The organism is Polymorphospora sp. A560 (genome assembly GCF_045781765.1).
GTDB lineage: Bacteria > Actinomycetota > Actinomycetes > Mycobacteriales > Micromonosporaceae > Polymorphospora > Polymorphospora lycopeni.
Genome location: NZ_CP122282.1, coordinates 172,544 through 227,166 on the forward strand (window position 1 = coordinate 172,544; position 54,623 = coordinate 227,166).

54 protein-coding genes, 4 tRNA genes, 3 rRNA genes, 1 pseudogene and 1 riboswitch (2 of these 63 running past the window's edge) are annotated in these 54,623 nt (G+C 70.0%); of the genes and pseudogenes, 29 read left to right on the top strand and 33 right to left on the bottom strand.

What is annotated here, in order from left to right; genetic code table 11:
* Together amcB and amcA are read left to right on the top strand one after the other, a co-directional pair.
* A protein-coding gene (amcB, locus tag QCD66_RS00790) for a cyclophane-forming radical SAM peptide maturase AmcB (RefSeq protein ID WP_375732709.1) crosses the window boundary here: on the top strand, positions 1-966 show its 3' portion. The gene continues 138 nt to the left of window position 1, outside the view; the window shows 966 of its 1,104 coding nt (coding positions 139-1,104); its start codon lies beyond the left edge, outside the window; it ends in the stop codon at positions 964-966.
* Positions 935-1,180, top strand: a complete 246-nt coding sequence (gene amcA / locus QCD66_RS00795) for a multiple cyclophane-containing RiPP AmcA (RefSeq protein ID WP_364220855.1) — start codon at positions 935-937, stop codon at positions 1,178-1,180. The genes amcB and amcA overlap by 32 nt, the downstream gene beginning before the upstream one ends.
* A 175-nt stretch (positions 1,181-1,355) precedes the next feature.
* Here amcA and QCD66_RS00800 read toward each other — a convergent pair whose 3' ends face one another.
* Together QCD66_RS00800 and QCD66_RS00805 are read right to left on the bottom strand one after the other, a co-directional pair.
* Positions 1,356-1,568, bottom strand: a complete 213-nt coding sequence (locus QCD66_RS00800) for a DUF3073 domain-containing protein (protein WP_212824688.1) — start codon at positions 1,566-1,568, stop codon at positions 1,356-1,358.
* 234 nt (positions 1,569-1,802) lie between these two features.
* Positions 1,803-2,885, bottom strand: a complete 1,083-nt coding sequence (locus QCD66_RS00805) for a Glu/Leu/Phe/Val dehydrogenase dimerization domain-containing protein (RefSeq protein WP_357542261.1) — start codon at positions 2,883-2,885, stop codon at positions 1,803-1,805.
* Positions 2,886-3,068: 183 nt separating this feature from the next.
* On the opposite strand from QCD66_RS00805, the gene QCD66_RS00810 reads away from it, so the two are divergent.
* On the top strand, positions 3,069-3,908 hold the full coding sequence (locus QCD66_RS00810) for a hypothetical protein (RefSeq protein ID WP_364220859.1): 840 nt from the start codon (positions 3,069-3,071) through the stop codon (positions 3,906-3,908).
* A gap of 268 nt (positions 3,909-4,176) precedes the next feature.
* A complete protein-coding gene (locus tag QCD66_RS00815) occupies positions 4,177-4,386 on the top strand; it encodes a BldC family transcriptional regulator (RefSeq protein WP_007073996.1) in 210 nt (69 codons plus the stop codon).
* Between the two features lie 108 nt (positions 4,387-4,494).
* On the opposite strand, the gene QCD66_RS00820 is transcribed toward QCD66_RS00815, so the two are convergent.
* A complete protein-coding gene (locus QCD66_RS00820) occupies positions 4,495-4,875 on the bottom strand; it encodes a PPOX class F420-dependent oxidoreductase (protein WP_364220863.1) in 381 nt (126 codons plus the stop codon).
* Positions 4,876-4,928: 53 nt separating this feature from the next.
* On the opposite strand from QCD66_RS00820, the gene QCD66_RS00825 reads away from it, so the two are divergent.
* Positions 4,929-5,708 (top strand): class I SAM-dependent methyltransferase, encoded by a 780-nt coding sequence (locus QCD66_RS00825; protein ID WP_375732686.1) that lies wholly within the window; start codon positions 4,929-4,931, stop codon positions 5,706-5,708.
* A gap of 51 nt (positions 5,709-5,759) precedes the next feature.
* On the opposite strand, the gene QCD66_RS00830 is transcribed toward QCD66_RS00825, so the two are convergent.
* Positions 5,760-6,404, bottom strand: a complete 645-nt coding sequence (locus tag QCD66_RS00830; RefSeq protein WP_375732687.1) for a TetR family transcriptional regulator — start codon at positions 6,402-6,404, stop codon at positions 5,760-5,762.
* 140 nt (positions 6,405-6,544) lie between these two features.
* Here QCD66_RS00830 and QCD66_RS00835 point away from each other — a divergent pair, with 140 nt between their 5' ends.
* Both QCD66_RS00835 and QCD66_RS00840 read left to right on the top strand, forming a co-directional pair.
* Complete coding sequence (locus QCD66_RS00835; RefSeq protein WP_375732688.1) at positions 6,545-7,105, top strand: hypothetical protein; 561 nt, start codon at positions 6,545-6,547, stop codon at positions 7,103-7,105.
* Complete coding sequence (locus tag QCD66_RS00840; protein WP_375732689.1) at positions 7,102-8,457, top strand: PrsW family intramembrane metalloprotease; 1,356 nt, start codon at positions 7,102-7,104, stop codon at positions 8,455-8,457. The genes QCD66_RS00835 and QCD66_RS00840 overlap by 4 nt, the downstream gene beginning before the upstream one ends.
* Before the next feature lie 98 nt (positions 8,458-8,555).
* Here QCD66_RS00840 and QCD66_RS00845 read toward each other — a convergent pair whose 3' ends face one another.
* Complete coding sequence (locus QCD66_RS00845) at positions 8,556-8,807, bottom strand: hypothetical protein (RefSeq protein ID WP_357542275.1); 252 nt, start codon at positions 8,805-8,807, stop codon at positions 8,556-8,558.
* Positions 8,808-8,906: 99 nt separating this feature from the next.
* On the opposite strand from QCD66_RS00845, the gene QCD66_RS00850 reads away from it, so the two are divergent.
* On the top strand, positions 8,907-9,764 hold the full coding sequence (locus tag QCD66_RS00850) for a 3-hydroxyacyl-CoA dehydrogenase family protein (RefSeq protein ID WP_375732690.1): 858 nt from the start codon (positions 8,907-8,909) through the stop codon (positions 9,762-9,764).
* Positions 9,761-10,498 carry an enoyl-CoA hydratase/isomerase family protein gene (locus tag QCD66_RS00855; protein ID WP_357542279.1) on the top strand — a complete coding sequence of 246 codons (738 nt, stop codon included), beginning with the start codon at positions 9,761-9,763 and terminating at the stop codon, positions 10,496-10,498. The genes QCD66_RS00850 and QCD66_RS00855 overlap by 4 nt, the downstream gene beginning before the upstream one ends.
* Positions 10,499-10,541: 43 nt before the next feature.
* Here QCD66_RS00855 and QCD66_RS00860 read toward each other — a convergent pair whose 3' ends face one another.
* Together QCD66_RS00860 and QCD66_RS00865 are read right to left on the bottom strand one after the other, a co-directional pair.
* Positions 10,542-11,123 carry a hypothetical protein gene (locus tag QCD66_RS00860; RefSeq protein ID WP_364220883.1) on the bottom strand — a complete coding sequence of 194 codons (582 nt, stop codon included), beginning with the start codon at positions 11,121-11,123 and terminating at the stop codon, positions 10,542-10,544.
* Positions 11,124-11,224: 101 nt separating this feature from the next.
* Complete coding sequence (locus QCD66_RS00865) at positions 11,225-12,574, bottom strand: ABC transporter substrate-binding protein (RefSeq protein ID WP_364220886.1); 1,350 nt, start codon at positions 12,572-12,574, stop codon at positions 11,225-11,227.
* Positions 12,575-12,682: 108 nt separating this feature from the next.
* On the opposite strand from QCD66_RS00865, the gene QCD66_RS00870 reads away from it, so the two are divergent.
* Both QCD66_RS00870 and QCD66_RS00875 read left to right on the top strand, forming a co-directional pair.
* Positions 12,683-13,096 (top strand): hotdog fold thioesterase, encoded by a 414-nt coding sequence (locus tag QCD66_RS00870; RefSeq protein WP_364220889.1) that lies wholly within the window; start codon positions 12,683-12,685, stop codon positions 13,094-13,096.
* 163 nt (positions 13,097-13,259) lie between these two features.
* The gene (locus tag QCD66_RS00875) at positions 13,260-13,649 is read left to right on the top strand and encodes a hypothetical protein (protein ID WP_357542287.1); all 390 of its coding nucleotides are present in this window, start codon (positions 13,260-13,262) and stop codon (positions 13,647-13,649) included.
* A gap of 31 nt (positions 13,650-13,680) precedes the next feature.
* Here the strand turns inward: QCD66_RS00875 and QCD66_RS00880 are convergent, their stop codons facing one another.
* On the bottom strand, positions 13,681-14,112 hold the full coding sequence (locus tag QCD66_RS00880) for a hypothetical protein (protein ID WP_364220892.1): 432 nt from the start codon (positions 14,110-14,112) through the stop codon (positions 13,681-13,683).
* Positions 14,113-14,300: 188 nt separating this feature from the next.
* On the opposite strand from QCD66_RS00880, the gene QCD66_RS00885 reads away from it, so the two are divergent.
* Positions 14,301-15,023, top strand: coding sequence for a DUF2786 domain-containing protein (locus tag QCD66_RS00885; protein ID WP_364220895.1), 723 nt, complete (start codon positions 14,301-14,303; stop codon positions 15,021-15,023).
* Between the two features lie 24 nt (positions 15,024-15,047).
* Here the strand turns inward: QCD66_RS00885 and QCD66_RS00890 are convergent, their stop codons facing one another.
* From QCD66_RS00890 to QCD66_RS00930, 9 genes are all read right to left on the bottom strand, one after another.
* On the bottom strand, positions 15,048-15,458 hold the full coding sequence (locus QCD66_RS00890; RefSeq protein ID WP_364220898.1) for a hypothetical protein: 411 nt from the start codon (positions 15,456-15,458) through the stop codon (positions 15,048-15,050).
* 193 nt (positions 15,459-15,651) lie between these two features.
* A tRNA-Phe gene (locus QCD66_RS00895) sits at positions 15,652-15,725 on the bottom strand.
* A gap of 103 nt (positions 15,726-15,828) precedes the next feature.
* Positions 15,829-15,905, bottom strand: a tRNA-Asp gene (locus tag QCD66_RS00900).
* A 25-nt stretch (positions 15,906-15,930) separates the two neighbouring features.
* A tRNA-Glu gene (locus QCD66_RS00905) sits at positions 15,931-16,003 on the bottom strand.
* Between the two features lie 152 nt (positions 16,004-16,155).
* Positions 16,156-17,004, bottom strand: a complete 849-nt coding sequence (locus QCD66_RS00910; RefSeq protein WP_375732691.1) for a polysaccharide deacetylase family protein — start codon at positions 17,002-17,004, stop codon at positions 16,156-16,158.
* Positions 17,005-17,093: 89 nt separating this feature from the next.
* Positions 17,094-18,035 carry a MerR family transcriptional regulator gene (locus tag QCD66_RS00915; RefSeq protein WP_375732692.1) on the bottom strand — a complete coding sequence of 314 codons (942 nt, stop codon included), beginning with the start codon at positions 18,033-18,035 and terminating at the stop codon, positions 17,094-17,096.
* On the bottom strand, positions 18,025-18,642 hold the full coding sequence (gene idi / locus QCD66_RS00920; protein WP_357542299.1) for an isopentenyl-diphosphate Delta-isomerase: 618 nt from the start codon (positions 18,640-18,642) through the stop codon (positions 18,025-18,027). Before idi ends, QCD66_RS00915 begins: the two co-directional genes overlap by 11 nt.
* A complete protein-coding gene (gene crtI / locus QCD66_RS00925) occupies positions 18,639-20,120 on the bottom strand; it encodes a phytoene desaturase family protein (protein ID WP_375732693.1) in 1,482 nt (493 codons plus the stop codon). Before crtI ends, idi begins: the two co-directional genes overlap by 4 nt.
* A 25-nt stretch (positions 20,121-20,145) precedes the next feature.
* Positions 20,146-21,270 carry a polyprenyl synthetase family protein gene (locus QCD66_RS00930; RefSeq protein WP_375732694.1) on the bottom strand — a complete coding sequence of 375 codons (1,125 nt, stop codon included), beginning with the start codon at positions 21,268-21,270 and terminating at the stop codon, positions 20,146-20,148.
* A 67-nt stretch (positions 21,271-21,337) separates the two neighbouring features.
* On the opposite strand from QCD66_RS00930, the gene QCD66_RS00935 reads away from it, so the two are divergent.
* Both QCD66_RS00935 and QCD66_RS00940 read left to right on the top strand, forming a co-directional pair.
* Entirely contained in the window at positions 21,338-22,249 is a 912-nt protein-coding gene (locus QCD66_RS00935) for a phytoene/squalene synthase family protein (RefSeq protein ID WP_364220912.1), read from the top strand.
* A 5-nt stretch (positions 22,250-22,254) separates the two neighbouring features.
* Positions 22,255-22,812, top strand: a pseudogene (locus tag QCD66_RS00940) (deoxyribodipyrimidine photo-lyase); the annotation flags it as partial.
* 113 nt (positions 22,813-22,925) lie between these two features.
* On the opposite strand, the gene QCD66_RS00945 reads toward QCD66_RS00940, so the two are convergent.
* Complete coding sequence (locus QCD66_RS00945; RefSeq protein WP_375732695.1) at positions 22,926-24,005, bottom strand: serine hydrolase domain-containing protein; 1,080 nt, start codon at positions 24,003-24,005, stop codon at positions 22,926-22,928.
* Positions 24,006-24,200: 195 nt separating this feature from the next.
* On the opposite strand from QCD66_RS00945, the gene QCD66_RS00950 reads away from it, so the two are divergent.
* From QCD66_RS00950 to QCD66_RS00975, 6 genes are all read left to right on the top strand, one after another.
* Positions 24,201-25,562, top strand: coding sequence for a dihydrolipoyl dehydrogenase family protein (locus QCD66_RS00950; RefSeq protein WP_375732696.1), 1,362 nt, complete (start codon positions 24,201-24,203; stop codon positions 25,560-25,562).
* Between the two features lie 97 nt (positions 25,563-25,659).
* The gene (locus tag QCD66_RS00955) at positions 25,660-26,670 is read left to right on the top strand and encodes a LacI family DNA-binding transcriptional regulator (protein ID WP_212824650.1); all 1,011 of its coding nucleotides are present in this window, start codon (positions 25,660-25,662) and stop codon (positions 26,668-26,670) included.
* Between the two features lie 236 nt (positions 26,671-26,906).
* Complete coding sequence (locus QCD66_RS00960) at positions 26,907-28,259, top strand: ABC transporter substrate-binding protein (RefSeq protein ID WP_375732697.1); 1,353 nt, start codon at positions 26,907-26,909, stop codon at positions 28,257-28,259.
* Between the two features lie 83 nt (positions 28,260-28,342).
* Positions 28,343-29,254 carry a sugar ABC transporter permease gene (locus QCD66_RS00965; protein ID WP_357542313.1) on the top strand — a complete coding sequence of 304 codons (912 nt, stop codon included), beginning with the start codon at positions 28,343-28,345 and terminating at the stop codon, positions 29,252-29,254.
* 10 nt (positions 29,255-29,264) lie between these two features.
* Positions 29,265-30,236 (top strand): carbohydrate ABC transporter permease, encoded by a 972-nt coding sequence (locus tag QCD66_RS00970; protein WP_364220925.1) that lies wholly within the window; start codon positions 29,265-29,267, stop codon positions 30,234-30,236.
* A 98-nt stretch (positions 30,237-30,334) separates the two neighbouring features.
* A complete protein-coding gene (locus QCD66_RS00975) occupies positions 30,335-31,951 on the top strand; it encodes an alpha-amylase family glycosyl hydrolase (protein ID WP_375732698.1) in 1,617 nt (538 codons plus the stop codon).
* Between the two features lie 245 nt (positions 31,952-32,196).
* Here the strand turns inward: QCD66_RS00975 and QCD66_RS00980 are convergent, their stop codons facing one another.
* Positions 32,197-33,258 carry an NAD-dependent epimerase/dehydratase family protein gene (locus QCD66_RS00980; RefSeq protein ID WP_375732699.1) on the bottom strand — a complete coding sequence of 354 codons (1,062 nt, stop codon included), beginning with the start codon at positions 33,256-33,258 and terminating at the stop codon, positions 32,197-32,199.
* 102 nt (positions 33,259-33,360) lie between these two features.
* On the opposite strand from QCD66_RS00980, the gene QCD66_RS00985 reads away from it, so the two are divergent.
* A complete protein-coding gene (locus QCD66_RS00985) occupies positions 33,361-34,212 on the top strand; it encodes a Rieske 2Fe-2S domain-containing protein (RefSeq protein ID WP_375732700.1) in 852 nt (283 codons plus the stop codon).
* 23 nt (positions 34,213-34,235) lie between these two features.
* On the opposite strand, the gene QCD66_RS00990 is transcribed toward QCD66_RS00985, so the two are convergent.
* The 12 genes from QCD66_RS00990 to QCD66_RS01045 form a co-directional block, all read right to left on the bottom strand.
* The gene (locus QCD66_RS00990) at positions 34,236-35,252 is read right to left on the bottom strand and encodes a LysM peptidoglycan-binding domain-containing protein (RefSeq protein WP_375732701.1); all 1,017 of its coding nucleotides are present in this window, start codon (positions 35,250-35,252) and stop codon (positions 34,236-34,238) included.
* 38 nt (positions 35,253-35,290) lie between these two features.
* Entirely contained in the window at positions 35,291-35,725 is a 435-nt protein-coding gene (locus QCD66_RS00995; RefSeq protein WP_375732702.1) for a hypothetical protein, read from the bottom strand.
* Positions 35,722-36,207 carry a TadE/TadG family type IV pilus assembly protein gene (locus tag QCD66_RS01000; RefSeq protein ID WP_364220943.1) on the bottom strand — a complete coding sequence of 162 codons (486 nt, stop codon included), beginning with the start codon at positions 36,205-36,207 and terminating at the stop codon, positions 35,722-35,724. The genes QCD66_RS00995 and QCD66_RS01000 overlap by 4 nt, the downstream gene beginning before the upstream one ends.
* Complete coding sequence (locus tag QCD66_RS01005; protein ID WP_375732703.1) at positions 36,204-36,668, bottom strand: TadE/TadG family type IV pilus assembly protein; 465 nt, start codon at positions 36,666-36,668, stop codon at positions 36,204-36,206. The genes QCD66_RS01000 and QCD66_RS01005 overlap by 4 nt, the downstream gene beginning before the upstream one ends.
* Before the next feature lie 87 nt (positions 36,669-36,755).
* Positions 36,756-36,986 carry a hypothetical protein gene (locus QCD66_RS01010; protein ID WP_364220949.1) on the bottom strand — a complete coding sequence of 77 codons (231 nt, stop codon included), beginning with the start codon at positions 36,984-36,986 and terminating at the stop codon, positions 36,756-36,758.
* Between the two features lie 50 nt (positions 36,987-37,036).
* Positions 37,037-37,906 carry a type II secretion system F family protein gene (locus tag QCD66_RS01015; RefSeq protein WP_357544429.1) on the bottom strand — a complete coding sequence of 290 codons (870 nt, stop codon included), beginning with the start codon at positions 37,904-37,906 and terminating at the stop codon, positions 37,037-37,039.
* Positions 37,906-38,850 (bottom strand): type II secretion system F family protein, encoded by a 945-nt coding sequence (locus tag QCD66_RS01020; protein ID WP_375732710.1) that lies wholly within the window; start codon positions 38,848-38,850, stop codon positions 37,906-37,908. Before QCD66_RS01020 ends, QCD66_RS01015 begins: the two co-directional genes overlap by 1 nt.
* Complete coding sequence (locus tag QCD66_RS01025; RefSeq protein ID WP_364220952.1) at positions 38,808-40,346, bottom strand: ATPase, T2SS/T4P/T4SS family; 1,539 nt, start codon at positions 40,344-40,346, stop codon at positions 38,808-38,810. The genes QCD66_RS01020 and QCD66_RS01025 overlap by 43 nt, the downstream gene beginning before the upstream one ends.
* The gene (locus QCD66_RS01030) at positions 40,336-41,139 is read right to left on the bottom strand and encodes a ParA family protein (RefSeq protein WP_357544425.1); all 804 of its coding nucleotides are present in this window, start codon (positions 41,137-41,139) and stop codon (positions 40,336-40,338) included. Before QCD66_RS01030 ends, QCD66_RS01025 begins: the two co-directional genes overlap by 11 nt.
* Positions 41,140-41,141: 2 nt before the next feature.
* On the bottom strand, positions 41,142-41,789 hold the full coding sequence (locus QCD66_RS01035; protein ID WP_357544426.1) for an SAF domain-containing protein: 648 nt from the start codon (positions 41,787-41,789) through the stop codon (positions 41,142-41,144).
* Positions 41,786-42,697 carry a hypothetical protein gene (locus tag QCD66_RS01040; RefSeq protein WP_407566968.1) on the bottom strand — a complete coding sequence of 304 codons (912 nt, stop codon included), beginning with the start codon at positions 42,695-42,697 and terminating at the stop codon, positions 41,786-41,788. Before QCD66_RS01040 ends, QCD66_RS01035 begins: the two co-directional genes overlap by 4 nt.
* On the bottom strand, positions 42,691-43,281 hold the full coding sequence (locus tag QCD66_RS01045; protein WP_375732704.1) for a hypothetical protein: 591 nt from the start codon (positions 43,279-43,281) through the stop codon (positions 42,691-42,693). Before QCD66_RS01045 ends, QCD66_RS01040 begins: the two co-directional genes overlap by 7 nt.
* 466 nt (positions 43,282-43,747) lie before the next feature.
* On the opposite strand from QCD66_RS01045, the gene QCD66_RS01050 reads away from it, so the two are divergent.
* The 8 genes from QCD66_RS01050 (at position 43,748) to QCD66_RS01085 (ending at position 53,155) form a co-directional block, all read left to right on the top strand.
* Positions 43,748-44,662: a prepilin peptidase gene (locus tag QCD66_RS01050; RefSeq protein ID WP_375732711.1), complete on the top strand. Its 915-nt coding sequence runs from the start codon at positions 43,748-43,750 to the stop codon at positions 44,660-44,662.
* Positions 44,663-45,338: 676 nt separating this feature from the next.
* A 16S ribosomal RNA gene (locus QCD66_RS01055) occupies positions 45,339-46,855 on the top strand.
* A gap of 367 nt (positions 46,856-47,222) precedes the next feature.
* Positions 47,223-50,329 (top strand): 23S ribosomal RNA (locus QCD66_RS01060).
* Between the two features lie 105 nt (positions 50,330-50,434).
* A 5S ribosomal RNA gene (rrf, locus tag QCD66_RS01065) occupies positions 50,435-50,551 on the top strand.
* The 16S, 23S and 5S rRNA genes sit together here, the layout of an rRNA operon.
* 110 nt (positions 50,552-50,661) lie before the next feature.
* Positions 50,662-51,270, top strand: a complete 609-nt coding sequence (locus QCD66_RS01070; protein ID WP_375735571.1) for a histidine phosphatase family protein — start codon at positions 50,662-50,664, stop codon at positions 51,268-51,270.
* Between the two features lie 146 nt (positions 51,271-51,416).
* Positions 51,417-51,489 (top strand) — tRNA-Lys (locus tag QCD66_RS01075).
* 47 nt (positions 51,490-51,536) lie between these two features.
* Positions 51,537-52,004 (top strand): HIT family protein, encoded by a 468-nt coding sequence (locus QCD66_RS01080; protein ID WP_375735572.1) that lies wholly within the window; start codon positions 51,537-51,539, stop codon positions 52,002-52,004.
* Between the two features lie 71 nt (positions 52,005-52,075).
* Positions 52,076-53,155: a P1 family peptidase gene (locus QCD66_RS01085; protein WP_375735573.1), complete on the top strand. Its 1,080-nt coding sequence runs from the start codon at positions 52,076-52,078 to the stop codon at positions 53,153-53,155.
* Here the strand turns inward: QCD66_RS01085 and thiD are convergent.
* Together thiD and QCD66_RS01095 are read right to left on the bottom strand one after the other, a co-directional pair.
* Complete coding sequence (gene thiD, locus QCD66_RS01090; protein WP_375735574.1) at positions 53,152-54,021, bottom strand: bifunctional hydroxymethylpyrimidine kinase/phosphomethylpyrimidine kinase; 870 nt, start codon at positions 54,019-54,021, stop codon at positions 53,152-53,154. The two genes, QCD66_RS01085 and thiD, sit on opposite strands and share 4 nt — an antisense overlap.
* Before the next feature lie 54 nt (positions 54,022-54,075).
* A riboswitch (TPP riboswitch) is annotated at positions 54,076-54,174 on the bottom strand.
* Positions 54,175-54,228: 54 nt separating this feature from the next.
* Positions 54,229-54,623 carry the 3' portion of a helix-turn-helix domain-containing protein gene (locus QCD66_RS01095; protein ID WP_375735575.1) on the bottom strand. The gene runs 187 nt beyond the window's last position, so 395 of the gene's 582 nt are visible here — the last part of the coding sequence; its start codon lies off the right edge, out of view; its stop codon occupies positions 54,229-54,231.

The following is a 54,623-nucleotide window of genomic DNA, read 5'->3' on the forward strand; positions in this document are numbered from 1 at the left end:
GGCCCGGTCAACGGGTGGTCCCGCGATTCCCGGTTCTCCGTCGTCTGGCACGGCGGCGAGCCGCTCGCGGCCGGCCGTGAGCACCTCACGGAACTGCTGCGGCCGTTCGCCCCGGACGTCGAACACCATCTCCAGACCAACGCGACCCTGATCGACGACGCCTGGTGCGAGTTCTTCGCGGCCAACGACATCCGGGTCAGCGTGAGCGTCGACGGGCCACGGGCCCGCAACGCCGACCGGGTGACGCGGGGCGGCCGGCCGTCGTACGACCGGATCCGGCGCGGCATCGAGGCGCTGCGCCGGCACGGCATCCCGTTCTCCGCGCTGTGTGTGGTCAACCGGCCCGCGCCGGGGCTGGCGACCGAACTGTACGACTACTTCCTCGACCTCGGCTGTGAGGTGCTCGGCATCAACATCGAGGAGACCGAGGGAGTGAATCTCCGTACGAACGATCATCCCGCGGCGGCGGTCCGTGCCTTCTGGGCCGAGCTGGTCGCCGCGTGGCGCCGCGATCCGCGGATCCACCTGCGCGAGGTCGAGTGGTCGCTGCGGTACGCGGCCGCGGTGCTCGACGGCACCGCCGACGCCGTCCTGCCGCGCCAGTTGGACCCGATTCCCACCATCGGGTACGACGGCTCGGTGGTGCTGCTCTCGCCCGAGCTGGCCGGGTTCTCCGACCCTCGCTACGGTGACTTCACCAGCGGAAACGTTCTGGCGACGCCGCTGCCGGAGATCCTGGCCACGGCGCACCGGCTCGGCTGGATCCGGGAGTTTCTCGACGGGGTGGAAGCCTGCCGGTCCAGTTGTCCCTATTTCGGGTTCTGCGGAGGCGCCCACGCTGCCAACCGTTTCTTCGAGCACGGGCGTTTCGACGGTACGCAGACCAACCACTGCCGCAACAGCAAGATCCGTCTACTGGAGGGAGTGTTGGACCATGCCCGAGACCACGAGCGTTCGGCAGCCTGATCACGTCGAGGACGAGGTTTTCGACCCGGTCGCCGAACGGGTGCACGGAACCCGGGCGGGACTCACCGCGCTGCTGCGCGAGGCGGAGGAGGCACGCGTCCGCCGTGCCGAGGTGACAGCACCGGGTGCTGCCGAGGGGTCCAGCGCGGTCTGTGCGTGGAACCACTTCGAGAACATCCCGACGTTCTACAACTGGAACAACCGGCCGCGCTGAGCTGGTTTGTCAGACACTTTCGGTGCAGCCGAACGAGGGCTTGTCACGGTCTGGGCGGGACGCCCACCGTGGCAAGCCCTCGATCACGTCGGAAACCGGGCTGGACGAAACCTGCTGTGCCCACGGACATACGTGAGCACGCGGGCGTTACCGCGTGCTCAGATGCGACCGGAGATCAGCGGGCCGGCGGCGACCAGTTACGGTCGTCGTCCGTGTCGTCCTCGTCATCGTCGTCGACATACTCTTTGTAGTCGTCGTCGAAGTCGCGGTCAGACTTCCCACTGCCCGCCAGTTCACGCTGCAGTGCAGTGAGGTCGGTGTTCGGGGAGTGGTACTTCAACTCCCGGGCCACCTTCGTCTGCTTGGCCTTAGCACGGCCGCGCCCCATGGCTCGACCCCCTCGCACAGAATTCGGGGCAGCCCGAAGGCGGGCCCCGATGACGTCAGGCATCTCTCGTGGCTCTTACGGTACATGGGGATGGCCAGGTTCGGCACCTCGGGTTACCTACCGGAGTCTCCGCGCGTCCTCGCAGATGGTCACGGTGCGCCTGATTTCGACCTGTAAGGAGCGGCATGGGAAGTCAGTCATGACCGGACGGGCTTCCGGCCGCTCCCACGACGGTCAGGACAGGTGGATCGTACGCAGCCTGCCCACCTCGGCCATCCGGCGCTCCGCGAGCCGGTCGGCGGCCGCCGCCGGCGGCACCCCCTCGGCGTCGGCCAGCCGGAGGATCTCCCGGGTGGTGTCGAAGATCCGGGTCGCCCGCAGTTTCGCCCGTTCGAAGTTGAACCCCTCGATCTCGTCGGCGACCTGGATCACTCCGCCCGCGTTCACCACGTAGTCCGGGGTGTAGAGGATGCCCCGGTCGGCGAGCAGCTTGTCGATCCCCGGGTGGGCGAGCTGGTTGTTCGCACCACCGGTGACCACCCTGGCCCGCAGGGTCGCCACGGTGTCGTCGTCGAGCGCACCGCCGAGCGCGCAGGGGGCGTACACGTCGATGTCGGCGGCGACCAGCGCCGCGGTGTCCGCGACCAGGTCGACCTGCGGGTACGTCTCGCGCGCCCAGCGCAGGGCGGATTCGCTGACGTCGGTCGCCACGACCGACGCGCCGTCGTCCAGGAGGTGGGCGGTCAGGTGCTTGCCGACCTTGCCCAGCCCGGCCACGCCGACCCGGCGGCCGGCCAGCGTCGGGCTGCCCCACACGTGCTCCGCGGCGGCCCGCATCCCCTGGAAGACACCCCAGGCGGTGAGGACCGACGAGTCGCCGGCGCCGCCGTGTTCGACACTGCGGCCGGTCACGAACCGGGTCTCGCGGGCGATCACGTCCATGTCGGCGACGTAGGTGCCGACGTCGCAGGCGGTGTAGTAGCGGCCGCCGAGCGACTGCACGAACCGACCGTACGCGCGCAGCAGCGCCTCGGACTTGTCCAGCTCGGGGTCGCCCCAGATGACGGCCTTGCCGCCGCCGAGGTCGAGGCCGGCGAGGGCGTTCTTGTACGCCATCCCGCGCGAGAGGTCGAGCACGTCGTTCAGTGCCGCGTCTTCGTTCGTATAGGGGTAGAAACGTGTGCCGCCCAGCGCGGGGCCGAGCGCGGTGGAGTAGATGCCGATGATCGCCTTGAGACCGGTGTGCCGATCCTGGCAGAAGACGACCTGCTCGTGCCCGGCCGGATCCTGGCCGCCGGTGCTGGTGAATACGCCCATGCTTGCTCCTGGTGACGGTGTGTGCCCTTGTGGGGCACGGACCTCGGGGTGGTGCCCGGCGGGGTGTTGCCGGTGCCGCCGAGCCTAGGCCCGGTCGGGAGGGCCCGCCAGGCGCCCTGGGCCATTCGAACCGATCGGTGGTGCTGTAAGCAGCGAAGTTCCGTTTCGTGGGAGGATCGCGCCGTGCCGTCGCTCTTCGCTTCGTATCTCCGGGTCTACGAGCCGCTGACCGCCTTCGATCGGGAGCGCCAGGTCTTCTGGCGCCGGTACGTCAGACAGGGGCGGGCGGTGGCGCCGCTGGACGGCCCGGTGCGACAGCGTACGGCGGTGATCGAGGCGCTCGGTGCCGGCTGGAGCAGGCTGCCCGACCTGCCCGAAGAGGCTTACGTGCTGGAGACCGACGACACCCTCCTGGTCTGCCCGTGGAACCTGCGGGTACGGGTGGCCGAGGCGGCGCTCAGTGCCCGGGACGGCGTCCCGTCGGTGCTGGCCGACGCGTTCGTCCCGCCGATCCTGGCCGGCCAGGCCAAGGCGGTGATCGACGACTGGCGCAGCGGTGCCCGGGTGCTGGAGCACGGGGTGCCCCGGGTGCACGAGCAGATCTCCACCTGGGGCGTGCCGCTGCGGTGGTTCGTCTTCGTCGACGCCGAGGAGCGGGAGTTGACGTTGCGGGCGGGCGGCCGGGCGCTGCGCTACCGCACCGAGATCTCGAAGGCTCGGCGGCGGGCGTCCCGGGGCCTGTCGGTGTTGCGCAAGTCGGTGGGTGACGCGCCGATCACCCAGGCGGTGGAGGAGGGGGCCCGGTGGCTGGAGGAGTTCCACCCGCGTTCGGTCGTCGAACTCGACTACGGCGGCCTCGTCGACCTGCTCGACGATGAGGCGCTGGAGGGTGACGACTCGCCCCAACTGGTGGCGGCCGGGCTCGCCGGGCTGTCCCGGGGCAACAGCGAGGCGGCCACGAAGGCTTACGAGACCCTGGTCGCGCGGTGGCGGGACGTCCAGCTCAGGGAGCGCCGCAACTAGTCCGAAAATGCCCCAATCGTCCGCGCTGAGAGCGCTCCCAAAGCGAGGATCGCTCGTAGTGGGTACGCTACCAACGGTGAGCAACTGTCCCAATAAGGCGGTTTCTGGTATATAAAATTTGGATAAATCGGTCATTGTTCGTCCGTCTATCCAGGGACCTTCGGCCGTTCGGCCCATGTCGGACATCGGGGACTAGCCGGACCATGGGATACGCGTCGGCCGGCGGGACCCCGGCCGATGTTCTTAGGTACCTGTGGAGGAGTGACCGATGGCGTCGCGTACGCATGAACCAGAGCCGCTACTCACACCGGCCGAGGTCGCGTCGATGTTCCGTGTCGACCCGAAGACCGTGACCCGGTGGGCGAAGGCGGGCAAGCTCAGCGCAATCCGCACGTTGGGCGGCCACCGTCGCTACCGCGAGTCGGAGGTTCGCGCCCTGCTGCAAGGCCAGATCCCCCAGCAACGCCAGGGCGACTGAAAAACTCGGTCGATCGATCGTCGGTAAGGGACGGAACCCGCACGGGGAAGATGCGGGTGCCGTCCCTTCTCCGTGTCGGATCACCGACCGGCTCCACGTCGCCAGCTCTCAGGGGACCAGCACGATCCGGATGCCGACCGTGCCGTGCGCGCCCCGGCGGATCCGGCTGCCGAGCATGACCAGCCGGCCGAAGACCCCGTACTTCTTCTTCAGCAGTCCACGCACCCGCTCGGTGCTGGCCGGGTCGATCAGACTCGCCCGCGCGGGCACCTGCGGGCCGTGTGGCTTCCCCCGGACGTCGCAGGCCGCGACGGTGGCCTCGCCGCTGCGCCGGATCCGCTTCACCTTGCCCGAGTCGGCGACCGTCCAGACGGCGAGGCTGTCGCCGTCCCGCACCGCCCACACCGGAGTCGCCACCGCCCGGCCGTCCTTGCGGAACGTGGTCAGCAGGACGTACTTCTCGTCGCCGAGGCTTTCGAGGTCGGTCACGACAGCAAGGGTACGTCCCATCGATCGCCCGTACCGTCGGTAGTGTCAAGCTGGTGAAGGGTGAGCCGACGATCGGCGACGCGTTCGGCGAAGTCGTCCGGGACGCGCTGGCGGTGGCCACCGGCATCGGGCCGCGCCCGCTGGTCGGCGGGCGGCTGCCCCGCCCCGTCATCGAGATCATCGAGCGCGACGACGGCCTGATCAACGGCGCGCCGGCCGCCCACTACCTGGCCGGACCGGACGAGTGGCAGCCGTACGACCACCGGGCGGTCGACCGGGTCCACGGCGAGACGCTCGACATCGGGGTCGGCGCCGGCCGGATCGCCCTGCGGTTACAGGACCGCGGCGTCGCGGTCACCGGCCTGGACGTCTCCGCGGGGGCGCTGGCGGTGTGCCGGAAGCGGGGCGTACGCAGCCTGGTGCACGGCACCGTCGACCGGCACGCCTCGGACGGCCGCCGCTACGACACGTTCCTGCTGCTCGGCAACAACCTGGGCCTGCTGGAGGGGCGCGAACGGGCACCGGGGTTCCTCGCCGCGCTGGCGGCGATGGCCCGGCCCGGCGCGCAGGTGATCGCCCACGGCACGAATCCGTACGGCACCAGCGATCCGGTGCACACCTCCTACCACGAGGCCAACCGGGCCCGGGGCCGGCTGGGCGGGCAGTTGCGGCTGCGGGTGCGCTACCGGGAGTTGAGCACGCCCTGGTTCGACTACCTGGTCTGCACCCCCGACGAGTTGGCCGGGATCGTGCACGGCACCGCGTGGCGGCTGGTCGACGTCGACATCACCGACGCCCCGTACTACCTGGCCACGCTGCGGTTGGGGAACTGAACCGGCGGCCGGCCGGCAGGTGCTGACAGGGCCGAGAGGGCCGACAGGCGGTCAGCGTGGCGGCGGGGTGGCCGGGATGCCGGCGGTCAGGGCCGCGAACGCGGCCCGGCGGATTCTGGACGCCGGTCCGACCGGTCCGGCGTCGGCCGGCTCCGGCTCGGCGAGCCCGGCGCACAGCGCGACGTCCCACGAGGTGACGGCCGCCCCCGCCACCAGCAGCGGGTACGGATGGTGCGGTGGCAGGCCGGTGCGTTCGGCGACGAAGTCGACGACCACCTGCCGCAGGTCGTTCATCAGGGTGAGGTACATGCCGATCAGCGACGGCTGCTCGTCCATCAGCCGGATCCGCCGGGTGATCTGGCGTTGCTCGGCGGCGTCCAGGTCGAGGGCGTCGAGCACCGCCGCGACGGCCTCCAGCGGCGGCTGGTCGACCGCGGTCGCGGCGAGTTCGGTACGCAGCCGGGCCAGCCGCTGGTGGGCGACGTCGCCGAAGAGCACGTGCTGCTTGGACGAGAAGTAACGGAAGAAGGTGCGTACGGCGACCCCGGCCGCCTCGGCGATCTCCTCGACCGTGGTCTGCTCGTAGCCCTTCGCCGCGAACAGGGCGAGGGCCGCCTCCTCCAGCGCCGTACGGGTCTCCTGTTTACGCCGCTCGCGACGGCTCGGCGGCAGGCCGGAGCCGGGAGACGTCGTCATGTCCACATGGTGGCACGGCCGATCATGATCAACTGAATCCGGACCGGCCGCCGCTGTCCGTGTCCCGGCCGATACTTTTCCTTCGTATCCTGGCGGACACTTTCCTCCGGATCGCGGCTGACAGGCGCTAGCGTCAATGTATGAAGGTGGCGCGGCGGCTACTGCGTAACCTCGCCGGCAGCCTGGGAATCCTGGGCGCGCTCGGCATCGTCACCGTGGGGCTGCCTGCGATCGACCGCGCCATTCCCGCCGTGCGTCCGGTCGCCGCCGGGGTGCCCTATCCGGTCGGCGCCGGTGTCACCGTCGTACCGCCGCCCGGTGCCATGGTCGACGTCACGCAGACCCGGCCCTCCGGGGAACGCGGCACCGCCCTGTTCCTCATCGGCCCGGTCCGCTACGCGATCGTCGTCACCCCCTTCGACGGCGATCTCGCCGCGGCGGCCGCCCGGCTCGAACGGAAGATCACCGAAGTACGCGGCTACCAGATCACCGGCACCCAGCTCGGTGTCTCCACCGTCGGCGGGCTGCACGGCATCCAGGGCGGCTACATGGCGCCCGGCCGGGGCGGTCGCTACGCCGTCTTCCTCACCGGCGGACTCTCCATCGAGGTGACGGTCGCCGGCAGCCATCCCGAGTTCGGCGGCCTGGCCGCCGCCGTCGAGGCCAGCACCCGGTCGATCACCGTCGTGGAGGCCGCGTGACCCTCGGACCGCCACCGCCCCGCGCCGTCCAGTCCGTCCACCCCGCACCGTCCGGTTTCGACCTCCGGCAGGCCGTACCGCTGCCCGCCTTCTGGCTGTTGGTCGTCCTGCTGCTGGCCGGCCTGGTCCGGATCGGCACCCTGCTGTGGGCGGCGTTCACCGAACATCCCGTCGCGACCTCGGTCGCCGTCGGGCTGTTCGCCCTCTACGCCGTACCGTTCTGGATCTGCGTACGAGCCCTGGACTACTTCGAACGCGAACCGCCGGTGCTGCTCGTCGCGGCGTTCGCGTGGGGCGGCCTGGTGGCGACCAGCGCGGCCATCCCCGGCAGCGCCGCCCTGCACAACCTGCTGGCCAAGCTGCACTCCACCGAGTTCACCGCCGCCTGGGGAGCGGCGGTGGCCGGCCCGACCGTCGAGGAACTGGTCAAGACCCTCGGCGTCGTCGCGATCGTGCTCGTGGCCCGTACCCAGGTCAACAGCGTTCTCGACGGGGTCGTCTACGGCGCCCTGGTCGGGCTCGGTTTCCAGGTCGTCGAAGACGTCATCTACGCCGTGAACGCGGTCGTCATCGCCGGCCGCGGCGACGAGGTGACCCCGGTGGTGGCCACCTTCTTCGTCCGCGGCTTCCTCGCCGGACTGTGGAGCCACACACTGTTCGGTGCCCTGGCCGGCGCCGGCATCGGCTACGCCGTCGTCCGGCGGGACCGCTCCCGCCCGGCCCGCTGCGCGATGGCCGGGCTGGCCCTGGCCGGCGCGTGGGCCTGTCACTTCCTGTGGAACTCGCCGCTGCTCGCCGACGGGCCGGGCACCGGCGGCTTCGGGCTGCTGCTGGTGCTGCTCGCCAAGGGCGTGCCGTCGCTGGTCCTGATCCTGCTGCTGGTCCGGGTGGCCCGGCACCGCGAGGCCGACTACTACACGGCGCAGCTCGCCGCGCTCGACGATCCACGGATCGCCACGCCCGGCGAGCTGCGCGCGCTGGCCCTGGGACACCTGCGCGCCGACGCCCGGCGGCACGCGCAGCAGCGGGCCGGCCATCCGGCCCGCACGGCCGTACGGCGGCTACAGCACGCCCAGGCCCGGCTGGCGGTCGAACTCAGCCGGGCCGGCGCGGCCGTGGCCCGGACGCCCGACGTAGCGGTGCCGGACCCGGCCGGGCTGCCGGCCGCCGTCGACCGGTGGCGCGCAGAGGTGCTGACCCAGCGTGATCAGCTCCGGGAGTTGGGCCACCCGGAGGCGGTGGCACCCGGACCGGCCCAGGGACCCGGCCGGCGGATCGGTGCGGCGGTCGGGCTGGCGGTGCTCGTCCTGGCCGTGGCATGGGCGGCCCTCAGCTGGCTCGGCGCCGCCTGACGCCTGCCCAGCCCCCCTGACGCCTACCCGGCCCCGCCGGTGCCGCCTGCCCGGCCCCGCCTGGTGCCCGGCCCGGCGGGCGACGCCTGTCGCGGTCGTCAGACCGTCACCGGGGGATGACCGCCGTCGCCGTCGACCACCTCCTCGGGCGTGCCGTCCTCGTCGATGTCGACCATGGTGATGTCGACCTTGCCGTCACCGTCGGTGTCGAACTGGAAGAGGTCCGCCTTGCCGTCACCGTCGGTGTCCACCACCCAGACGTCGGCCTTGCCGTCGTTGTTGGTGTCCGCCGCCAACAGTTCGATGCGCTCGTCGCCGCGCGTCTCGACGGTTTCCTGCGGTTCGCTCATCAACGGACCTCCATCAGACGATCTTTCTCGGTACGGATACCCGTTCACGCTAGGGCCCCGTCCTGGCGTACGCGACCCGGGCTGCATAGGGTCGCTGGCATGAACGATCGTTTTGTCGTCGTCGGCGCCGGCACCATGGGGCTCGGCATCGCCTACGTCGCCGCCGGCGCCGGCTTCCACGTCGAACTCGTCGAGGTCGACCGGGACCGGGCCGACGCGGCCATGGCGAAGCTGGGCGGGCTGTGGCAGCGGGCGGTCGAGCGCGGCAAGCTCACGGCGGCGCAGGCGGACGCCGGCCGTACCCGGGTGGTGCCGCGCGGCGACCTCGCCGAGGTGGCCGACGGGCCCGACGTGGTCGTCGAGGCCGTGCCCGAACGCCTCGACCTCAAGCGGTCGGTGCTCGCCGCCGCCGAGGCCCGGCAGTCCGCGCTGCTCGCCAGCAACACGTCCAGCATCTCCATCGGCAGCCTCGCCGAGGGGCTGGCCCGGCCCGAACGCTTCGCCGGGCTGCACTTCTTCAACCCGGTCTGGGCGATGACACTGCTGGAGATCGTGGTCGGCCCGGCCACCGCCGACGGGACCACCGCGGCTGCCGTCGCGCTCGCCGGCCGGCTCGGCAAGGACCCCGTCGTCGTACGCGACCTGCCCGGCTTCGCCACCTCCCGGCTCGGCGTCGCCCTCGGGCTGGAGGCGATCCGGATGGTCGCCGACGGGGTCGCCAGCCCGGCCGACATCGACAAGGCGATGGTGCTCGGCTACCGGCACCCGGTCGGCCCTCTCGAACTCACCGACCTCGTCGGGCTCGACGTACGGCTGGACATCGCGCGCACCCTCCAGCGGGCGTACGGCGACCGGTTCGTCCCGCCCCCGCTGCTCGTCGAGATGGTCGCCGCCGGCCGGCTGGGCAAGAAGACCGGACAGGGCTTCTACGACTGGGAGAACGGGAGGCGGGCATGAGCATCGCCGTCGAGGAACGCGCCGACCGGGTCGTGGTCACCCTGGACCGGCCGGAGAAGCGCAACGCTATCGACGCCGACATGGTCGACGCGCTGCACGGCGTCTGCGCCCGGCTGGAACGGGAGCCGAAACCGCTGCTGCTCACCGGCGGCGCCGACGGCGTCTTCGCCGGTGGGGCCGACATCGCGCAACTGCGCGAACGGGGCCGGCTGGACGCGCTCGCGGCGATCAACGCTGGTGTCTTCGCCCGCATCCGGGCCCTGCCCCTGCCGACCGTCGCCGCCGTCGACGGGCCGGCGCTGGGCGGCGGCGCCGAGCTGGCGTACGCCTGTGACCTGCGGGTCTGCACGGCCCGGGCGTTCTTCGGCCAGCCCGAGGTACGGCTGGGAATCATGGCCGGCGCCGGGGCGACCCACCGGCTGCCGGCCCTGGTCGGTGAGGCCCGGGCCAAGGAGATGCTCTTCACCGGCCGGCGGGTGGGTGCCGAGGAGGCGGCCCGGATCGGGCTGGTCAACCTCGTCGTCGACGAGCCCGGCGAGCTGCTTGCCGCGGCCCACGGCCTGCTCGACGAGATCGTGAAAGGCTCGCCGCTGGCGTTGCGGCTGACCAAGCTCGCCGTCGACGCGCCGCCGGCCGCCCACCCGCACGTCGACCTGGTCGGTCAGGCGGTGCTCTTCGAAGACGAGGAGAAGCGCCGCCGGATGACCGACTTCCTGGAACGGAAAAGCCGGTGAGCCAAAGCTGGCCCACCGGCTTTCCGCCGCGTCGTTACGCCGGTCAGCTGGCCGCGTACGGGTTGGTGGTCGGGTCGATGTAGTTGACCTGGTCGGCGACACCGTCGAAGTTGGTGTCGCGGATGACCTGGTCGGTCACACCGTTCTCGTTGGTGTCGGTGGCGACCACGTCGACCCGGCCGTCGAAGTTGGTGTCCTGCACGACCATGTCCGGCGTGCCGTTGAAGTTGGTGTCGGCGACCACGTGGTCGACGTAGCCGTCGGCGTTGGTGTCGGTGCCGACGATGTCGATCATGCCGTCGGCGTTGCTGTCGATACCGACCGCGTCGACCGTGCCGTTGTCGTCGTAGTCACGCAGGATCGTGTCCAGGTGGCCGTCACCGTCGGTGTCGACCAGGACCGCGTCGGCGTTCCCGTCGCCGTCGAAGTCCTGGGTCACCATGTCGGCGACGCCGTCGCCGTCGGTGTCGGTGATGGTCTCGGTCGAACCGTCGACGTTCTGGATCACGATGGAGTTGGGCTCGTAGGACAGCGGCTCCTGCCCCGCGTCGGTCTCCGAGCCGAAGCCTTCGGTGTCGGTGGTCGGCTCTTCGAGGTCGAGGCCCGGGTCGCTGTACTCGCTCATTGTCTTGCCCTTTCGATCATCATCTCTCGCGGTGTTGATGAAACCGTACGGTGCCCGGACCAGCCGAGGAATCACGGAAACGTGCCACTACCGGGTGGCCGTCAGTGCCGCAGCGGTACGTCCGCTGCGGCAAGCGCCTTGATGACTTCGGCTGACTCCGCGAACCCGATGACCAGGGCGGCCTCCGGCGCGAATTCCTTGATCTCCTGTGCCCCGGCGGAGAAATCCACCGGTGGTCCGTCGGCACCCGCGGGCGGATCGTAGGTCAGCAGCCGGATCCGGTCCGGCGCCACTCCGGTCCGCTCCAGTTCGGCCCGGACGTTCTCCTGCAACCCCTGGCCGTACGAGTCCTTGCGGGCCACGATCACGATCCGGTTCGGGCCGTCCCGCAGGATGACGTCGGCCAGCGCCCGCCCCTGGAGGATGTCCGAAGGCGCGGTACGGAAGTAGAGGCCCTTGTCGTCCACGGTGCTCAGGCCGGCGTCGGTGTTGCACGGCGAGAAGAGGATCAGGCCGGCGGCGACGACGTCGGGCAGTACGGCCCGTGAGATTCCGGAGGCACCGGCGCCGATGATGACATGGGCACCCTTGGCGACATGCCCCCGAACGGTCTGCCGGGCCTTGTCGACGTTGGTGCCGTCGTCGCCGTCGAGCCACTCCACGTCCGTGCCGAGCACCCCGTCGGCGGCGTTGATCTCACGGATCGCCAGGGCCGCGCCGGCGGCCAGTGGCGGATAGGCGAGGGCCAGGTCACCGGTGCGCGGCAGCAGGCCGCCGATCTTCAGCGGAGCGCCGGCCCGCTGGTTCCCGCCGGAGCTTTCCCGCTTCGGCGGCGGCGGCGCGACAGTGCTGGTGGTGGTTTCGTCGCCGGCACCGATGAACTCCGTCTTGCCGTCGTCGAGTTCGTTGTCCGAACCGAAGTGCACGGTGGCGTAGCTCGCGGTCGACGGCTCCCCGGCGTCGGTGAATCCGCCCCGCTTCAGCGATACGCCCCTGTACTGGATGTCGGTGCCGGCCCGGGCGAGCTTCAGGCACTCGGCGACGGTGTCGCAGATCTCGCCGCCGGTGGTGACCCCGTTGATCTGCTTGGCGATCTCGGCCGGGGCGGTCGTGCCGGCGAGCTGGGTGGCGAGCGCACTGATCACGACCGCGTCGTACGTCTCACCGGAGTAGATGTAGTCGTCGAGGTCGGGGTCGACGGATGCGAGTCGTTCGATGAAGTCGGCGGACAGCGGCGTGAGGGGCTTGGTCCCCTTCATGCCGGCCAGGATTCCCGGCTGTCCCTCGAATTCCGTGGCGAACGAATTGATCATATTGCCGTCGGAGCCGTATAGCCTGACCAGGGATTCCGTCGTTTCCTCGGGCTCGGCCGTACCACAGCCGGTGGCGCCCAACAGGAACGCGGCGCAGACGGCCAGGGCGCCACTGCGCCTGCCGCGTGACACGGGCATCGGATCGTCCTCCCCTCGGCGAAGCTCCGTGGGCACACTAGCGTGCCAGCGGCCGGAACTGTGACCGTGGTCGCAGGTCAGCGCTTTACCTGCGGGTAACCTTCCGGCGTGGACGCCGACAGTCAACTCGCGGCCGAACTCGCCGCCGCGCCCGGCGCACTCGCCGAGCGGATGGGCATCACGCTGGTCGAACTGACCCCGGAGCGGGTGGTCGGCTCGATGCCGGTCGAGGGGAACACCCAGCCGATGGGTCTGCTGCACGGCGGGGCGTCGTGCGTCCTCGCCGAGACCCTCGGATCGGTGGGAGCCGCACTGCACGGCGCCACCATCGGCCGGCCCGCCGTCGTCGGTGTCGACATCAACGCCACCCACCACCGGGCGGTCAGCGCCGGTACGGTCACCGGCGTCGCCGTCCCGCTCCGCCGTGGCCGCACCGTCTCGACGTACGAGGTGGTCATCAGCGACGACAAGGGGAACCGGGTCTGCACCGCCCGGCTGACCTGTCTCCACGTTTCGGCCTGAGGCTCACCGTCCGGGAGTGCCGCCTTGACGGTGCGTCATACCCTTCCGCATGTGACTGAGCACGGGCGAAGTCATCGCCCGAGGTGCCGGAGAGCGGCATCAGCGCGGGCGGGGCAGGTCGAAATCGCCGCTCACGGCGTCGGACATGAAGCGAGGTGACGGCGTGACGGAAGTACCCCAGGAGGCGCTCGACGACGCCGCCAAGGTGCTGCACCTTGCCCTGGACGGCGACACCGACGCCGTCGTCGGCACGCTCGACGCGGTCGTCGACCGGGCCGGCGTGGTCGGTGCCTACGACGTCGCGTGGTGCCTGGCGGCCTCGATGGTCGGCGACGACCTCCGGCTCGGCCGGTGGACGCTGGAGTTCCCCGACATCGACGAGGCGGCGTACGACGCCCGCTGGGTCGCCCGTTTCCTCAGCGCGTACGCCAACGGCGACGTCTCGACGGGCGAGGCGCTCTTCGGCGCCGCCCTGGCCGACGGCCAACTGCCGGACTGTCTGCTCACCCTGGCCGGCTCGGCGGTCGCCACGCTGCGCAAGCGGGTGGCCTGACGGCGGCCACCCGCGATCGCGCGGCGGTGGATCAGAACGCGACCTGAACCTCCAGCGGGGTGTACTGGTAGAAGTTGTTCGAGAGCCGCACCCGGAACGGCACCCCGTCACGCACGTTGGTCGCGACCGTGAACCAGCCCGACTTGGCCGGGATGTAGGTCCAGTAGTTGCACCCGCTCGTCGTGTTCACGAAGATCACGCAGGCGTTGGTGCCGTACGTGCTGAAGTTGCGGATGTTGACGTCGACACAGCGGTTGGTGGTCCGGTAGGTGCCCACCTCGCCACCCCAGGCGCCGATCGAGAACTTCGAGCGGACCGCGCCGCCGTAGCAGGTGGCCAGCAGCGAGGCCTCGCCGGCTGTGCGGGGGATCGGTTCGGCGTACGCCGGTGGGCTGCCGAGCCCGACCGCGGTGAGAACTGACAGCGTCACGCAGGCGAGCAGGTGCTTGACCTTCTTGGGCATCCACGTCTCCGGGGTCGAGGGTCACCGTCTGTCATGGACAGACTTCCTGTGGCGACGATCGTAGTTACCGTGGTCCATGTCCGCTGCCCCGTCGCATGCCCCGGACCCGGCCCGGACGCACCGGCCGGGCGTGGTGCCGACGATGCTCACCCCGGACCGGCGGCCCGGGCCTGTGGTAGCTGTTGTGCATGTCCGACGCGATCCTCGCCAAGGTGCGCAAACTGCTGGCCAAGGCCGAAGACCCGGCCTGTACGGCCGCCGAGGCGGAGGCGTTCACCGCCAAGGCCACCGAGTTGATCGCGCGGTACGGCGTCGACCGGGCCCTGCTCGCCGCCCGTGACCCCGCCACCGACCCGGTCGGCGACCGGGTGCTCGACCTGCTCGCCCCGTACGCCCTCGACAAGGCCGGCCTGCTCGCCGCGGTCGCCACCGCGCTGCGCTGCCGGTGCGTACGCCGCCGGGTCGGCAGCGGGTTCGCCATGCACCTCTTCGGCTTCGGCAGCGACCTCGAACGCGTCGACCTGCTCTTCACCTCGCTGCTGGTGCAGGCCGCCCACGGGCTGGCCGCCGCCGACGTACCGGCCGGGGAGCAGCCGGCGGCGTTCCGGCGGTCGTGGCTCGCGGGGTTCGCCGCCGTGGTAGCCGAGCGGCTGCGCGACGCCGAGGCCGCCGCGGCCGCGTCGACCGTCACCGACTCCGGCCCGTCGGTGGCGCTTGTGCTCGCCGACCGCTCCGACCGGGTGGACCGGCGGATCGCCGAGGTCTATCCCAGGCTGCGGACCGCCGGCCGGCGCCGTCTTGCCGGCAGCGGCATGAGTCAGGGCGCCGCCGCCGGCCGGGCCGCCGACCTGGGTGGCACCCGGCTGGACCGGGGGCGGCCGGCACCGCTCGCGGGCCGGCGGCGCGGTTGAGACGTCAGCGCTGCGGCAGAGCCGTCAGCGGAGCATGCCCATGTTGTGCCGGGTGACCCCGCGGGCCGCCGTCAGCGGGCCGACGACCATGTAGACGACCCAGGTCAGGGGCAGCGTCACGAGGCCGATCACGATGCCGATGAGGAAGATGTTGATCCAGAAGAAGACCCAGTAGGACACCATCAACGCGATCCCCAGCCCGATCTGCCGGGCGTAGAGGTTGCCCACCCCGAAGATGCCGAAGATGCCGAGCACGAGTTCGAGCGCGACGGCGGCGCCGGCCGACTTGGCGGCGATCGGGACGACCGGGATCACGCCGTACGGCAACGTGGGCGGCGCGGAGTTCGGCGGCGACCAGTGCGGCGGTTGGGGGATGGGCAGGTTGGCTGGGGGCGCGGAGTACTGCGGCTGCTCGGGGAACTGCTGGTACGTCATCGCGACGGCCTCGCTACCGGATGTCAGGACGGGGTCCCGATTGTCGCACCCGCCGGCACCTCCGATGTCCATCGCAGCGGCAGGGGCAACGGACCGTCCAGCTGAAAATCGGAAGGTTTGCGGTGCTGACAAAGCAAAGCGCCGACCGGCGTTTCCGCTGGTCGGCGTTGCTGTAGCCCGGCGAAAGGCTATGTGGCCAGAGGCGGGGTCGAACCGCCGACCTTCCGATTTTCAGTCGGACGCTCGTACCAACTGAGCTATCTGGCCGTGTTGCTCGGTTCATGGTACCCGTCTCGTGGTGTGACCGCGCGGCGGGTGCCAGTCTCCGAAACGCAGAACGCCGCGCGTAGACACGCGCGGCGAGCGGCGCTGGCGGTCCTGACGGGACTTGAACCCGCGACCTCCGCCTTGACAGGGCGGCGAGCACTCCAACTGCTCCACAGGACCTTGCTGCTCCGGCTAGGCCGGAATGTGCCCCCAACGGGATTCGAACCCGTGCTACCGCCTTGAAAGGGCGGCGTCCTGGGCCGCTAGACGATGAGGGCGGCCCCGCCATCATCGCACATCGCGACTCCAGCGGTAGAGCTCCCATCCGGCGGCGCCGGAGGCTTGGAAAGCATACGTGATGCCCCGCCCCAGAACCAAACCGATACCGCTCATCTCGCGATCATGCCGCTGACCTGCGGAAACACCGTGATCAAGTGTCGAGCAGGATGATCTCGTACCGGTCCTGGAGTTTGCCGATCAGCCCGGCACAGGCGTCCAGCGTCGCCGCCCGGTCGCCACCCCCGTCGTGCAGCAGCACGATGGAGCCGGGCCGGGCCTTCTTGAGCACCCGTTCGGTGATCTCGGATGCTCTGGTCTTCTTCTCCCAGTCCCGTGGGTCGACGTCCCAGTCGATGGAGGCCATCCCCAACTCCTCGGCGACCGAGATCGCCGCCTCGGTCCACCGGCCACCCGGGTGCCGGAAGAAGGGGATCCGGGCGTCCGGTACCGCCCGCCGGATCTCCCGGTTGGTGCGCTCCAGGTTGGCCCGGATCTCCGCCGGTGGGCGGTTGCCGAGGTCGAGTTCGTGATGCCAGGTGTGGTTGCACAGGGTGTGCCCCTCGCGGACGATCCGGGCGACAAGAGCGGGGTGGCGGTGTACCTGTGAGCCGACGACGCAGAACGTCGCCCTGACCCGGGCCGCCCGCAGCCGGTCGAGCACCTTCGGTGTCCAGACCGGGTGCGGCCCGTCGTCGAACGTCAGCGCCACTCCCTTGCGTCCGGTCGTGCGCCGTACCGGCAGTGGCGCCGGAGTCGTGCTCGTGGTCGCGGTCGGTCCGGGCGTGGCCGCCGCCGACCGGGTGGCGGCCGGCGTACCGGTCGGCGGTGCACTCGACGGTGTCGCCGGCCGGGACGGTGTGCCGTCGGGCGCCGGGATTCCGGTCGCCGGTGGCGCCGTCCGGAAGGTGGGGTGGCTGGTCGGGCGGGAGGCTATCCAGCCCGCGCCGAGCAGCAGCGCGAGTACGACCACGCCGGACCCGAGGGCGGCACGTTGCTTCATCGTCGGCTCCCGAGGGGAAATTCGGGCAGGACGTCGGGCTCACGCTAGCCCACCGCCGACGGCGTGCGATACCGGATAGACGACTCCGATCAGCCGGTTACCGGGCGATCCGGCACGGCCACCGCGCCGGCGAGAACGACCGCCTCGGTGAGGTCTGCCGGGGACCGCACCCCGGCGGGAAGCGGGCCGGCCGCCCAACCGGGACCGGCCGCCATCACCAGCAGCGGGCGGCGGGGCACGGACAGTACGGCCGCCAGTTGCTCGGTACGCGCGGTGGCGGGGGCGTGCGACCACACGACGACCACCGCCGGCCCGGTCCGGTCCACGGCGTCCACCAGGGCGACGGTCGGCACCCGTGCGCCGAGCAGCCGGCAGCCGACGCCGGCCTGCGCCAGCGCGGCGGCGAGCGCCTCCAGCGGCAGGCTGTGTTGCTCCTCGTCGGCACAGGACAGCAGGATGCGGGCTGCTTCGGCCGGCCGGCGTACGGCGCCGAGGACCTCCGACACGCAGCGGGACAGCAGGTGCTCGACCTCGATCAGGCGGGACGTGGTCGCGTACCGCTCGCCGATCCCGACCAGGACGGGCCGCAGCATCTCGTCCCAGGTCCGGACGACGCCGTGGGCGGCCACCTGCCGTTCGATGAGCTCCCGCATGGCGGTCGAGTCGAGCCGCATGGCGGCGCGGGCCAGGCCGCGGGCGGCCGGACCGGCCCGGCCGACCGGGATGGCGAAGCCACCGCCGGCCCGGCCGGCGGCCCCCTGGCGGGGGGCCGCGTTGCGAGAGGTGTCGGGCCTGGGCGCGACCGTGGTACGGCGCGCCCAGCCGGCCGCTTCGGCCGGCGTGACACCCTCGGCGGTCAGCCGCCGCATGACCTCCAGCCGGGCGAGGTCCTCGGCGGTGTAGCGCCGGTGGTGCCCGGGCACGTGCTGGCTCGGCCCCAGGCCGTACCGCTGGTGCCAGGTGCGTAGCGTCGTCACGGCGACGCCGAGCCGGCGCGCGACGGCGCCCGCGCTCAGGGCGTCATCGCCCACCTGACCGCTCCGGCGCTTCGTCGATGGTGGCGCCGGAACCCGGTACGACGATGCCGTCCGCTCCCGCCCGCCCGGGGCTGAAGAGCCGGTCGGTGACGCCGGCGAGCCACGGCGCGTGCTGCCGCGGCTGTTCGGCGAGCCCGGTCAGCAACTCCTCGCGGGTCACCCAACGCACGTCGGCCACCTCTTCGGGAGCCGGGGCCAGGGTCGTGCCGGGGGGAAGTTCGGCCCGCAGCACGTGGTCGTACTCGAACTCGACCCGGCCGGTGGCGGGGTCCTCGGCGTAGTAGACGTAGACGCCGACCTCGGTGAGGTCGACCGGCGGTATGCCCAGTTCCTCGCCGAGCCGCCGGTTGGCGGCCTCGGCCAACGACTGGCCCGGCGCCGGGTGCCCGCAGCAGCTGTTGGCCCAGCGCAGCGGGAACCTGGTCTTGACGGCGGCCCGCTGCTGGAGCAGGACCCGGCCGGTCGGGTCGACCAGGAAGACCGAGAACGCCCGGTGCAGCCGGCCCGGCGGACGGTGGGCGTCGTCGACGGTGCACTCGCCGATCGGGTTGCCGGTGTCGTTGACCAACTCGACCAGGTGTGCCTCGCGGGAGAGGGTCACCGGGTGCCTCCCGTCACTCGGCCGGCGGCGAGCTTGCCGGAGATCAGCACCATCGGCACGCCCACACCGGGTTGTGTCCCAGATCCTACGAAGACCACGTTGGACAGCGTGGGGTGCAGGTTGTTCGGGCGGAAGGGGCCGGTCTGGAAGAGGCTGTGCGCGGCGGCGAACGGGGTGCCCGCCGCCATGCCCTGGTCGGCCCAGTCGGCGGGGGTGACCACCCGGGACACCTCGACGCCGGCCCGGAAGTCGCGGTAGCCGCGCGCCTCGAGCGTACGCATCAACTCGTCCGCGTAGCGCGTGGGCAGGTCGCCGCGCCAGTCGAGCCGGCCCCGGTCGAGGTTCGGCACCGGCGCCAGCACGTAGTAGGTCTGCCGCCCGGCGGGCGCGACCGACGGGTCGGCCCGGCTCGGGTTGGTGACCAGCAGTGACGGGTCGGACATCAGCTCGCCCCGCTTGATGATCTCGTCGAAGGTGCCCTTCCACGGCCGGCCGAAGTGGATGTTGTGGTGGGCGATCTTCGAGTAGGGCTGCCGGGAACCGATGTGCAGCACCACGCAGGACGGCGAGTGGCGCAGCCGCCGGTAGCGGGCGGCCGGCAGTAGGTCGCGGTAGGCGACCGGCAGGTCGGGGTTGAGTACGACGACGTCGGCGGGGACCCGCTCGCCGTCGGCGGTGATCACCGCGCTGGCCCGGCCGGCCGAGGTCTCCACCCGGGTGACCGTGGTGCCGTAGCGAATCTGTACGCCGTGCTTCTCCGCCGCCCCGGCCAGGGCCCGGGGTACGGCGTGCATCCCGCCACGCGGGTAGTAGACCCCGGCGACCGAGTCGAGGTAGGCGATCACCGCGTAGATGGCGAGCGCGTCGTGCGGGGCCAGGCCGGCGTACATGGCCTGGAACGAGAAGATCCGCCGGGTCCGGGGATCGGTGAAGAACTGGTTGATCTTGGTTTGCAGCCGGCGGAACGCGCCGGTCGAAAGCAGCCGGAGCAGGTTGGCGGTCAGCAGGTCGCGGGGGCTGTCGAAGTTGCGGTCGATGAAGTCGGTCCGCTCCAGCTGCCACAGGTCGCGGGCGAAATCGACGAACCGCAGGTAGCCGTCGGCCTCCCGGGGACCGCACACCCGCGAGATCTCGGCCGCCATCCGGGCGGTGTCGGTGATCACGTCGAGGGTGGAGCCGTCGGGGTAGTAGGCCCGGTAGGCGGGGTCGACCGGGGCGAGGTCGAGCCAGTCGGTCAGCTCCTCGCCGACGGCGGCGAGCGGCTCGGCGATCAGGTCGGGCATGGTCAGCACGGTCGGCCCGGTGTCGAACTCGTAGCCGTCGACGCTGAGCCGGCCGGCCCGCCCGCCGGGCACCGGCTCCCGCTCCAGGACGGTGACCTGACGACCGCTGCCGGCCAGGTGCAGGGCCGCGGCGAGGCCGCCGAGCCCGGCACCGACGACGACCACCCGATCGGTCGGTCCGCTCACCTTGCGCATTGGGCCACCCCTCTCCGGGCCTCCATCATGCCCGCCGATCCGTGGCCCGTACGGCGAGGTCGGCCAGTGCCCGACGGGCGACCGGGTCGATCGGCGCGGTTCCGATCGAGTCGAGCGCGTCGGCGACCCGCGCCTCGATCATCTGCTCGACCCGGGCGGTGGCGCCGGTGGCGGTGACCACCTCGGCGAGCCTGCCGACCCCGACCGTGCCCGCCCGCCCCCGGGCCAGCTCGGCCCGTTGCGCGGCGGTGGCGAACTGGTCGGCGAGCAGCAGCAGCACCGTCGGCTTGCCGGTACGCAGGTCGTCGCCGGCCGGCTTGCCGGTGCGCCGCGGGTCGCCGTACACGCCGAGGAGGTCGTCGCGGAGCTGGAACGCCTCGCCGACGGCGATTCCGTACCGGCTGTAGGCGGCGGTGACCGGCCCGGCCGGCCCGGCGGCACCGCCGGCGAGTGCCGCGCCGAACAGCAGCGGGCGCTGCACGGTGTAGCTGGCGGTCTTGTGCCGGGCCACCCGCAGCGCCCGGTCGACCGACCAGTTGGCGGCGTCGGTGTCGCCGAGGATGTCGAGGTACTGCCCGGCGATCGCCTCGATCCGCATCTGGTCGTAGCAGCGGCGGGCGGCCAGCACCGAGGCGGCCGGCAGGCCGGCCCCGGCGAGCAGCCGGTCGGCCCACACCAGGCAGAGGTCGCCGACGAGCACGGCGCCGGCCGTGCCGAAGTGGTCCGGGTCGCCGGTGCGCCCGGCCGCGACGTGCTGGTCGGCGAGCACCCGGTGCGCGGTGGGCCGGCCGCGCCGGGTGGCGGAGCGGTCCATGACGTCGTCGTGCACGAGGGCGAACGCGTGCAGCAGCTCCAGCGCGGCCAGCGCCGGAAGGGTGGACGCGACCGGCTGGTGCGCGCGGACCCCGCGCCAGCCCCAGTGGGCGAAGACCGGGCGCAGCCGCTTGCCGCCGGCGAGTACGCAGTCGCGGGCGGTGCGGGCGAGGTCGCCGAGGGCGGGGTCGATCTCCTCGATCGCGGCCACCTCGGAGTCCAGGAAGTCGATCAGGGTCTGCTCGATCAGCCCGATCAGCTCGCTGGGAGACGGAGCGGGCGGGGGCGCAACGGGGCGGGCATCACCCGGGAACGTCGGGAGTGTGTCGTTGGCCACGACGCCGAGCGTACCCTAGAGTTGCGAGTTGCGTCGATTGCTGCGTCGATCTATCCGAGGAGGTCCCATGGAGACAGATCTTGCCGCGGCCTATGAACGCTGCCGTGAGCTGCACAAACGGCACGGACGCACCTACTATCTCGCGACCCGGCTGCTGCCGGCCTGGAAACGTCGGCATGTCCATGCGCTGTACGGGTTCACCCGCTACGCCGACGAGATCGTCGACCGGACCGGCGACGCGTCGGTCGCCGAGCGGACCGCCCGGCTCGACGCCTGGTCCGCCCGGTTCCTCGCCGGCCTGCACGGCGAGCCCGTCGACGACCCGCTGCTGCCCGCCGTGCTGCACACCATCGCGGTCTTCCAGCTCGACCGGGCCGACTTCGCGTCGTTCCTGCGCAGCATGGCGATGGACCTCACCATCACCTCGTACGCCAGCTACGACGACCTGCTCGACTACATGGAGGGGTCGGCGGCCGTGATCGGCACGATGATGCTGCCGATCCTCGGCGCGGCCGACCCCGCCGCCGCCCGCGAGCCGGCCCGCCAGCTCGGCTTCGCCTTCCAGCTCACCAACTTCATCCGCGACGTCGGCGAGGACCTGGCCCGCGGCCGCACCTACCTGCCCGACGAGGACCTCGACAAGTTCGGGGTCGGCCGCGCCGACCTGGTCACCGCCGCCCGCGACGGCCGCGGCACCGCCCGGACCAGGGAGCTGATCGAGTACGCCGTCACCCGCGCCCAGGCGCACTACGCCGCCGCCGCCCCCGGGGTGGCGATGCTGGCCCCCGCCTCCCAGGCGTGCGTGCGCACCGCGTTCGCTCTCTACGGGGGCATCCTCGACGAGATCGCCGCCGCCGGTTACGACCCCTTCGTCCGCCGGGCGACCGTCCCGGGCCGCCGTCGGGCCGCCGTCGCCGCCCGGTCGCTGCTGGCCCGGCCGGGCACCCCGGTCGCCGTACCCGGTCCGTCGCCGCGGTGAGGTCGATGCGTACGGCGATCGTCCTTTTCACCCGCGACCTCCGGGTCCACGACCAACCGGCGCTGGCCGCCGCCTGCGCCAACGCCGAGCGGGTGGTGCCGCTCTTCGTGCTCGACCCGACCCTCGCCGGCCGCTCGCCCAACCGGGACCGGTTCCTCGCGCAGAGCCTCGCCGACCTGCGCGGCTCGCTGCGCGAGCGGGGCGGTGACCTGGTCCTGCGGCACGGTGACCCGGTCGCCGAGACGATCCGGCTGGCCGCCGAGACCGGCGCCGAGGGCATCGCCGTCTCCGCCGACGTCAGCCGCTGTGCCCGGCGCCGGGAGAGCCGGCTGCGCGCCGAGGCCGAGCGGCACCGGCTGTCGCTGCGGCTCTTCCCCGGACTGACCGTCGTCGACCCCGGGGCGGTCACCCCGGCCGGCGGCGACCACTACAAGGTCTTCACGCCGTACTTCCGCGCCTGGGCGGCCAGCCGGTGGCGCGACGAGGTGGCCACGCCGGCGACGGTGCCGCTCCCGTCCGGGGTCGCGGTCGGTCGGCTGCCCGCCCTGCCCGCCGGGGAGTCCGCCGCTGGGTCCCCGAGCTGGGCCCCCCAAGATCCGCGTGATCAGGGACTGAATCGCGCGGGTCGCCGGCGTGTCGGCCGCCAAACTCCCTGATCACGCGGATCTTGCGGTGGTCACAGGCAGCCGATCACCGCCTCGGCCAGGGCGTCGACCCGGTCGAAGTCGGCCAGGTGGCGGGTGACGTAGGCGAAGGCGAACCCGTGCCCCGGATCGGCGAAGCCGACACTCCCGCCGACACCACCCATGCCCCACTCGCCGTCGTCGACCTGCATCCCCAGCGACCAGCGCACCGGCCGGCCGAGCAGCAGGTCCGGACCGTCGTACTGGACCCGGAGCAGCTCCGCGACGGTGTCCGGGCCGAACAGCCGTACGCCGTCCAGCGTGCCGCCGGCCAGCAGCCCGGCGTAGCACCGGGCGACCCCCGCCGCCGTCGCGTGCAGGTTGACCGCCGGCACCTCGGCGGCCCGCCACAGTGGACTGTTCACCACCCCCGGATCGAGGGCGCCGGCCGGGTTGCCCAACCCGAGCCGCCGCAGCGAACCCGGCGCACCGAGCACCGTCGCCGCCCAGTCCGGCCGGCCGTACCCGACGTCGGCGCACCGCCGCTGGTCGGTCGGGGACAGGCCGAAGGCCAGGTCGAGCCGCCACGGCCCGGCGATCTCGTCGGCCAGGAACCGGCCGACCGACCGGCCGTCGACGCGACGTACCAGCTCACCGACCAGATGCCCGTACGTCAACGCGTGCTCGGCCGCGGCCGTACCCGGAACCCAGCGGGGCTCGGCGGCGGCCAGGTCGGCGGTGAGCAGCGCCCAGTCGGCGTACGCCTCCGCCGGCCTGGGCACCGGGAACGCCGGCAGGCCGGCGGTGTGCGCGAGCACGTGCCGGACGGTCGCCCCGGCGGTGAACTCCGACCAGTGCCGGGCGACCGGGTCGTCGAGCCCGACCAGCCCTCGGTCGACGAGCAGCAGCAGGCAGAGCGCGGCGAACGGCTTGCTGACCGAATAGACGTTGACCAGGGTGTCGGCGGTCCAGGGCTGCCCGCGCCCGGGGTCGCGCCAGCCGCCGGTGAGGTCGACCACCAGCCGGCCGTCGTGCCACACGGCGACGCCGGCACCCGTTTCCGCGCCCGATTCGAGCAGGCCGGCGAACACGTCCCGCACCGCGGCGAACCGCTGATCCACCCGTCCGTCCATCCGGCAGACGCTACGACCGGACGTACCGGCCGGCCACGCCATTTCCCCGCCGGCCGGGCCCGCCGCCCCCGGGCGCCGGTCCCGGTCCGCGTCGCAAGATCGTGGTGATCAGGGAGTACGGACCACGACCCGCCGACGACACGCGCGACATGATCCCTGATCACGGGGATCTTGGCGGGGTGGGATGCTGGCCGGATGGGTGAACCGGCAGTCGTGGACGTCGTTGTACTCGGGCTCGGTGTCGGTGGCGAGGAAGTGGCCGGCCGGCTGGCCGGGGCCGGGCTGTCCGTCGTCGGCGTCGAAAGCCGGCTCGTCGGCGGGGAGTGTCCCTACTGGGGCTGCGTGCCGAGCAAGATGATGATCCGGGCCGCCAACGCGCTCGCCGAGGCGCGGCGGGTCGACGACCTGGCCGGCCGGGCGACGGTGACCCCCGACTGGGCGCCGGTGGCCCGGCGGATCCGCGAGGACGCGACCGACCACTGGAACGACGCGGCGGCCGCCGACCGGCTGACCGGCAAGGGCGTACGGCTGGTCCGTGGCCGGGGCACGCTGACCGGTCCCGGCCAGGTGACGGTCGGCGACGACGTCTTCCGGGCCACCCGGGGAATCGTGATCGCCACCGGCACCGCCGCCTCGGTGCCGCCGATCGAAGGGCTTCGGGACACGCCGTACTGGACCAACCGGGAGGCGATCGAGGTCGAGCGGCTGCCGGGCTCGCTGATCGTGCTCGGCGGCGGGGCGATCGGGCTGGAACTCGCCCAGGTCTTCGCCCGGTTCGGCGTACGGGTCACCGTGGTCGAGGCGAACCCGCGGCTGCTCGCGGTGGAGGAGCCGGAGTCGTCGGAACTCCTGGCGGACGCGTTGCGGCGCGACGGCGTCGAGATCCGCACCGGGGTACGCGTCGAGCGGGTCGGTCACGGCGCCGACGGGTTCACCGTGCACCTGGCCGGGGCGGAGCCGGTGACCGGGGAGAGGTTGCTGGTGGCGACGGGCCGCCAGGCGCGACTGGGCGAACTGGGGCTGCCCGCGGTGGGGCTCGACCCGGACGCGCGCTTCCTGACCGTCGACGACCGGATGCGGGTTGGCGAGGGCATCTGGGCGGTCGGCGATGTCGCCGGCCACGGGGCGTTCACCCACATGGCGATGTACGGGGCGGGGATCGCGATCCGCGACATCCTCGGCCAGGACGGCCCGCCGGCCGACTACCGGGCGCTGCCCCGGGTCACGTTCACCGACCCGGAGGTCGGCGCGGTCGGCCTCACCGAGGCGCAGGCCCGCGAGCGGGGGATCGACGTACGGGTGGGGTTCAATCCGCTGTCGAACTCGACGCGCGGCTGGATCAACCGGTCGGACGGCTTCGTCAAGCTGGTCGCCGACGCGGAGCGGGGGGTGCTGGTCGGCGGCACGTCCGCCGGCCCGTCGGGTGGTGAGGTGCTCAGCGGGCTGCTCGTGGCCGTGCACGGCGAGGTGCCGGTGGAGCGGCTGCGTAGCATGATCTACACCTATCCGACCTTCCATCGGGCCATCGAGGGGGCGCTGCCGGACCTCGGTCGGTGACGGGGACTGCGCGGATTTGTCGCTTGCGCGTCGCTTCTTGCGCAGCTCGACAACACCCGGTGCAATTTTTGCAAAAGATTGACGTACGATTGCGGCCGTGACGAGACGACTCACCGAGGTTGCCAAGAAAGCCCGGGTCAGCGAGGCGACGGTGAGCCGTGTGCTCAACGGTCGCGAGGGCGTGTCCGACGCCACCCGTACGGCGGTGCTGACCGCGCTGGACGTCCTCGGCTACGAACGGCCGACCAAGCTGCGCGGCGAGCGCGCCCGGCTGGTCGGCCTGGTACTGCCCGAGCTGCAGAACCCGATCTTCCCGGCGCTGGCCGAGGTGGTGACCGGCTCGCTGGCCCAGCGCGGCTTCACCCCGGCGCTCTGCGCCCGCACCATCGGCGGCGTGTCCGAGATGGACTATGTCGAGATGCTGCTGGACCACCAGGTGTCCGGGGTGATCTTCGCCGGTGGTCTCTACGCGCTGGCCGACGCGAAACACGACCACTACCGCCGGCTGACCGACCGTGGCCTGCCGGTAGTGCTGGTCAACGCCGGGGTCGACGAACTGGGCTTCCCGACCGTCTCGACCGACGACGCGGTCGCGGTCGAGCAGGCGTACGGGCACCTGCGCTCGCTCGGGCACGAGCGGGTGGGTCTCGTCCTCGGTCCCGAGGACCACGTGCCGTCCCGGCGCAAGCTCGCCGCGATGGTCGCGGCGGCCGGCTGGGCCGGGCAGCCGGAGGAGACCGAGAACGTGGCCCGGTCGAGCTTCTCGATGGAGGGGGCCCGGGTCGCCGCGTCGAAACTCATCGACCGTGGGGTGACCGGAATCGTCTGTGCCAGTGACGTGCTGGCACTCGGCACGATCCGCGCCGCGCGCCGGATGGGCCGCCGGGTGCCGGAGGACGTCTCGGTGGTCGGGTTCGACGACTCGGCGTTCATGACCTGCACCGACCCGCCGCTGACCACCGTGCGCCAGCCGATCGAGACGATGGGGCAGGCCGCGGTGGACCTGCTCGTCACCCAGATCGAGGGGGTCGGGGTGACCACCGACGAGCTGCTGTTCGAGCCGGAACTGGTGGTACGCGGCTCGACCGCGCCGGTGCCCGGCCGGTGAGGTTGCCGCAGGACTGAATATCTGGACGAAGAGGGGCGGACCGCTACGGTCCGCCCCTCTTTGCGTGCCTGGGCCGACGCTCCCAAGATCAGTCGCAGATTTTCTGAACACAGTCGACTTCTTGCGCTAGTGAGTACGCCTTTGTATCGTCATCGCCACGAAACACGGCACTTCCGAGAGCCGCGTCACACCCACCACCGATTCCGCATGCCCAACCCCAGGAAGGGTGTCCGTCCATGAACAGATCCAGGCTGCGCAGCGCCGTCGGGCTGCTGCTCGTCGCCGGGGTCGGACTGTCCGCCGCGGCCTGCGGCGGCGACGACGACAAGCCGGCCGACGGCAAGGTCACCATCACGGTCAACGGCCTGCCCCCGGCCACCGAAGCCGCCAACCACGCCCGGTTCCTCGAAATGGTCGCCGAGTTCGAGAAGCAGAACCCCGACATCGACATCGACGCCCGCGAGGGCAAGATGGACCCGCAGACGTTCTCCGCGAAGCTCGCCGGCGGCCAGCTCGAAGACGTCTTCTACGTCTACTTCACCGACCCGGCCAACCTGATCGCCAAGCGCCAGGTCGCCGACATCTCGAAGTACACCGGGGAGTTCCCGGCCGTCGCCCAGATCAAGCCCGAGCTGATGAAGATCTTCTCGGACGCGGACGGCAAGGTCTACGGACTGCCCTACAAGAACTATTCGCTGGGCCTGCTCTACAACCGGGCTCTGTTCACCAAGGCCGGCCTCGACCCCGACAACCCGCCGAAGACCTGGGCCGAGGTCCGCACCGCCGCCCAGAAGATCGCCGCCCTCGGCGACGGGCACGTCGGCTACGGCGACTACAGCAAGAGCAACACCGGCGGCTGGCACTTCACCGCCGAGATCTACTCCGTCGGCGGTGACGTCGCCGTCAACGAGGGCGGCACCTGGAAGGCCGCGTTCAACAACGACCAGGGGCGGCAGGTTCTCCAGCAGCTCAAGGACATGCGCTGGACCGACAAGAGCATGGGCGAGCGGCAGCTTCTGGAATGGGCCGACCTGCTCCAGATGATGGGCGCCGGCAAGCTCGGCATGTACGTCGCGACCGCCGACAACATCCCCACGATCGTCAACCAGTACAAGGGCAACTTCGCCGACTACGGCCTCGGCCCGATCCCGGACGGGAAGGGCACCCTCGGCGGCGGCGAAGGCTACATGTTCAACGCCAAGGCCACCCCGGAGAAGATCCGCGCCGGCCTGAAGTGGCTGACCTTCTGGTTCAACAACCCCGACCGGATCGCGGCGGAGAACCAGTGGGCCGCGGAGAACAAGAACGTCGTCGGCCTGCCCGAGCCGGCGATCTGGACCGGCGCCGCCGCCCAGAAGCAGGCCGAGGCCGACAAGCAGTACGCCAACGTCCCGCAGGAGAACTACGCGCCGTTCATCAGCGCCGCGCCGGGCGTCCCGGTCAAGCTCGAACCGCCGAACGCGCAGCAGATCTACGCGGTGCTCGACGTCGCGATGCAGAAGGTCCTCACCGACGCCAACGCCGACATCAACGCGCTGCTCACCGACGCCGAGAAGCAGGTCAACACGATTCTCGCCACGGTCCAGTAGGCCCCGGGCCGCCGCCACGAACCGCCGTGGCGGCGGCCCCACCGGCGAACCGACGGCACCGACAATCAACGAAAGGTCGTCCGATGGCGGTCATCGAGGCCGGACTCCGCGACTCGCGACGCGCCCGGCTCCGCCGGAAGGTCCAGGACAACCTCCTGGCGTACGCCTTCATGGCGGCCGGCATCGCCTGCTTCGCGCTCTTCTCGTGGTACCCGCTGGTACGGGGCGTGGTGCTCAGCTTCCAGCAGGTCAACTTCGTCACCGACCCGTACTGGGTGGGGCTGGACAACTTCGAGGCCCTGTTCGCCGACCCGCTCTTCTGGACGGCCTGGAAGAACACCATCGTCTTCACCGGCCTGGCGCTGGTCTTCGGGTATCTCGTACCGCTGGCGATCGCGGTGCTGCTCAACGAGTTGCGGCACTTCAAAGGCTTCTTCCGGGTGGCCGTCTACCTCCCGGTGATGCTGCCGCCGATCGTCGTCGTACTGCTCTTCAAGTACTTCTACGACCCCGGCAACGGCCTGTTCAACACCATCCTGCGCGGCGTCGGCCTGCCCGAATCGCAGTGGACCCAGTCGTCGAGCACCGCCATGATCTCGCTGGTCCTGGTGTCGACCTGGGCCAACCTGGGCGGCGCCACGCTGATGTACCTCGCCGCGCTACAGGGCATCCCCGGCGAACTCTACGAGGCCGCCGAACTCGATGGCGCCACCATCTGGCAGCGGCTGCGCCACATCACCATCCCGCAGTTGCGGTTCATCATGCTCGTCCTGCTGCTGATGCAGATCATCGCGACGATGCAGGTCTTCATCGAACCGTTCCAGCTCACCGGCACCACCAACCCCGACACCGTCACGGTGATGGTGCTGATCTACCGCTACGCCTTCACCGTCAACAACGACTTCGGGCTGGCCGCGGCCATGAGCGTGCTGCTCTTCGTCGTACTGGGCGCCTTCTCCGCGCTCTACCTCCGGCTCACCCGTACCGCGGAATGAGGGGCCCGCCATGACGATCACCGCTCCGTCCCGGCCACCGCTGCCGAAGCTCGCCGGCCCGGCGCCGGGCCGGCGACCGTCCCGCCCGGCCGGCGACCGCGGCGCAGGCCGGACCCTGATCTCCGACACCGAGCTGCGCCGGACGCGCGGCAAGGTCGTCTACTTCAGCGTCCTGACCGTCGTCACCATCCTGTTCAGCCTGGTCTTCCTGTTCCCGCTCTACTGGATGGTCACCGGGGCGGTGAAGGAACCGGCCGAGTTCGCCCTCACCCCGCCCACGTTCGTCCCCGAGACGTTCGAGCCGCAGAACTACGCGCTGGCGTGGGACCGGATGAACATCGCCCGCTACTTCGGCAACACCGTCTTCTACGCCGTCGGCGGCTGGCTGATCCAGCTCGTCGTCGACGTCGGCGTGGCGTACGCGCTGTCGAAGCTGCGGCCGATCTTCGGCAAGCTGGTGCTCGGGCTGATGCTGGCCAGCCTGATGCTGCCGGCGGCGGCGCTGCTCATCCCCGCCTACCTGACCGTCACCGACGTACCGATCTTCGGGGTCAACCTGCTCAACACCCCGTGGGCGCTCTGGCTGCCGGCGGCCGCGAACGCGTTCAACATCTACGTACTCAAGCGGTTCTTCGACCAGATCCCGAACGACCTGCTCGACTCGGCCAGCCTCGACGGCGCCGGCCGGCTACGGGTGCTGTGGCACATCGTGCTGCCGCTGTCCCGACCGGTGCTCGGGGTCGTGTCGATCTTCGCGATCATCGGCATCTGGAAGGACTTCCTCTGGCCGCTGCTGGTCCTGCAGGACACCGAGGTCCAGACCATCAGCGTCGCGCTCAGCCGGCTGTCCAACACCAGCCAGGTGCCGCCCACCGAGATGATGGCCGGCCTGGTGATCGCCAGCATTCCGATGATCGTCATCTTCCTGATCTTCCAGCGCAGCATCATCGGCGGACTCTCCGCCGGATCGATGAAGGGCTGAGCAAGACCCCCATCCGTGGCGGTCGCCGACGACCGCCTGGCCGACCGTGCTCGGACGAGCCCGGCGACCGTACCGCCGAACTGAGAAAGCAGGTGCCCGTGTCCACAGCAGACGGCGACCCGTGGTGGCGCGGCGCGGTGATCTACCAGGTCTATCCGCGCAGCTTCGCCGATGGCGGTGGCGACGGTGTCGGCGACATCGCCGGCATCCGTGCCCACCTGGACCACCTGTCCGCGCTCGGCGTCGACGCGATCTGGCTGAGCCCGTGGTATCCGTCACCGATGGCCGACGCCGGCTACGACGTGTCGGACTACCGCGACATCGACCCGATCTTCGGCACCCTGGCCGAGGCCGAGGCGCTCATCAGGGAAGCACACGCCGCGAACATCCGGATCATCGTCGACGTGGTGCCCAACCACTGCTCCGACGCGCACCCGTGGTTCCAGGCGGCGCTCGCCGGCGGGCCGGACGCACCCGAGCGTGACCTCTTCTGGTTCCGGCCAGGGCGCGGCCCTAACGGCGACGAGCCGCCCAACAACTGGCGCTCGGAGTTCGGCGGTGGCACCTGGACCCGCACCACGGACCCCGACGGCAGCCCCGGCGACTGGTACCTGCACCTCTTCAGCCCCGAACAGCCGGACCTCAACTGGGACCACCCGAAGGTCCGGGCCGAATTCGAGAGCATCCTGCGCTTCTGGCTCGACCGCGGGGTCGACGGCGTCCGGATCGACTCGGCCGCCCTGCTGCTCAAGGACCCGGCCCTGCCCGACCACCACGCCGACCGACCCAGCCCGTACGTCGACCTCGACGAGGTCCACGACGTCTACCGGTCCTGGCGGCGGATCACCGACGAGTACCCCGGTGACCGGATCCTGATCGGCGAGGTGTGGCTGCCCGACACCCGCCGGTTCGCCAACTACCTGCGCCCCGACGAACTTCACACCGCGTTCAACTTCGAGTTCCTCGGCTGCGCCTGGGACCCGGACCTCCTGCGTGCCTGTGTCGACGCCACCCTGGACGCGCACGCCCTGGTCGGCGCGCCCGCCACCTGGGTGCTGTCCAACCACGACGTGACCAGGCACGTCACCCGTTACGGCCGGGAGGACACCACGTTCAGCTTCGCCACCAAACGCCACGGCGTGGTCACCGACCTCGAACTCGGCACCCGCCGGGCCCGCGCCGGCGCGCTGCTGACCCTGTCGCTGCCCGGCGCCACCTACGTCTACCAGGGCGAGGAGTTGGGGCTGTGGGAGGTCGAGGACATTCCGGAGGCGCTGCGCCAGGACCCGATGTGGGCCCGGTCCGGGCACGGGCGCGACGGCTGCCGGGTGCCGCTGCCGTGGTCCGGCGACGCCGCGCCGTTCGGGTTCAGCCCGGCCGGCGCCACCAGTCCGCCCTGGCTGCCGCAACCGGCGGACTGGAAGGACCGCACCGTGCAGGCCCAGACCGGCGACCCGCACTCGATGCTGGAGCTCTACCGCGACGCGATCCGGATCCGGCGCGCCGAGCCCAGCCTCGGTGACGGCGGCCTGCGCTGGCTGCCGTCGCCCGATGGCGTGCTCGCCTTCGCCCGCGACCCCGGATTCGCCTGCGTGGTCAACCTATCCACCGGCTCGGTCGTGCTGCCCGAGCACCGCTCGTGCCTGCTGGCCAGCGGTCCGCTGGACGGCGAACTGCTGCCACCGGACACGGCCGTCTGGCTGCGGATCGACTGAGCCGGCCGCGCCGGCCGCAGACCCGTCGCCGCCGGGGGCGACGAGCCGTGGTCGGCGGCACTCGCCGAAGGGACCCGGTCAGGTGCCGCCGACCACGGCAGACCCGCAAGATCCCCGTGATCAGGGATCAAGTCGGGCGTGTCGTCGGTGTGTCTTGCGACAAGTCCCCTGATCACGGGGATCTTGCGGCCAGCGGGCTGCGGCCAGCGGGCTGCGGCCAGCGGGCTTTGGTCACGGGGCTTCGGTCACGCCGGGTTGCCGTGGCCGGGCAGCCCCGTCGCCAGCCGCCGGCCCGCCGGCCGCAGCGCGGCGCTCGGCATACCCGCACCCGACGCCATCCCCGCCAGCAACTCGCGCAACGTCGCCCGCGCGTCGTGCCGCGGCGTCCAGCCCAGCAGGTCGCCGGCCCGGGAACAGTCCATCAGCGGCGCCCCGGCGGCCAGGTCGATCCAACCCGGCTCGGTCGGCTGCAACCGGGCGTACCAGGTCAGCGCGGCCGCCGTACGCAGCACCGGCAGCGGCACCGGCACCGTACGGGCGCCCATCTCCGTGGCGAGCACCTTGCCGTCGAGCGGCGGCTCACCCGCGATGTTGAACGCCCCGGTCACCTCCCGGCGAAGAGCCATCAGGTACGCCTGCGCGGCGTCGTCGGCATGCACCGTCTGCGCGCGCAGGCGGCCGTTACGGGGTACGACCGGCACCCGCCCCGGGCGCAGCAGCCCCCGTGGCACCAGCGGCCCGACGAAGAACCGGCCGATCTCCGGGCCGGCCTCGCCCTGGAAGACCAGTGCGGTACGCATCCGTACCACCCGCAGCCGCGACCGTTCCCGCTCGAACTGGTCGAGCATCCGTTCGACCGCCACCTTGTCGGTGCTGTACGACGACCGGCGCACCCCGGTGGTCGGCCACGTCTCGTCGACACCACGGTCCTTCGGACCCGGCGCGTAGGCGCCGACCGACGACGCGTACACCAGCTTCGTCACCCCCGCGCGCAGCATCGCCTCCACCACGTGCCGGCTGCCGGTGATGTTCGTACGCCGCAACCGCCGCCGGTCGTGGCTCGGCTGGATCTGCCAGGCCAGGTGTACGACCGCGTCCACCCCCTCCAGCCGCGGGGCGAGCCGGTCCGCGGCCGAGCTGTCGCCGAGGTCCACGGCGTGCCAGTCGACACCGTCGTACGGCGTACCCGATCCCGGCTTCGGTGGGCGGCGGGCCAGGCCGACGACCTCGATGTCCGGTTCTGCCGCCAGGCGGCGCAAGAGAGCGGTTCCGACGTTTCCGGTGGCTCCGGTGATCGCGACTCGCATGTCCCTCACGTACCCCGGCGGCCCCTCGCCATGCCGGGACTCTCCGGGCGCGGGCCGGTCGGCCAGGGGTTTGGGCTGGTCGGCGAGGGGAAGCCGCCACCTGTGCGAGAACTCTTGAGCAGAATCGAGCGGGCGTCCCGGCTGGACCGGCTGGCCGACCCCATCCAGGAGCGGGTCCTGTCGATCCTGCGGCCCCGCCGCTTGCGCGACGCGCTACACGGGGTCTGGCTCGGCCACCCTCTGCACCCGGCCCTGGTCCAGGTGCCGATCGGGGCGTGGACGAGTGTTGCGGTACTCGATCTGCTGCGGGGCCAGCGCCGCGCCGCCACCATCCTGACCGGGGTCGGCGTCGGCGGCGCGCTGCCGGCCGTGGTCACCGGGCTCAACGACTGGGCCTCCCTGTCACCCGAACAGCGCCGGGTCGGCCTGGTCCACGCGGTCGCCAACCAGATCGCCCTGGTGCTCTACGCGGGTTCGTTCGCGGCCCGGCTCACCGGCCGGCACAACGTCGGCCGGGCCCTGGCATACCTCGGGTTCGCCTCCGCCAGTGGCGGCGCGTACCTCGGCGGGCACCTGGCCTACAAGCAGGCGGCCGGGGTCAACCAGGCGGTTCCGCAGCTGCACCTGATCAGCGACGGCTGGCATCCGGTCGCCGACCTTTCGTCGCTGCCCGAGGACCAGTTGGTCAGCCGGCTCATCGACGACGTACGGGTGCTCGTCTACCGCGACGGCGACGACATCACCGTCATGCTCGAACACTGCCCGCACCAGAACGGGCCGCTCAGCGAGGGCAGCCTGACCCGGATCGAGGGGCGGGCCTGCGTCGTCTGCCCCTGGCACGGCAGCACCTTCGAACTCGCCAACGGCGAGGCCGTGCACGGGCCGGCCGCGACCGACCAGCAGGTGCTGCGCTCCCGGGTGGTCGACGGCAGGGTCGAGGCGCAACTGCCCTGACCATCCCGGCCCCGTCCGGGCGGTCAGTCGCGGCGATGCCGTCCGCTGTCCGTCGAGTGGGCCTTGGCCGGCCGGCGGCGTAGCCCCATCAGCATGCCGATCTGGGCGCCGACGATGCTGGCCGCGGCGATCACCGCGGTCACCGCGAGCGGCCTGTTCGCCGTGTCCAGCCCACCCGGGCGGCCCGCCGCGCCACCCGCGAAGCTGGTGGTCGGCCGCTTCGTCGGGTTTTCGGCCGCTGGCGGCTGCTCGGATTCGGCCTGCTCCGGCGCTGGCGGTGACGCCGGGGTCGGGGCGGCGGCCGGGGGCGGCGTCGCCGGAACGGCCACCGCTCCGGTCGCATGCGTACGGGCCCCCCGGTCGACGGCGTGGTCCGGCAGCCGCAGCGTCTGGCCGGGCCGGATCCGGTCCGGGTCGCGGACCTCGTTGAGCGCCGCGATCTCCCGGTAGTCGGCGAAGTCGCCGAGGTAGCGGTCGGCGATGTGCCCCAGGTAGTCGCCGCGCTCCACCCGGTAGACCGCGGCCGACCGGTCGTTTCCGGCCGTCTCGACCACTGCCGGGCCGGGCGTGGTGACCGGCGGCGGAACCATCCACTGTGGAGCGGCGGTGGTCACCGTGGCGCTGGTGGTCGTGGGGCCGACGGTCGCCGCCGTCGCCGCAGGTGCGGCCACGACGACCATGGCCACCGAGCCGACCAGCGCGGCGGCGATCCGCTGCTGCCGCCGCATGCCGGGCAACCTGGGCGCGGGCCGGCGCAACGCCCGGGCCGGCAGTTCGACGAGCACGGACAGGGCGAAGGTCGCCCACCCCAGCCAGCCCACCACCGCCAGCGCCCGCAGGAACAACTGGCCGTCGTCGCGGCTGGTGAGGGCGTTGGAAACCTCGGCGAACGTCGGCAGATGGTCGGGCAGCGGGTTGCCGGCGACGGCGATCAGCGCCGCCGGTGCCCCGAAGAGTAAGGCGATCAGGACGACGAACGCCCCCAGGCCGGTCACCACCTGGCCGATCCGGCGCGGCGCGGAGACTCGGCGGCCGCTCATGGAATCTTCTCGCTGCGCTCGGTCACGGTACTGCCTCCCTACGGTTCCTCGGTCAGAAGCACGGCGGTGGCCTGGCCGGTGACCGTCCCCACGTCGGCGCCGAGGAAGGTGAGCATCACCGGCTGGTAGGTGAGCGTCACGATCACCCGCAGCCGGGTGCCGTCACCCGCCACCGGCTCCGCCGTCCCGGTGGCGGTGATGTTGTCGGGCAGGACGAACCCGTCGACGTACGCCTCGGCGGCCGCGACGGCCTCGTCGACGTCGACGACCTTGGCACCGCCGCCCACCGCCGCCGCCCGGTCGATCTGCTGCCCACCGGTGCGGGCCGCCTCGGCGGCGATGTTGTCGGCGAGCTGCTGGGTCCGGAGCCGGCCGACGCCGTCGACGACGAGGCCCACGATCAGCAGCACGGCACCGATGGCGACGGCGACGAACACGCTCACCCGCCCGCTGTCGGCCCGCATCCCACTCATCCGCGCCCCCGGTAACGGTCCACGGCGGAGGTGAAGGTCGCCTCGACCACCCGCGATCCGGGTACGTCGGCGGGCCGGGCCAGGTCGGCGAACGTCACCTCGCACGAGATCCTTACGGTCACCGACGCCGCCTCGCCGACGGTCTCCTCGTCGAACACCTCGGCGAACCCGACCGTGCCCCGGCCGGCGATCCAACCCGACAGCTGCACGTCGGGCTGGCCCACGCAGCGCAGTCCTTCCCAGTTCATCCGCTGCAGAACCGCGTCCCGGGACCGGTCGGCGGCCACCCCGGCGGTCCGCGAGATCGACGCCGCCCGCGCCGCGTCGTGCGCCGCCATCTGCAGGGTGCTCTGTGCGACGGCGGTCCGCCCGGCGATCGCGGCCAACACCATGAGCAGCAGAAAGGCCGGAGTGAGGATGGCGACCTCGACCGAGACCGATCCGCGGTCCGGTCTGCGGCGGGCGGGCCGTACGGGCGTCATTCGTCGGTGAACCGTTCGACGGTGCCGTGGGCGGTCTCCACGACAGTCAGATCGAGCCACGGCACGAGCGAGAGCGCCCGTCCCCGTACGGTGAACTCCACCCCGGCCGGGTCGCCGTCGTCGTACGTGATCACCGGCGGCTCGATGACCGCGTCGACCAGCCACTCACCGGACGGCTGGGCCAGGAACTGGGCGGCACGTTCCTGGCCGGCGCCCGGTTCGGCGTCGAGCATGCGCTGCGCGGTGACCGCCTGCTGGGCGGCGGCCAGCGCCGCCGACCGGGCGAGGAAGATCGCCGCCACCTGGATCGAGGCGAAGAGCAGTACGAGGATCGCCGGCACCAGGATGGCCAGCTCGATGGGGCTGGCACCCCGGTCGCCGCCCGAGTCCGTCAGCCGCTGCCGAAGCCGACTCCAGGCCCGGTTTCGGTCTTGCCCCGTGGCCGGACGCCGGATCGGCATCCCGGTCCGGTGCCGGGGCGTGGCGGGTCCGCGCCGGGGCGTGGTGGCGCCCCGGCGCGGACCGCTGCGTGACGGTGGAAGCACGGCTCAGGCGCCGTCTCCGACACCGGGGACGCCCGGCATGTTGGGGACATCGGTTTCCATGTACTGCTGGACCAGGCCGGTGGCCCAGATGAGTACCGCGACGCCGAGCACCGCGAGTCCGGCGATGATGATCGCGGTCGGCACCGGTCCGTCACCCCGGTCGCTTTCCTCGGGGCGGCGCAGCTCGGCCAGCCGCTGGGCGAGCCTGGCCTGCAGGTAGTAGAGGACGGCCATCGTCTTCCTCCAGTTTCGAGTTCGGGGGTTCGAGGGTTTCGGGGCAGTGGTCAGATCCGGGTGATGAACGGGTAGAGGACGAATCCGATGAGGACGAAGACCAGCAGCGCGCCAGGGATGTCGAGCTGGCTGGTGACCGCCTCGGCCCGGGCGAGGTTGTCGGTGCGGATCTGGTCACGCAGCGAGTCGGCCCGCTGCCGGAGAGTCTCGTGCACCTGGGCGCCCTCGGCGCCGGACATCTGCATGATCGAGCCGACGTCGCCGAGTTCCGGTACGCCGATCTCGTCGGCGAGGTCGCGCAACTCCTCCCACGGCGAGTGCATCTGGAGCTGGGCCATCCGCAGTGCTTCGCGGATCCGTTCGAAGACCCAGCCGTCACAGACCGCCGCCGCCTGTTCCAGGGCCTGCACCGGCCCGTGGGCGGCGGACAGTTGCAACGCGACCAGGTCGAGATAGGTGCAGACCGCCCGGCTGAATTCCCGCCGCGCCCGTTCCGCCTTGGCGAGCACGTCCCGGTGGGCGATCAGCGCCATCGCACCGGCGACGCCGAGGCTAGCCAGGACCGGGACGGTGACCGGCAGTTCGACCCCGCCGGCGGTCAGCAGCACCGCGCCGAGCGCCGGGGTGGCCAGCCCGATGAGGGCGGAGAGCAGCAGCGACAGGGTGTACTGCTCGGGCGTACGGCCGAGCAGGGCCAGATCCCGGACCGGCGGTCGGACCCAACGGGTCAGCCCGCCGAGCCATTCCAGGTCACGGCCGCCCTTCACCGACTGCCGGCCGCCGGTCGCCGGCTGATGCAGCCGGCGCAGAGCCGGGGCGAGCGCGGGAGTGGCCGGCAGCGCTTCGCGGATCACCAGGAAGATGCCGAGACCGACGAGGGCGCCCCCGACGACCGCGATCGTGAGGTGCAGGTTGAGGATCATCGCAACACCTCGTCGACGCTCGGGGCGGCGAGGAACCGGGCCGGCTTCGGCGGCAGGCTCATCGACCGCACCCAGGCGAGCAGCGCGACGAACAGCCCGCCCAGGACGACCATGACGAGCTGTCCACCCGCCGTGCCGTACGGCTGCATGTATTCGGGGTTGAGCAGGCCGTAGCCGAGCACCAGCAGCGTCATCCCGGTCAGGAAGCGCACCGCGAACCGCGGCTGGGTACGTTTGGCCTCCACCTCGCGGCGCGTCGCCACCTCGGCGGCCGCCGCCGAGGCGATCGAGCCGAGTACGTCGCCGAGCCGCTCGCCCCGGTCGGTCAGGTGCAGGATCAGCGCCGCGACCACCTGGTCACCGACCGGGTCGCCGATGTCGTCGGCGAAGGCCAGCAACGCGGTACGCCCCAACCAGCCGGCCTGGAGGCGGGCGGCGAGCAGCCGCACCTCCTCCTCGATCTCCTCCGGCGCACTGGTGACCGTGCCGACGATCGCCTGCTGGAGGCCTTGGCCGGTGCTGGAGACGTCCTTGAGCCGGCGGGTCCATTCGCCGACGGCCTCGATCCGGGCGATGGTTCGCTGTTCCGCCTTCCCCACGGTGAACAGCCACGGGGCACCCGGCACCGCGATCGCGACCAGCACACCGACGATCGGCAGGCCGGTCAGCAGGAACGCGACCGCGCCGGCGACCAGCGCGCCGGCCAGCAATGCCTGGTGACGGCGCTGGTCACGGCGGTTGCTGCTCGAACCGAGCCAGAGCCGGTGCAGCCACTCGTTGCCGGTCCGGGGAGCGGCCGGCCGGCTGGTGCCGACCAGCGCGACCACGGCCAGCACCAGACCACCGGCGCAGGCCGCACCGGAGATCACCGCGATCAGTTCGATGTTGGCGGGCAGCGTCACGACGACCGCCTCACCCTGGTGTGCCGGGGCCGCCGCCAGGCCCCCGTGCCGGCCTCGATGTAACGGCTCAGCATCCGTGCGTCGTAGCCGATCCGCAGCAACTGCTCGCGGATCCGTTCCGGCAGGTGCTGCGGCACGGCACGCCCGTCCGGGCCGGGACCGAAGACTCTGGTCGTGCTGATCCGGCTCCCCTCGGCAGCGCCGATGACCTCTTCGACGTGCGAGACGAAGCGGTGCTTGCGTCCACCGATCGCGGTCTCGTCCTCGACGGTGACGTAGACGATCAGGTCGAGGGCGTTGCCCGCCATCCGCCGGGCCTGGTCGACCGTCATCTCCCGGCCGTGCGCGAGCGCCAGCTCGACGATCCGCTCGCTCACCCCGGCCGGCGTACGGGCGTGGATGGTGCACATCGACCCCCGGCTGGTGGTCATCGCCTGGAGCATCGGCACGATCTCCCGCGACCGGACCTCGCCGACGACGATCCGCAGCACACCCATCCGCAACGCCACCGGGATCAGGTCGGCGATCGTGACCTCGCCGGCCGGCCGCCCGTCCAGTCCGCGTTCGCCGTGCCCCTCCCGGGACTCGAAGCTCATCACCGCCCGGTGCTTGGCCAGCCGCCGGGCCGGCAGCAACTCCCGGCTCTCCTCCAGCAGCACGTACGGCTCGTCCGGCGGGATCTCGTTCATCAGAGCCCGGACCACCGTCGTCTTCCCCGCCCCGGCCAACCCGGCGACCATGATGTTCAGCCCGGCCCGCATCGACGCCCGCAGGAAGTCGCGGACCAGTACGTCGACCATCTCGTCCAGGTCGGACCGGCCGCCGGCGAGGTCGTCGAGGGACACGTCCAGGGTGTTGTGCTTCCGGATCACCGCGTAGGGGCGGTGGCTGACCAGGTAGACCGCGGCCAGCCGGCTGCCGTCCGGGAGTTGCAGGTCGAGGGTCGGCTTCGACGTCGACAGCGACCGCTCGGTGGCTCCCGCCCGCCGCGCCGCGGCCTGCAGGATCTCCACCATCTCGTCGTCGCTGTCGGCGATCGGGTCACCCCAGTCGACGCCACCGCCCCGCCGGGTGATCCGCACCTGGTCGCAGCCGAGGATGTGCACCTCCTCGATGGAGTCGTCGACGAGCAACGTCTGCAACCGGCCCAGCCCGACGAGTTCCGCGGTGACCTGGTCGAGCAGCACCCGCTCCTCGGCGGCCGGCATCGGGGTGCCGGCCCGCCGGACGGCGTCGGCGTACTCGGCGACGACCGCCACCGCCAACCGGGCCCGCTCGACGTCCTCCTCGTCGACGGTGAACTCGCGTCCGCGCTGCCACAGGGTGAGCCGTTCGCTCAGCTCGCGACGCAGCTCACGCACCACGGCGAAGTCCAGTCGCGGCCGGGGCGGCGGCGCCGCGACGGGCGGTGGCGAGGGCAGGACGGGCGCTATCGGTGACGGCGGGTGGTGCCGTCCGTTCGCGACCGGCGGCACCGTCGAGGTCGCACCGTGCGAGCCGTTGCGTGGATCATGTGAAACCGGCTCAAACCGCATGCGGTGCCTCCCCGATGGCCGCCGGCCAGGACAGCCGGGCCCGCCGCCGGTCCAGCAACGCCCGTACCGGGACCTCCAGCGCCCCGGCCGCGCGCATCAGCGGTCGTCCGGCCCGCACCGTGCCGCCGTGGCTGAGCACCTCCGCGGTACGCGGATCACGCGGCAGCTCCCCGATGACCGGCAACTGCAACGCCTTGCTGATCTCGCCCCGGCTGTGCCCGGCGCCGACCAGCAGCAGCCGCAGTGAACCGGGCGGCACCCGATGCTCGGCGAAGTCACGCTGGATCGCCTTCACCGTGGCGCGGGCGCTGGACAGCTCAGGCAGGTGTGCCCCGGTGACGACCATGACCACCGTGGCGGCCCGCAACACCGGCCACGGCGGCCCGACGACCTGCAACCGCCCACAGTCCACGATCACGTCGTACGCCGGATCGCCCTTCTCCAGATCCGTGAAGAAGTCGGCGAACCGCTGCCACAGCGGGATGACACTGCCCGCCTGGGCCGGATCGACGACCCCGGGCAGCAGCAGCCGCTCCCGGCGGGGCGCGTCCAGGTCGATGAGCTGCGACCAGAAGTCGGTCTCCAGGTTGCCGTCACGAAGCTCGGCGACGGCGAGTTCGCCGATACCCCGGGGGCCCTCGACGGCGCCGGCAAGGTAACCCGCCATGATCGAGCCGCCGGCCGGGTCACATTCGGCGAGGACCATCCGGCGATGCCACGACAGCGCGCAGGCGAGCGCGGCCGTCGTCACGCCGGGCGACCCCTTGGCCGAGACGAGGGCGATGACAGCCATGCTCAGGCTGCCCCGGTCAGTACGACCGCGATTCGGTCGCTGGCGTCGAGCGCCACCACGGCGGCCACGTCACGGTTCGCCAGCGCGATGTAGAGCACCACGTTGTTCCGGTCGGCGGCCATGTCGATCACAGTCGCCTCGAAGCGGGTGCTCGGGGCGTTTCCCTCGCTGTTCTTCGCCGGCGTGCTCACCAGCAGCAGCCGGTCGCCGGGGTTCAGCTTCCGGGCCGGCACCTCACTCGCGGCGAGGCCCAGCGCGATCTGCTGCTGGTCGGGACCGAGCATCGGCTGATCCGTGAGCTGCGACATGGTGAGCAGCGTGCCGGCGGCCAGACCCACGACAGCCCGCTTGCCGATCACGTCGTCGATCCGGCCGGCCGGCACCGGAACGAGGCCCTGGCCGCCCGCCACCTGCACGGTGACCAGATCGTCGGCACTGAGCGCCGATCCGACCGTGACCGGCCGCGCGATGGCGAGGTAGGAGCCGGTCGCGCGTACCGACGTCACGGCGAAGGCCGAGCCGAGGCCGCCGAGCGCGACCAGGAGCACCGCCAGGCCGAGCAGGCCGGGCCGCATCCGGCGCTGGCGAACCACCCGGGGTGGCGCGATCGGGGCGTCGAGCGGTTCGTTGCGCGTCGTCGTGAGCGTCATCCGGTGACCACCTGCAACTCGTCGATCTGGACGCTGACCGAGTTCGTACGTTCCTGGTCCTCGAAGGTGTCCGTCATGGTGCCGCTCCACCACTGCACGTCCCAGTACGTCGTCGCGGTTACTGTGAACCGGCCGCCAGGCTGGTTGCGACTCGACTTCTGGTAACCGGACGAGCGGCCACAGGGAGGCCGTTGCGATGCCTTGGCCGGGGTGTAGCGCTCACCGGGGTTCGTGCAGACGACCGGATCGCTGCCGTCACCAAGGTCCCAAACGATTTTGTGCGCCTTTGTTTCGAGCCTGACGTATACGCCCTGTTCTTCAGCTTCTGCGACGATCGGTCCCCAGTAGGCCTGCCCAGGATCAATCCAGAGCCAGACCGGCAGACCGACCAAGCCCGCGCCGGTGGCGCTGGGGGCGGTGGAAATGACCGGACGCTTCATCTCAATGGTCGTGAGCAGTCGTCGGGCGACGTCGCCCGGCGACGGCGGAGCCTCGAAGCCGGCTGGCGGCGAGTCGCGTAGCACCGGCTCGAAGCTGCCCATGCCACCGCCGGCACAACTGCGCCAGTAGCGAGTCTTGCCTGCCGGCACATCCGACCCCTGCGGCTCGGCAAGCTTGTAGCGGCAGCCGTCCGACGGGTTCCACCAGCCGAGGACGTCGTCGTAGCAGGGAATCTCCTGCCCCTGGTCGTAACACTTCCGGTTGCCACCGCCACCGCTGTTGCCGCCGCCGGTGTTCCCGCCGCCACCCGGATTTCCCGGGGTGCCCGGACCTCCGCCCCACGCGTGGCAGGTGGTCTGGCCGGGTGGGCATTCCGCACCACCGTTCGGGTTCGCCGCGAGCACCGGCGTGCCGACCAGTAGCAGGGCGAGGCCCGCCCCGATCGCGAGCAACCGCCGGGTCAGCACGGCTGGTCCGGGTGTGCGGCACCGGTGCTGATCAGCCAGCGTCCGTCGGGGTAGAGGTTGGCGGTCGCGGTGGCGACGTATCGCGCGCTCGCGGTGCCCGGAACCTCCTTGCGGTTCTTGGCGTACACCAGCTTGTAGCCGGTGCCGTCCAGACAGTCCTGGATGGACACGGTCGGGGGTACCGCGTCCAGGTCGACGAAGGTCACCGTGGGATCGGAGACAAGAGAGCCGGTTCGCATGGCACCGTTGTCCTTCACGTCGCGAATGGCAAGCCGTACCCGGGTCAGCAACGGATCGGCCAGATACTTCCTCAGGTCGGGGTGTTGGTAATCGGGCACCGACTCGGCCGCCTTCGAGGCGGCGAGATAACCGGCGTACGCGGTCAGGGCGGATTCAGCGGCCTGCTCTTTACGTGGGTCCGTAGTAGGCGCGGCGCCGGTGTCACCACGGGTTTCCGGAGTATCGGCAGATTCGCCGGCCGACCCGCAAGAGGCAAGCGTGAAGACGGCGACGACAGCGGTGAGACCGACTCGAAGCCGACCCGCATGCGGTCTACGCAAAGGCCTTTCCCTCCTCTGAACCATCGCCGGTCGGACAGCTCGGATGAGCCGTCCGGCCCGGATAAGGGCTGGTCAGAGACGTATCGTCGACTCAGTGGGTACGGCGGAAGTCGCCTTCCGGCCAGCTCGGGGGCCAAGGCGTCTCCGCGTTGCACATTTGTCGTCTTGGATTACCTGTTACGCGTTACGGACGATAGCCCGAATCGCGTGCCGCCGCCCTCCACGCGGCGCACGTTCCCCCACCCTTTTCGCGCTAACGCCGGGTTCGGCAGATGTTTCCCGGCGGTAGCTCATCACCCAAGGGGGCAGCATAGGCTGGTCGACGCTTGTGCAGAAGAGGTCACAAACGAGGAATACGTACTGTGACGATCATGAAAAGTTGTGCTGAATCCGCCGGGTATTACCCACGGTCACTTTTTCATGATCTTCGAGATTCGCAAAGCGGCCACTCTGCCGGTGGTGACGGTGGGATATGCAAGGGAGAGTCATGATGTGGCCGTTTTCCGAAGATGAGCCGGGGGTTGCGGGCGGCGGTCCCGTGGTGCCGCAGGAGCGCAATGGGCCAACTACTGATGGTGATCGTTCCGTACGTCGATCGAGGACTGTTCCGCAGGTGGGGCCACCTCCGGAACGCACCGAGGTGTCCGAGGCCGGCCCCCTCGACGCGCCCCGCTGGTCCGTACGTCTGCTCCGGATCCTCACCCTGACACCGCTGCTCCGGGCCGTGGTGGCCACCGAATCCGTACCGCCAGGTCAGCCACGACGCCAGGACTGCCCGAGCTGCGCCGCGCCGGTCGGCCTGGACGGCGGGACCGGTGTACTCCTGCCGAGAGGTCGATGCGACCGCTGCGGAACGAGGGTGGGCGCACCTGCCCTGCTGGTCGAGCTGGCTGTCGTCGTCGCGGGGGTGGGCCTCGTCCTCGCCGGGCAACCGATCCTGACCACGCTCGCCTTCGCCTGGTGGGCGGGCTGCGCCGTAGCACTCACCTTCGTCGATGTCGCCGTGCACCGGCTGCCGGACCGGCTCACCTGGACCGCCACCGCGGGAACCTGGGCCCTGCTGGCCCTTGCCGCGCTCCTGGGGGAGGAGCCGACCCGATGGGTGCGAGCACTGATAGCGGGTACGGCCCTAGCGGCGCTGTTCGCCGCGTCCACTCTCCTTCTCGGCCGACGCGGATTCGGACTTGGGGACGCGAAGCTCGTCCTGAGCAGCGGGGCGGTGCTCGGCTGGCTCGGCTGGGGTGTTCTCGTCGGTGGTCTTCTGCTCACGTTCATGGCGTCGGCCGTATGCGCGCTGGCCATGATGGCGGCCGGCAGGGTGCGTTGGTCGGGACACCTGCCCTTCGGACCGTTCATCGTGCTCGGGACCTTCGCGGCGATCGTCGTGCACGGCGGGGTCGGATGAGCCTTCTGGGCAAGGTCGCGGCCTCCAGCCGGACCTATGTGGACTGTTGGCCCGCCGACGGTCACCCCCCGATTTTGTGATCACGTGGGCCTTCGGTAATGTTCTGCGGGCCGGCAGGGAGCCGGGCGGGAACACCGCGAAAGTGGTGGTCCGGCCGGTTCTGCAGGTTCCCCGTAGTGAGGAGCACCGGAATTACCGGTGGGAGCCACTGTGGGGAGGGTCAGATGGAGTCGAAGAAGGCCAGAAAGTCAGGGCTTGACGCGGCAACAGAGGCCAGGTAGCGTGGCGGGGCCGGCAGCGAGCCGGACGGAGAAAACGCGAAGGCGATCTTCGGCCGGGCTGCAGGATCTTCCTTCGACTCGAAACGAGCGCCAGGTCATGGTGAGCGTGAGCGTGGGGTCCGTCAAGCAAACCTTGACCAACTTGAAACACTGAGTTGACGCGGGCAAGTGAGACGGGTAGCGTAGAGGAGTTGCCCCGGGTTCGGGTCCTGCTTGTTGGTGGGGTTCGGGTTTGGTGTGTGTTTGTTCTTTGAGAACTCAACAGGGTGCTTGTAAGCCAGTGCCAAGAATGATTATTTCCCGGGCTTGGTCTGCTTCAACGGTTTGTTGGGGTGGGTTGGGTTTGGATTCCTTTGGCAATCTTTGATTGCCGGGATGGATTTTTCGACAGGTTTTTGTTGGAGAGTTTGATCCTGGCTCAGGACGAACGCTGGCGGCGTGCTTAACACATGCAAGTCGAGCGGAAAGGCCCTTCGGGGTACTCGAGCGGCGAACGGGTGAGTAACACGTGAGTAACCTGCCCCAGGCTTTGGGATAACCCTCGGAAACGGGGGCTAATACCGGATATGACTTCTGACCGCATGGTTGGGGGTGGAAAGTTTTTCGGCTTGGGATGGGCTCGCGGCCTATCAGCTTGTTGGTGGGGTGATGGCCTACCAAGGCGACGACGGGTAGCCGGCCTGAGAGGGCGACCGGCCACACTGGGACTGAGACACGGCCCAGACTCCTACGGGAGGCAGCAGTGGGGAATATTGCACAATGGGCGGAAGCCTGATGCAGCGACGCCGCGTGAGGGATGACGGCCTTCGGGTTGTAAACCTCTTTCAGCAGGGACGAAGCGCAAGTGACGGTACCTGCAGAAGAAGCGCCGGCCAACTACGTGCCAGCAGCCGCGGTAAGACGTAGGGCGCGAGCGTTGTCCGGATTTATTGGGCGTAAAGAGCTCGTAGGCGGCTTGTCGCGTCGACTGTGAAAACCCGCAGCTCAACTGCGGGCTTGCAGCCGATACGGGCAGGCTAGAGTTCGGTAGGGGAGACTGGAATTCCTGGTGTAGCGGTGAAATGCGCAGATATCAGGAGGAACACCGGTGGCGAAGGCGGGTCTCTGGGCCGATACTGACGCTGAGGAGCGAAAGCGTGGGGAGCGAACAGGATTAGATACCCTGGTAGTCCACGCTGTAAACGTTGGGCGCTAGGTGTGGGGGGCCTCTCCGGTTCTCTGTGCCGCAGCTAACGCATTAAGCGCCCCGCCTGGGGAGTACGGCCGCAAGGCTAAAACTCAAAGGAATTGACGGGGGCCCGCACAAGCGGCGGAGCATGCGGATTAATTCGATGCAACGCGAAGAACCTTACCTGGGTTTGACATGGGCGGAAATCCGGCAGAGATGTCGGGTCCTTCGGGGCCGTTCACAGGTGGTGCATGGCTGTCGTCAGCTCGTGTCGTGAGATGTTGGGTTAAGTCCCGCAACGAGCGCAACCCTCGTTCGATGTTGCCAGCGGGTTATGCCGGGGACTCATCGAAGACTGCCGGGGTCAACTCGGAGGAAGGTGGGGATGACGTCAAGTCATCATGCCCCTTATGTCCAGGGCTTCACGCATGCTACAATGGCTGGTACAATGGGCTGCGATACCGTGAGGTGGAGCGAATCCCAAAAAGCCGGTCTCAGTTCGGATCGGGGTCTGCAACTCGACCCCGTGAAGTCGGAGTCGCTAGTAATCGCAGATCAGCAACGCTGCGGTGAATACGTTCCCGGGCCTTGTACACACCGCCCGTCACGTCACGAAAGTCGGCAACACCCGAAGCCGGTGGCCTAACCCCTTGTGGGAGGGAGCCGTCGAAGGTGGGGCTGGCGATTGGGACGAAGTCGTAACAAGGTAGCCGTACCGGAAGGTGCGGCTGGATCACCTCCTTTCTAAGGAGCACCTGCCGGCGAAGGTCGGCTAGGAGCCCGCGGCCCGCGGATGTTGGGTCGGGGTTGCTCGATTGGCGGAGACACTGGTGAGTTTTCTGCCGGCAACGGCTGGCTGTCTTAGTACATCCCTGTGGGGACAGGAACGGATGGTTGGTGCGGCTGGTGGTGAATGTGAGCATCCTGTTGGGTCCTGAAAGAACAAGCCGCATGTTGTGGGTTGTTGTTTCGGGTTGTCCAGGCATGGCCTGGTGCCGCATACCGGTCGGAGTCTTGCCCTGTTGGGTGGGGGTTCGGGGTTTGGTGTGGTGCTGTGGGTTGTGGGTTGGTCGTTTGTTGAGAATTACACAGTGGACGCGAGCATCTTTGTGGTCAAGTTGTCAAGGGCGGACGGTGGATGCCTTGGCACCAGGAGCCGATGAAGGACGTGGGAGGCCGCGATAGGCCTGGGGGAGCTGTCAACCAAGCTGTGATCCCAGGGTGTCCGAATGGGGAAACCTGGCATCAGTCATGTGATGTCACCCGCACCTGAATGCATAGGGTGTGTGGAGGGAACGCGGGGAAGTGAAACATCTCAGTACCCGTAGGAAGAGAAAACAATAGTGATTCCGTGAGTAGTGGCGAGCGAAAGCGGATTTAGGCTAAACCGGTTGCGTGTGATACCTGTCAGGGGTTGCGTGGTCGGGGTTGTGGGACTCTGCTGGACAAGCTGACACTTGTTCGAGAAGTTATAAAGCCAGTTGCTAGCCGAATGGTGTGGGAAAGCCAACCGTAGTCGGTGATAGTCCGGTAGGTGAAAGTGGCTGGTCTTCTGTGGATGTTCCCGAGTAGCGGCGGACCCCTGTAATCTGCCGTGAATCTGCCAGGACCACCTGGTAAGCCTGAATACTTCCTGGTGACCGATAGCGGACTAGTACCGTGAGGGAATGGTGAAAAGTACCCCGGGAGGGGAGTGAAATAGTACCTGAAACCGTTCGCCTACAATCCGTCGGAGCCTTTAGGGGTGACGGCGTGCCTTTTGAAGAATGAGCCTGCGAGTTAGTGGCATGTGGCGAGGTTAACCCGTGTGGGGTAGCCGTAGCGAAAGCGAGTCTTAATAGGGCGTTTAGTCGCATGTTCTAGACCCGAAGCGGAGTGATCTAGCCATGGGCAGGCTGAAGCGCGGGTAAGACCGTGTGGAGGGCCGAACCCACCAACGTTGAAAAGTTGGGGGATGACCTGTGGTTAGGGGTGAAAGGCCAATCAAACTCCGTGATAGCTGGTTCTCCCCGAAATGCATTTAGGTGCAGCGTTGCGTGTTTCTTGCCGGAGGTAGAGCACTGGATGGTCTAGGGGGCCTACAAGCTTACCGAAATCAGCTAAACTCCGAATGCCGGTAAGTGAGAGCGTGGCAGTGAGACTGCGGGGGATAAGCTTCGTAGTCGAGAGGGAAACAGCCCAGATCACCAGCTAAGGCCCCTAAGCGTGTGCTAAGTGGAAAAGGATGTGGGGTCGCATAGACAACCAGGAGGTTGGCTTAGAAGCAGCCATCCTTTAAAGAGTGCGTAATAGCTCACTGGTCAAGTGGTTCCGCGCCGACAATGTAGCGGGGCTCAAGTACACCGCCGAAGCTGTGGCATTCACATTTTTACTTCGCCTATGCCTTTGGGTGTGGGTGCAGGTGTGTGGATGGGTAGGGGAGCGTCGTGCCGGGGGTGAAGCAGCGGGGTGACCCAGCTGTGGACGCGGCACGAGTGAGAATGCAGGCATGAGTAGCGAATGAAGGGTGAGAAACCCTTCCGCCGGATGACCAAGGGTTCCAGGGCTAGGTTAATCCGCCCTGGGTGAGTCGGGACCTAAGGCGAGGCCGAGAGGCGTAGTCGATGGACAACGGGTTGATATTCCCGTACCCGCGAAAGAGCGCCCATGATGAACCTCGTTGTGCTAACCACGTGATCTGGTGGAGGTCTTCGGACTGATGCTGGTGAGCCTGGGAACCTGGTGGGTAGTAGTCAAGCGATGGGGTGACGCAGGAAGGTAGCTGATCCCGGCCGGTGGTTGTGCCGGGGTAAGCGTGTAGGCCGGTGTGTAGGCAAATCCGCACACCTTGTGGCTGAGACGTGATGCCGAGCCGATTCAGGTGAAGTCAGTGATCCTATGCTGCCGAGAAAAGCCTCTAGCGAGTTCTTAGCGGCCCGTACCCCAAACCGACACAGGTGGTCAGGTAGAGAATACCGAGGCGATCGGGCGAACTGTGGTTAAGGAACTCGGCAAATTGCCCCCGTAACTTAGGGAGAAGGGGGGCCGGACGCGTGAAGGGACTTGCTCCTGGAGCGTGGTATGGCCGCAGAGAGCAGGGGAAGCGACTGTTTACTAAAAACACAGGTCCATGCGAAGAAGTAATTCGATGTATATGGACTGACGCCTGCCCGGTGCTGGAACGTTAAGGGGACCGGTTAGCTCTTCGGGGCGAAGCTGAGAACTTAAGCGCCAGTAAACGGCGGTGGTAACTATAACCATCCTAAGGTAGCGAAATTCCTTGTCGGGTAAGTTCCGACCTGCACGAATGGCGTAACGACTTCCCCACTGTCTCAACCACAGGCCCGGCGAAATTGCATTACGAGTAAAGATGCTCGTTACGCGCGGCAGGACGGAAAGACCCCGGGACCTTTACTATAGCTTGACATTGGTATCTGAATTAGCTTGTGTAGGATAGGTGGGAGCCGGTGAAGCTTGTACGCCAGTACAGGTGGAGGCAATCTTGAAATACCACTCTGGTTGATTTGGGTATCTAACTTGGGGCCGTGATCCGGTTCAGGGACAGTGTCTGGTGGGTAGTTTAACTGGGGCGGTTGCCTCCTAAAGGGTAACGGAGGCGCCCAAAGGTTCCCTCATCCTGGTTGGCAATCAGGTGTTGAGTGTAAGTGCACAAGGGAGCTTGACTGTGAGACTGACGGGTCGAGCAGGGACGAAAGTCGGGACTAGTGATCCGGCACTTGCGTGTGGAAGCGGTGTCGCTCAACGGATAAAAGGTACCCCGGGGATAACAGGCTGATCTTCCCCAAGAGTCCATATCGACGGGATGGTTTGGCACCTCGATGTCGGCTCGTCGCATCCTGGGGCTGTAGCAGGTCCCAAGGGTTGGGCTGTTCGCCCATTAAAGCGGTACGCGAGCTGGGTTTAGAACGTCGTGAGACAGTTCGGTCCCTATCCGCCGTGCGCGTAGGATACTTGAGAAGGGCTGTCCCTAGTACGAGAGGACCGGGACGGACGAACCTCTGGTGTGCCAGTTGTTCCGCCAGGAGCATGGCTGGTTGGCTACGTTCGGAAGGGATAACCGCTGAAAGCATCTAAGCGGGAAGCTCGCTTCAAGATGAGGTATCCCACCCACCTTGGTGGGGTAAGGCTCCCAGTTAGACGACTGGGTTGATAGGCCGGAGATGTAAGCACGGTAACGTGTTGAGTTGACCGGTACTAATAGGCCGAGGACTTGACTACTAAGCTGCTACGCGTCCACTGTGTGATTCCCGACAAACGAACACCCGACCCCCCGCCCAAGGGAATGTGGGTGGTTGTGGGTGGTGTTTGATAAGTCGATAGTGTTACGGCGGTTATGGCGGAGGGGAAACGCCCGGTTACATTCCGAACCCGGAAGCTAAGCCCTCCAGCGCCGATGGTACTGCACTCGTGAGGGTGTGGGAGAGTAGGACACCGCCGGACTTCTTCATGGTTGTGGGCCATCCGATTTCGGGTGGCCCACAACCATTTTTGCTTTCGAATGGTCGGACCGTAGATGATCAGGGGACAACGGTGCGATCGGGGGAGGCGGCATGGCAGATCGCTTTCTACATCTGGCGCGACACGGTGAGGCCCTGGCCGACGGCCCGCTGACCGATCGCGGCCGGCAGCAGGCCGCGATGTTGGGGCAGCGGTTGGCGTCACTCCCGATCAGCGCCATCCATCACAGTCCGCTGCTTCGCGCGGTGGAGACGACACGGGTGATCTGCGAGCACCTGCCTGGCGTCCCGGTCGAATCCTCTGAACTGGTGGGCGACTACATCCCGCCAGTTCCGGATCCGCAGGCTCTGCCCGATGTGTACGCCAGGTTTCTCGACGGGCTCTCTACCGAGGACTACGCGACGGGAGCGGAGCTGGCGAACGCCGCCATCCAGCGGTACGGCGTACCAGCCACGGCCGGCGGCGCCGACCCGGCCAGCCATGAGCTGATCGTCACCCACAACTTCCTGATCGGCTGGTTCATCCGGCACGCCCTCGACGCCCCCGAGTGGCGGTGGCTGGGCCTCAACCAGGGCAACTGCGCCCTGACCACGATCCTGTACCGCCCGGATCGCCCGCCGGCACTGGTGCTCTTCAACGACATGGGGCACCTTCCCGCCGCACTACGCTGGACCGGCTTTCCGCCGGACCAGCACGTCTAGCCACCTCGACACGTCGGCAGGCCGGCGACCGCACACCGGCAGGCTGCCACGGTCGGTAGGCACAACCCCTCATCCGAGCCACCGTGAACCCGTGGGGGAAGTAACTGTGCGACCGCTGGGCGCCGGTCAGGTAGCCTGGTCGGCGCGGGCTGCTAGCTCAATAGGCAGAGCTGTGGACTTTTAATCCATAGGTTCAGGGTTCGAGTCCCTGGCGGCCCACTCGGGATCCATGGCGACCGTCCGCCGGCGCCGGTCTGGAGGCTCGGATGGACGACGTCGTCGGATGTCTGGCCTGCGACCTCACCGCAGGCCGGACATCCGTACCGGGGGGTCGCATCCACCGGACGGCGCACTGGGTGGTCGAGCACTGCGTCGGTCCGCTCGGTGTGGGCACCCTGATCGTCAAGCCGTTGCGGCACGTCGTGCAGGTCGCCGAGCTGACCGATGGCGAGAGCTCGGAACTCGGCCCACTGCTGCGGCGGATGGCCGCCGCGGTGACGGCGTTGACGAGCCCGGAGCAGGTCTACGTGTGCCTGTGGTCGCACGCCGACGGCAGGCCCGGGCACATCCACTTCGTCGTCCAGCCGGTACGGCGCGAGGACATGGACGGCCACGACCGGTTCGGGCCGGCACTGCAGATGGCGATGTTCCAGGCCGGACAGACGCCTGATCCACGAGCGGTGACGGTGTTCGTCGAACGTTTACGCGACCACCTCGCGGCGGAGCCTTCCTGACCTGGTCGGGAGCATCCGGTCGTCGTGTGGGAGCTCGCCGACAGTACCCATGATTCGGGAGGCGTCCAGCCGTGCAGGAACCGCGTAGGGCCCGACAGCTCGGTATCGAGATCGGTGTGCTGCCGACGGGCGCCCACAACGCCATCACCGACGTGAGCGGCGTACGGGTCGGTCACACCACGATCGTGGCCGGCGACAGCATCCGTACCGGGGTGACCGCGGTCGTACCGGAGCAGTTGTTCACCTGGGCGGCGCTGCCGGCCGGGCTGTCGGTCGGGAACGGGTACGGCAAGATCGTGGGCTCGACCCAGGTAGCCGAGCTGGGCGAGATCGAGACACCGGTGTTGCTGACCGCGACCCTGTCGACGTTCCGGGTCGCGGACGCGTTGGTGACGTACCTCCTGGGGTTGCCCGGGCGGGAGGACGCGCAGTCGGTGAACCCGGTGGTCGCCGAAACCAACGACGGCTTCCTCTCCGACATCCGGGCGCGGCCGGTGACCGAGGAACACGTGCTCGCCGCCCTGCACGGTGCCACCGGTGGGCTGCCGGGCGAGGGGTGTGTCGGCGCCGGCACCGGCACCGGCGCCCTGGGGTTCAAGGCCGGAATCGGTACGTCGTCACGGGTGACCACGACCTCGCGCGGAGCGGCGACCGTCGGTGTCCTCGTCCAGTCGAACTTCTCCGGCGTACTGCGGGTGTGCGGGGTGCCGGTGTCGCGCGAGCGGATGGGCGTACCGGTGGCACCGGTGACGCCAGGAGCGGCGCCTGGGGCGGCCGCGGAGCATCCGGGCAACTCCTGCGTCATCGTGGTCGCGACCGACGCCCGCCTGGACGCGCGCCAGCTCGGCCGCCTCGCCCGGCGCGCCATCTTCGCGATGGGCCGGGTCGGGTCGGACTTCACCAGCGGCAGCGGGGACTACGCGCTGGCGTTCGCCACGGCCGAACCGGTGCTGCCGGTGCTGCCGGTGCTGCCGGAGTCCGATGTGGATCCGTTGTTCACCGCCGTCCTCGAGGCGACCGAGGAGGCGCTGCTGAACTCGCTGTTCATGGCGACGACCACGGTCGGGTTCAACGGCCACGTCAGGTATGCCGTCCCGCACGACAGGTTGCTCGCGCTGCTCGGTGAGCGTGGTGTGGCCGGTACGGGCTAGGACCACGCTCCGTCTTGGCCGGCCCACAGGCCGGCGAAGTGGCTGATCGGGCCGTTGCCGTGGCCGACCCGCAGGGCCGCGCCGTGGGTGATGCTCTCGGTCAGCCAGCGCTTCGCCCGGTCGACGGCATGCTCCCAGCCGGGTGCCTGCGGGCGCAGGGTCGCCAGCGCCGACGACAGCGAGCAGCCGGTGCCGTGGGTGTTGGTCGTCTCGATCCGCTCACCGGGGAACTCGAAGAGGTCCCGGCCGCCGGACAGCCGCCCGCCGGCGTCGACCAGGGCGTCGGAGGCCGACCCGTCGGCGAGATGCCCGCCCTTGGCCAGGACGGTGACGCCGTACGTGGCGGACACCCGGTGTGCCTGCTCGAGTACGTCGTCCCACCGGGAGACCGCGGGCTCGTCGGCGAGGACGGCGAGTTCGGGGATGTTGGGCGTGACGAGGTCGGCGTGCCGGACGAGGTTCCGGATCGCGTCGACCGCGCGCTCGTCGAGCAGCCGGTCGCCGCTGGTGGCGACCATGACGGGGTCGAGGACCACGACCGGCGGCCGCTGCCGGCGGAGCCAGTCGGCGACCGCCTCGATGATGGTCGAGTTGGCGAGCATTCCGATCTTCACGGCGTCGATCTCGACGTCGTCGCTGACCGAGTCGAGTTGTTCGGTGAGGAACTCGACCGGCGGGATGTGCACCGAGCGGACCCCCATGGTGTTCTGGGCGACCAGGGCGGTGACCACCGCCATGCCGTATCCGCCGTTGGCGGCGATGCTCTTCAGGTCCGCCTGGATTCCGGCGCCGCCGGTCGGGTCCGTACCCGCGATGGAGAGGACGCGTGGTGTCTGCCGGTGGTCGGTCGGGTCAGTCGGGTGCATGGCCGCACGCCTTCCTGAAGGGAGCGGCGGCGCACCGGGCAATGGCGGACAGGCGTGGGCTCACCCGGACATCCCTTCGCTAGTACGAACTAGATCAGGTTCGACGGGTGTGATCTCAGCCCGCTCGAAGGGCGGGCACCCCGTGTCACTGCCGACATCGTATCCAGCCCGCGGGCCGGGTACGAGCCGTGAGACCGGGTGGCCCGGCTACGGGCGTCGCGACCGGCCGGGGTAGCGGATCAGCAGGCTCGCGTGCACCTCGTCGTCGCCGACCGCGCCGTAGACGTGGGGTACGTCGGAGATCCAGGTGATGTGCTGGCCGGTGCCGGCGAGGGCGGGCGCGCCGACGGGGCCGGCCCGGAGCAGTCCACTGAAGACGGTGACGTGTTCGGTCACACCCCGCTGGTGTGCCGGTGAGGTCTGGGGTGGTCCGGGCGGCACCCGCATCCGGTAGAGCTCGAAGGTGACGTCGCCCTCGTCGAAGACCTGGAGCAGGGTCGCCTCGACCGCCGTACCGCGGATCGTCGCGGCATCCGTGCCGGGGGCGGCGAGTACGGCGGCCAGCGGAACCCCGAGTTCGGCCGTCACCGCGTAGAGCGTCT

What these genes read in the sequence shown, in the direction of transcription:
- QCD66_RS00845 (WP_357542275.1), bottom strand. Translation starts at nt 8,807, where the DNA reads ATGAGCGAACCGCAGGAAACCGTCGAGACGCGCGGCGACGAGCGCATC.
- QCD66_RS00815 (WP_007073996.1), top strand. Translation starts at nt 4,177, where the DNA reads ATGGCGTCGCGTACGCATGAACCAGAGCCGCTACTCACACCGGCCGAG.
- thiD (WP_375735574.1), bottom strand. Translation starts at nt 54,021, where the DNA reads ATGCACCCGACTGACCCGACCGACCACCGGCAGACACCACGCGTCCTC.
- QCD66_RS00910 (WP_375732691.1), bottom strand. Translation starts at nt 17,004, where the DNA reads ATGAAGCAACGTGCCGCCCTCGGGTCCGGCGTGGTCGTACTCGCGCTG.
- QCD66_RS01005 (WP_375732703.1), bottom strand. Translation starts at nt 36,668, where the DNA reads ATGCCGATCCGGCGTCCGGCCACGGGGCAAGACCGAAACCGGGCCTGG.
- QCD66_RS00880 (WP_364220892.1), bottom strand. Translation starts at nt 14,112, where the DNA reads ATGCCCAAGAAGGTCAAGCACCTGCTCGCCTGCGTGACGCTGTCAGTT.
- QCD66_RS00830 (WP_375732687.1), bottom strand. Translation starts at nt 6,404, where the DNA reads ATGACGACGTCTCCCGGCTCCGGCCTGCCGCCGAGCCGTCGCGAGCGG.
- QCD66_RS00965 (WP_357542313.1), top strand. Translation starts at nt 28,343, where the DNA reads ATGGCGGTCATCGAGGCCGGACTCCGCGACTCGCGACGCGCCCGGCTC.
- QCD66_RS01000 (WP_364220943.1), bottom strand. Translation starts at nt 36,207, where the DNA reads ATGACGCCCGTACGGCCCGCCCGCCGCAGACCGGACCGCGGATCGGTC.
- QCD66_RS00800 (WP_212824688.1), bottom strand. Translation starts at nt 1,568, where the DNA reads ATGGGGCGCGGCCGTGCTAAGGCCAAGCAGACGAAGGTGGCCCGGGAG.
- QCD66_RS01050 (WP_375732711.1), top strand. Translation starts at nt 43,748, where the DNA reads ATGTGGCCGTTTTCCGAAGATGAGCCGGGGGTTGCGGGCGGCGGTCCC.
- QCD66_RS00865 (WP_364220886.1), bottom strand. Translation starts at nt 12,574, where the DNA reads ATGCCCGTGTCACGCGGCAGGCGCAGTGGCGCCCTGGCCGTCTGCGCC.
- QCD66_RS00860 (WP_364220883.1), bottom strand. Translation starts at nt 11,123, where the DNA reads ATGAGCGAGTACAGCGACCCGGGCCTCGACCTCGAAGAGCCGACCACC.
- QCD66_RS00970 (WP_364220925.1), top strand. Translation starts at nt 29,265, where the DNA reads ATGACGATCACCGCTCCGTCCCGGCCACCGCTGCCGAAGCTCGCCGGC.
- amcA (WP_364220855.1), top strand. Translation starts at nt 935, where the DNA reads ATGCCCGAGACCACGAGCGTTCGGCAGCCTGATCACGTCGAGGACGAG.
- QCD66_RS00935 (WP_364220912.1), top strand. Translation starts at nt 21,338, where the DNA reads ATGGAGACAGATCTTGCCGCGGCCTATGAACGCTGCCGTGAGCTGCAC.
- QCD66_RS01030 (WP_357544425.1), bottom strand. Translation starts at nt 41,139, where the DNA reads ATGGCTGTCATCGCCCTCGTCTCGGCCAAGGGGTCGCCCGGCGTGACG.
- QCD66_RS01070 (WP_375735571.1), top strand. Translation starts at nt 50,662, where the DNA reads ATGGCAGATCGCTTTCTACATCTGGCGCGACACGGTGAGGCCCTGGCC.
- QCD66_RS01035 (WP_357544426.1), bottom strand. Translation starts at nt 41,789, where the DNA reads ATGACGCTCACGACGACGCGCAACGAACCGCTCGACGCCCCGATCGCG.
- QCD66_RS01025 (WP_364220952.1), bottom strand. Translation starts at nt 40,346, where the DNA reads ATGCGGTTTGAGCCGGTTTCACATGATCCACGCAACGGCTCGCACGGT.
- crtI (WP_375732693.1), bottom strand. Translation starts at nt 20,120, where the DNA reads ATGCGCAAGGTGAGCGGACCGACCGATCGGGTGGTCGTCGTCGGTGCC.
- QCD66_RS00805 (WP_357542261.1), bottom strand. Translation starts at nt 2,885, where the DNA reads ATGGGCGTATTCACCAGCACCGGCGGCCAGGATCCGGCCGGGCACGAG.
- QCD66_RS00890 (WP_364220898.1), bottom strand. Translation starts at nt 15,458, where the DNA reads ATGACGTACCAGCAGTTCCCCGAGCAGCCGCAGTACTCCGCGCCCCCA.
- QCD66_RS01045 (WP_375732704.1), bottom strand. Translation starts at nt 43,281, where the DNA reads ATGGTTCAGAGGAGGGAAAGGCCTTTGCGTAGACCGCATGCGGGTCGG.
- QCD66_RS00980 (WP_375732699.1), bottom strand. Translation starts at nt 33,258, where the DNA reads ATGCGAGTCGCGATCACCGGAGCCACCGGAAACGTCGGAACCGCTCTC.
- QCD66_RS00960 (WP_375732697.1), top strand. Translation starts at nt 26,907, where the DNA reads ATGAACAGATCCAGGCTGCGCAGCGCCGTCGGGCTGCTGCTCGTCGCC.
- QCD66_RS00950 (WP_375732696.1), top strand. Translation starts at nt 24,201, where the DNA reads ATGGGTGAACCGGCAGTCGTGGACGTCGTTGTACTCGGGCTCGGTGTC.
- QCD66_RS00885 (WP_364220895.1), top strand. Translation starts at nt 14,301, where the DNA reads ATGTCCGACGCGATCCTCGCCAAGGTGCGCAAACTGCTGGCCAAGGCC.
- QCD66_RS01010 (WP_364220949.1), bottom strand. Translation starts at nt 36,986, where the DNA reads ATGGCCGTCCTCTACTACCTGCAGGCCAGGCTCGCCCAGCGGCTGGCC.
- QCD66_RS00990 (WP_375732701.1), bottom strand. Translation starts at nt 35,252, where the DNA reads ATGAGCGGCCGCCGAGTCTCCGCGCCGCGCCGGATCGGCCAGGTGGTG.
- QCD66_RS00850 (WP_375732690.1), top strand. Translation starts at nt 8,907, where the DNA reads ATGAACGATCGTTTTGTCGTCGTCGGCGCCGGCACCATGGGGCTCGGC.
- QCD66_RS01080 (WP_375735572.1), top strand. Translation starts at nt 51,537, where the DNA reads ATGGACGACGTCGTCGGATGTCTGGCCTGCGACCTCACCGCAGGCCGG.
- QCD66_RS00995 (WP_375732702.1), bottom strand. Translation starts at nt 35,725, where the DNA reads ATGAGTGGGATGCGGGCCGACAGCGGGCGGGTGAGCGTGTTCGTCGCC.
- QCD66_RS00945 (WP_375732695.1), bottom strand. Translation starts at nt 24,005, where the DNA reads ATGGACGGACGGGTGGATCAGCGGTTCGCCGCGGTGCGGGACGTGTTC.
- QCD66_RS00855 (WP_357542279.1), top strand. Translation starts at nt 9,761, where the DNA reads ATGAGCATCGCCGTCGAGGAACGCGCCGACCGGGTCGTGGTCACCCTG.
- QCD66_RS00835 (WP_375732688.1), top strand. Translation starts at nt 6,545, where the DNA reads ATGAAGGTGGCGCGGCGGCTACTGCGTAACCTCGCCGGCAGCCTGGGA.